This window comes from Enterococcus haemoperoxidus ATCC BAA-382 (assembly GCF_000407165.1).
Lineage (GTDB): Bacteria > Bacillota > Bacilli > Lactobacillales > Enterococcaceae > Enterococcus_L > Enterococcus_L haemoperoxidus.
In genome coordinates this window covers 1,095,757-1,153,427 of sequence record NZ_KE136480.1, presented here as the reverse complement: position 1 = coordinate 1,153,427, position 57,671 = coordinate 1,095,757, and the positions used below count along the sequence as shown (strand labels likewise).

General features: G+C 35.6%; 46 protein-coding genes (2 of these 46 only partly in view). 14 read left to right on the top strand and 32 right to left on the bottom strand.

The genetic code is table 11. The annotated features are described in order from the left end of the window. The 4 genes from I583_RS16810 to I583_RS15865 all read right to left on the bottom strand — a co-directional run. Window positions 1-9,573 carry the 5' portion of a Cna B-type domain-containing protein gene (locus I583_RS16810; RefSeq protein ID WP_016249913.1) on the bottom strand. Its footprint begins 1,464 nt before the window's first position, so the window shows 9,573 of its 11,037 coding nt (coding positions 1-9,573); its start codon is at window positions 9,571-9,573; the stop codon falls past the left edge of the window. Between the two features lie 383 nt (window positions 9,574-9,956). After that, entirely contained in the window at window positions 9,957-10,862 is a 906-nt protein-coding gene (locus I583_RS15875; protein WP_010762432.1) for a phosphatase PAP2 family protein, read from the bottom strand. Window positions 10,863-11,300: 438 nt separating this feature from the next. Further along, window positions 11,301-11,951 carry a DUF998 domain-containing protein gene (locus I583_RS15870; RefSeq protein ID WP_010762431.1) on the bottom strand — a complete coding sequence of 217 codons (651 nt, stop codon included), beginning with the start codon at window positions 11,949-11,951 and terminating at the stop codon, window positions 11,301-11,303. 225 nt (window positions 11,952-12,176) lie between these two features. Next, on the bottom strand, window positions 12,177-12,788 hold the full coding sequence (locus I583_RS15865; protein ID WP_010762430.1) for a helix-turn-helix domain-containing protein: 612 nt from the start codon (window positions 12,786-12,788) through the stop codon (window positions 12,177-12,179). Between the two features lie 325 nt (window positions 12,789-13,113). On the opposite strand from I583_RS15865, the gene I583_RS15860 reads away from it, so the two are divergent. Beyond that, on the top strand, window positions 13,114-13,992 hold the full coding sequence (locus tag I583_RS15860) for an alpha/beta hydrolase (protein WP_010762429.1): 879 nt from the start codon (window positions 13,114-13,116) through the stop codon (window positions 13,990-13,992). A gap of 167 nt (window positions 13,993-14,159) precedes the next feature. On the opposite strand, the gene truA is transcribed toward I583_RS15860, so the two are convergent. Next, complete coding sequence (truA, locus tag I583_RS15855; protein WP_010762428.1) at window positions 14,160-14,903, bottom strand: tRNA pseudouridine(38-40) synthase TruA; 744 nt, start codon at window positions 14,901-14,903, stop codon at window positions 14,160-14,162. A gap of 249 nt (window positions 14,904-15,152) precedes the next feature. Between truA and I583_RS15850 the strand changes: the two genes are divergently transcribed. The 3 genes from I583_RS15850 to I583_RS15840 all read left to right on the top strand — a co-directional run bounded on the left by I583_RS15850 (window position 15,153) and on the right by I583_RS15840 (window position 17,274). Continuing rightward, window positions 15,153-15,479: an ArsR/SmtB family transcription factor gene (locus I583_RS15850; protein WP_010762427.1), complete on the top strand. Its 327-nt coding sequence runs from the start codon at window positions 15,153-15,155 to the stop codon at window positions 15,477-15,479. Then, the gene (locus I583_RS15845; RefSeq protein WP_010762426.1) at window positions 15,480-16,424 is read left to right on the top strand and encodes an ABC transporter ATP-binding protein; all 945 of its coding nucleotides are present in this window, start codon (window positions 15,480-15,482) and stop codon (window positions 16,422-16,424) included. It abuts the gene before it with no gap. 79 nt (window positions 16,425-16,503) lie between these two features. After that, a complete protein-coding gene (locus tag I583_RS15840) occupies window positions 16,504-17,274 on the top strand; it encodes an ABC transporter permease (RefSeq protein WP_010762425.1) in 771 nt (256 codons plus the stop codon). Window positions 17,275-17,375: 101 nt separating this feature from the next. On the opposite strand, the gene I583_RS15835 is transcribed toward I583_RS15840, so the two are convergent. The 9 genes from I583_RS15835 to I583_RS15795 all read right to left on the bottom strand — a co-directional run bounded on the left by I583_RS15835 (window position 17,376) and on the right by I583_RS15795 (window position 28,559). After that, complete coding sequence (locus I583_RS15835) at window positions 17,376-17,885, bottom strand: DinB family protein (RefSeq protein ID WP_010762424.1); 510 nt, start codon at window positions 17,883-17,885, stop codon at window positions 17,376-17,378. Between the two features lie 188 nt (window positions 17,886-18,073). Then, window positions 18,074-19,513: a 6-phospho-beta-glucosidase gene (locus I583_RS15830; RefSeq protein ID WP_010762423.1), complete on the bottom strand. Its 1,440-nt coding sequence runs from the start codon at window positions 19,511-19,513 to the stop codon at window positions 18,074-18,076. Window positions 19,514-19,544: 31 nt separating this feature from the next. Further along, a complete protein-coding gene (locus I583_RS15825; RefSeq protein WP_010762422.1) occupies window positions 19,545-20,855 on the bottom strand; it encodes a PTS sugar transporter subunit IIC in 1,311 nt (436 codons plus the stop codon). 196 nt (window positions 20,856-21,051) lie between these two features. Further along, window positions 21,052-21,807 carry a MurR/RpiR family transcriptional regulator gene (locus I583_RS15820; protein ID WP_010762421.1) on the bottom strand — a complete coding sequence of 252 codons (756 nt, stop codon included), beginning with the start codon at window positions 21,805-21,807 and terminating at the stop codon, window positions 21,052-21,054. A 48-nt stretch (window positions 21,808-21,855) separates the two neighbouring features. Further along, a complete protein-coding gene (locus tag I583_RS15815; protein ID WP_010762420.1) occupies window positions 21,856-22,785 on the bottom strand; it encodes an ROK family protein in 930 nt (309 codons plus the stop codon). A 299-nt stretch (window positions 22,786-23,084) separates the two neighbouring features. Continuing rightward, complete coding sequence (locus I583_RS15810) at window positions 23,085-24,854, bottom strand: hypothetical protein (RefSeq protein WP_010762419.1); 1,770 nt, start codon at window positions 24,852-24,854, stop codon at window positions 23,085-23,087. Between the two features lie 332 nt (window positions 24,855-25,186). Then, window positions 25,187-26,059 carry an ROK family protein gene (locus I583_RS15805; RefSeq protein ID WP_010762418.1) on the bottom strand — a complete coding sequence of 291 codons (873 nt, stop codon included), beginning with the start codon at window positions 26,057-26,059 and terminating at the stop codon, window positions 25,187-25,189. A 21-nt stretch (window positions 26,060-26,080) separates the two neighbouring features. Continuing rightward, window positions 26,081-27,064 carry a LacI family DNA-binding transcriptional regulator gene (locus I583_RS15800; RefSeq protein WP_010762417.1) on the bottom strand — a complete coding sequence of 328 codons (984 nt, stop codon included), beginning with the start codon at window positions 27,062-27,064 and terminating at the stop codon, window positions 26,081-26,083. 13 nt (window positions 27,065-27,077) lie between these two features. Further along, complete coding sequence (locus tag I583_RS15795) at window positions 27,078-28,559, bottom strand: sucrose-6-phosphate hydrolase (RefSeq protein WP_010762416.1); 1,482 nt, start codon at window positions 28,557-28,559, stop codon at window positions 27,078-27,080. A 253-nt stretch (window positions 28,560-28,812) separates the two neighbouring features. Here I583_RS15795 and I583_RS15790 point away from each other — a divergent pair, with 253 nt between their 5' ends. Together I583_RS15790 and I583_RS15785 are read left to right on the top strand one after the other, a co-directional pair. Beyond that, entirely contained in the window at window positions 28,813-30,774 is a 1,962-nt protein-coding gene (locus I583_RS15790; protein ID WP_010762415.1) for a sucrose-specific PTS transporter subunit IIBC, read from the top strand. Beyond that, window positions 30,764-32,377: a glycoside hydrolase family 13 protein gene (locus I583_RS15785; RefSeq protein ID WP_010762414.1), complete on the top strand. Its 1,614-nt coding sequence runs from the start codon at window positions 30,764-30,766 to the stop codon at window positions 32,375-32,377. Before I583_RS15790 ends, I583_RS15785 begins: the two co-directional genes overlap by 11 nt. Before the next feature lie 52 nt (window positions 32,378-32,429). On the opposite strand, the gene I583_RS15780 is transcribed toward I583_RS15785, so the two are convergent. Continuing rightward, complete coding sequence (locus tag I583_RS15780; RefSeq protein ID WP_010762413.1) at window positions 32,430-34,604, bottom strand: alpha-galactosidase; 2,175 nt, start codon at window positions 34,602-34,604, stop codon at window positions 32,430-32,432. 88 nt (window positions 34,605-34,692) lie between these two features. On the opposite strand from I583_RS15780, the gene I583_RS15775 reads away from it, so the two are divergent. Beyond that, the gene (locus tag I583_RS15775; RefSeq protein ID WP_010762412.1) at window positions 34,693-35,484 is read left to right on the top strand and encodes a helix-turn-helix domain-containing protein; all 792 of its coding nucleotides are present in this window, start codon (window positions 34,693-34,695) and stop codon (window positions 35,482-35,484) included. An 82-nt stretch (window positions 35,485-35,566) separates the two neighbouring features. Here the strand turns inward: I583_RS15775 and I583_RS15770 are convergent, their stop codons facing one another. Both I583_RS15770 and I583_RS15765 read right to left on the bottom strand, forming a co-directional pair. After that, complete coding sequence (locus I583_RS15770; RefSeq protein WP_010762411.1) at window positions 35,567-36,451, bottom strand: hypothetical protein; 885 nt, start codon at window positions 36,449-36,451, stop codon at window positions 35,567-35,569. Then, on the bottom strand, window positions 36,451-36,975 hold the full coding sequence (locus I583_RS15765; protein WP_010762410.1) for a 5-bromo-4-chloroindolyl phosphate hydrolysis family protein: 525 nt from the start codon (window positions 36,973-36,975) through the stop codon (window positions 36,451-36,453). The genes I583_RS15770 and I583_RS15765 overlap by 1 nt, the downstream gene beginning before the upstream one ends. A 471-nt stretch (window positions 36,976-37,446) precedes the next feature. Here I583_RS15765 and I583_RS15760 point away from each other — a divergent pair, with 471 nt between their 5' ends. Continuing rightward, window positions 37,447-38,550 (top strand): hypothetical protein, encoded by a 1,104-nt coding sequence (locus I583_RS15760; RefSeq protein WP_010762409.1) that lies wholly within the window; start codon window positions 37,447-37,449, stop codon window positions 38,548-38,550. Between the two features lie 398 nt (window positions 38,551-38,948). Here I583_RS15760 and I583_RS16805 read toward each other — a convergent pair whose 3' ends face one another. The 3 genes from I583_RS16805 to rlmH all read right to left on the bottom strand — a co-directional run bounded on the left by I583_RS16805 (window position 38,949) and on the right by rlmH (window position 41,057). Beyond that, window positions 38,949-39,101: a hypothetical protein gene (locus I583_RS16805; protein WP_155854189.1), complete on the bottom strand. Its 153-nt coding sequence runs from the start codon at window positions 39,099-39,101 to the stop codon at window positions 38,949-38,951. A gap of 664 nt (window positions 39,102-39,765) precedes the next feature. Then, a complete protein-coding gene (locus I583_RS15745; protein WP_010762407.1) occupies window positions 39,766-40,422 on the bottom strand; it encodes a cell division ATP-binding protein FtsE in 657 nt (218 codons plus the stop codon). A gap of 155 nt (window positions 40,423-40,577) precedes the next feature. Further along, complete coding sequence (gene rlmH, locus I583_RS15740) at window positions 40,578-41,057, bottom strand: 23S rRNA (pseudouridine(1915)-N(3))-methyltransferase RlmH (RefSeq protein WP_034683803.1); 480 nt, start codon at window positions 41,055-41,057, stop codon at window positions 40,578-40,580. 422 nt (window positions 41,058-41,479) lie between these two features. Between rlmH and I583_RS15735 the strand changes: the two genes are divergently transcribed. Together I583_RS15735 and I583_RS15730 are read left to right on the top strand one after the other, a co-directional pair. Continuing rightward, window positions 41,480-42,799 carry a S1C family serine protease gene (locus I583_RS15735; RefSeq protein WP_010762405.1) on the top strand — a complete coding sequence of 440 codons (1,320 nt, stop codon included), beginning with the start codon at window positions 41,480-41,482 and terminating at the stop codon, window positions 42,797-42,799. Between the two features lie 193 nt (window positions 42,800-42,992). Further along, a complete protein-coding gene (locus I583_RS15730; RefSeq protein ID WP_010762404.1) occupies window positions 42,993-43,214 on the top strand; it encodes a hypothetical protein in 222 nt (73 codons plus the stop codon). A 366-nt stretch (window positions 43,215-43,580) separates the two neighbouring features. Here I583_RS15730 and ytpR read toward each other — a convergent pair whose 3' ends face one another. The 4 genes from ytpR to pepA all read right to left on the bottom strand — a co-directional run bounded on the left by ytpR (window position 43,581) and on the right by pepA (window position 46,312). Further along, the gene (gene ytpR, locus I583_RS15725) at window positions 43,581-44,198 is read right to left on the bottom strand and encodes a YtpR family tRNA-binding protein (protein WP_010762403.1); all 618 of its coding nucleotides are present in this window, start codon (window positions 44,196-44,198) and stop codon (window positions 43,581-43,583) included. Between the two features lie 186 nt (window positions 44,199-44,384). Continuing rightward, the gene (locus I583_RS15720) at window positions 44,385-44,846 is read right to left on the bottom strand and encodes a universal stress protein (RefSeq protein WP_010762402.1); all 462 of its coding nucleotides are present in this window, start codon (window positions 44,844-44,846) and stop codon (window positions 44,385-44,387) included. 64 nt (window positions 44,847-44,910) lie between these two features. Continuing rightward, a complete protein-coding gene (locus tag I583_RS15715; RefSeq protein ID WP_010762401.1) occupies window positions 44,911-45,225 on the bottom strand; it encodes a thioredoxin family protein in 315 nt (104 codons plus the stop codon). 10 nt (window positions 45,226-45,235) lie between these two features. Then, the gene (gene pepA / locus I583_RS15710; RefSeq protein WP_010762400.1) at window positions 45,236-46,312 is read right to left on the bottom strand and encodes a glutamyl aminopeptidase; all 1,077 of its coding nucleotides are present in this window, start codon (window positions 46,310-46,312) and stop codon (window positions 45,236-45,238) included. Between the two features lie 240 nt (window positions 46,313-46,552). Here pepA and I583_RS15705 point away from each other — a divergent pair, with 240 nt between their 5' ends. Then, the gene (locus tag I583_RS15705; RefSeq protein ID WP_010762399.1) at window positions 46,553-46,894 is read left to right on the top strand and encodes a PepSY domain-containing protein; all 342 of its coding nucleotides are present in this window, start codon (window positions 46,553-46,555) and stop codon (window positions 46,892-46,894) included. A 172-nt stretch (window positions 46,895-47,066) separates the two neighbouring features. Here I583_RS15705 and trmB read toward each other — a convergent pair whose 3' ends face one another. The 5 genes from trmB to I583_RS15680 all read right to left on the bottom strand — a co-directional run bounded on the left by trmB (window position 47,067) and on the right by I583_RS15680 (window position 51,634). Beyond that, window positions 47,067-47,711 (bottom strand): tRNA (guanosine(46)-N7)-methyltransferase TrmB, encoded by a 645-nt coding sequence (trmB, locus tag I583_RS15700; protein ID WP_010762398.1) that lies wholly within the window; start codon window positions 47,709-47,711, stop codon window positions 47,067-47,069. Window positions 47,712-47,921: 210 nt separating this feature from the next. Next, the gene (locus I583_RS15695; RefSeq protein WP_010762397.1) at window positions 47,922-48,701 is read right to left on the bottom strand and encodes a phosphotransferase family protein; all 780 of its coding nucleotides are present in this window, start codon (window positions 48,699-48,701) and stop codon (window positions 47,922-47,924) included. A 110-nt stretch (window positions 48,702-48,811) separates the two neighbouring features. Continuing rightward, entirely contained in the window at window positions 48,812-49,675 is an 864-nt protein-coding gene (gene dat, locus I583_RS15690; RefSeq protein WP_010762396.1) for a D-amino-acid transaminase, read from the bottom strand. A 2-nt stretch (window positions 49,676-49,677) separates the two neighbouring features. Next, window positions 49,678-50,895 carry an ABC transporter permease gene (locus I583_RS15685; RefSeq protein WP_010762395.1) on the bottom strand — a complete coding sequence of 406 codons (1,218 nt, stop codon included), beginning with the start codon at window positions 50,893-50,895 and terminating at the stop codon, window positions 49,678-49,680. Between the two features lies 1 nt (window position 50,896). Then, entirely contained in the window at window positions 50,897-51,634 is a 738-nt protein-coding gene (locus I583_RS15680) for an ABC transporter ATP-binding protein (protein ID WP_010762394.1), read from the bottom strand. Between the two features lie 135 nt (window positions 51,635-51,769). Between I583_RS15680 and I583_RS15675 the strand changes: the two genes are divergently transcribed. The 3 genes from I583_RS15675 to I583_RS15665 all read left to right on the top strand — a co-directional run bounded on the left by I583_RS15675 (window position 51,770) and on the right by I583_RS15665 (window position 53,922). Beyond that, the gene (locus tag I583_RS15675) at window positions 51,770-52,198 is read left to right on the top strand and encodes an HIT family protein (protein ID WP_010762393.1); all 429 of its coding nucleotides are present in this window, start codon (window positions 51,770-51,772) and stop codon (window positions 52,196-52,198) included. Beyond that, entirely contained in the window at window positions 52,198-52,539 is a 342-nt protein-coding gene (locus I583_RS15670) for a YtxH domain-containing protein (RefSeq protein WP_010762392.1), read from the top strand. The genes I583_RS15675 and I583_RS15670 overlap by 1 nt, the downstream gene beginning before the upstream one ends. Before the next feature lie 336 nt (window positions 52,540-52,875). Next, the gene (locus tag I583_RS15665) at window positions 52,876-53,922 is read left to right on the top strand and encodes a peptidylprolyl isomerase (protein WP_010762391.1); all 1,047 of its coding nucleotides are present in this window, start codon (window positions 52,876-52,878) and stop codon (window positions 53,920-53,922) included. Window positions 53,923-53,965: 43 nt separating this feature from the next. Here I583_RS15665 and I583_RS15660 read toward each other — a convergent pair whose 3' ends face one another. The 3 genes in view from I583_RS15660 to I583_RS15650 are tightly spaced (at most 19 nt apart) and all read right to left on the bottom strand, a layout consistent with a single transcriptional unit that may run on beyond the window. Further along, a complete protein-coding gene (locus I583_RS15660) occupies window positions 53,966-54,427 on the bottom strand; it encodes an ASCH domain-containing protein (protein WP_010762390.1) in 462 nt (153 codons plus the stop codon). Window positions 54,428-54,446: 19 nt separating this feature from the next. Beyond that, window positions 54,447-55,391, bottom strand: a complete 945-nt coding sequence (locus tag I583_RS15655; protein ID WP_010762389.1) for a 3'-5' exoribonuclease YhaM family protein — start codon at window positions 55,389-55,391, stop codon at window positions 54,447-54,449. A 2-nt stretch (window positions 55,392-55,393) separates the two neighbouring features. Continuing rightward, window positions 55,394-57,671, bottom strand: the 3' portion of a protein-coding gene (locus tag I583_RS15650; RefSeq protein ID WP_010762388.1) for an AAA family ATPase. It continues 419 nt past the right edge of the window; 2,278 of the gene's 2,697 nt are visible here — the last part of the coding sequence; the start codon falls outside the window, past its right edge; its stop codon occupies window positions 55,394-55,396.

Genomic DNA, 57,671 nt, shown 5'->3' with positions numbered 1-57,671 from the left:
TTGTTTCATTTCTTGATCATTTTGATATAAACGAATCGTGATTGAATTTGTACGTGTTCGGAATTTATTTTTGTAGTCTTCCCAGATTTTCTTTCCACTGATTTCTGTTGTTTCTTTATTTGTATAACTATTTGTGATCGTTGTTCCATCGATTTTCGTTTCGTACCCTTTGACTGGGTCTTCTTTTAACGTATAGTTATACTCATTGCCTTCTGTATCATATTTTGGCAAGTTGGTGAAACTGTATGTCCAATCTCCTGTTTCTGTTGCTTTGACTTCTTTTACAGTATATTCTTTATCGTTTTGGAATAAACGTACTGTAATAGACGTTGGACGAGTGTTAAATTTGTTTTGGTAATCTTCCCAGATTTTCTTTCCACGGATTTCTGTTGTTTCTTTGTTTTCATAGCTATTTGTGATTGTTGTTCCATCGATTTTCGTTTCGTACCCGTTTACTGGGTCTTCTTTTAACGTATAGTTATATTCATTGCCTTTTGTGTCATATTTTGGCAAGTTGGTAAAACTGTATGTCCAATCTCCTGTTTCCGTTGCTTTGACTTCTTGAACTTGGTATTCTTGTTCGTTTTGATATAAGCGAACTGTTATGGATGCTGGACGAGTGTTAAATTTGTTTTGGTAATCTTTCCAAACTTTTTTACCACTGATTTCCGTTGTTTCTTTATTTGTATAACTATTTGTGATCGTTGTTCCTTCAACTTTTGTTTCATAATCTTTTACTGGGTCTTCTTTTAACGTATAGTTGTACTCATTGCCTTCTGTGTCATATTTTGGCAAGTTGGTGAAACTGTATGCCCAATCTCCTGTTTCTGTTGCTTTGACTTCTTTTACAGTATATTCTTTATCGTTTTGGAATAAACGTACTGTAATAGACGTTGGACGAGTGTTAAATTTGTTTTGGTAATCTTCCCAGATTTTCTTTCCACGGATTTCTGTTGTTTCTTTGTTTTCATAGCTATTTGTGATTGTTGTTCCATCGATTTTCGTTTCGTACCCGTTTACTGGGTCTTCTTTTAACGTATAGTTATATTCATTGCCTTTTGTGTCATATTTTGGCAAGTTGGTAAAACTGTATGTCCAATCTCCTGTTTCCGTTGCTTTGACTTCTTGAACTTGGTATTCTTGTTCGTTTTGATATAAGCGAACTGTTATGGATGCTGGACGAGTGTTAAATTTGTTTTGGTAATCTTTCCAAACTTTTTTACCACTGATTTCCGTTGTTTCTTTATTTGTATAACTATTTGTGATCGTTGTTCCTTCAACTTTTGTTTCATAATCTTTTACTGGGTCTTCTTTTAACGTATAGTTGTACTCATTGCCTTCTGTGTCATATTTTGGCAAGTTGGTGAAACTGTATGCCCAATCTCCTGTTTCTGTTGCTTTGACTTCTTTTACAGTATATTCTTTATCGTTTTGGAATAAACGTACTGTAATAGACGTTGGACGAGTGTTAAATTTGTTTTGGTAATCTTCCCAGATTTTCTTTCCACGGATTTCTGTTGTTTCTTTGTTTTCATAGCTATTTGTGATTGTTGTTCCATCGATTTTCGTTTCGTACCCGTTTACTGGGTCTTCTTTTAACGTATAGTTATATTCATTGCCTTTTGTGTCATATTTTGGCAAGTTGGTAAAACTGTATGTCCAATCTCCTGTTTCCGTTGCTTTGACTTCTTGAACTTGGTATTCTTGTTCGTTTTGATATAAGCGAACTGTTATGGATGCTGGACGAGTGTTAAATTTGTTTTGGTAATCTTTCCAAACTTTTTTACCACTGATTTCCGTTGTTTCTTTATTTGTATAACTATTTGTGATCGTTGTTCCTTCAACTTTTGTTTCATAATCTTTTACTGGGTCTTCTTTTAACGTATAGTTGTACTCATTGCCTTCTGTGTCATATTTTGGCAAGTTGGTGAAACTGTATGCCCAATCTCCTGTTTCTGTTGCTTTGACTTCTTTTACAGTATATTCTTTATCGTTTTGGAATAAACGTACTGTAATAGACGTTGGACGAGTGTTAAATTTGTTTTGGTAATCTTCCCAGATTTTCTTTCCACGGATTTCTGTTGTTTCTTTGTTTTCATAGCTATTTGTGATTGTTGTTCCATCGATTTTCGTTTCGTACCCGTTTACTGGGTCTTCTTTTAACGTATAGTTATATTCATTGCCTTTTGTGTCATATTTTGGCAAGTTGGTAAAACTGTATGTCCAATCTCCTGTTTCCGTTGCTTTGACTTCTTGAACTTGGTATTCTTGTTCGTTTTGATATAAGCGAACTGTTATGGATGCTGGACGAGTGTTAAATTTGTTTTGGTAATCTTTCCAAACTTTTTTACCACTGATTTCCGTTGTTTCTTTATTTGTATAACTATTTGTGATCGTTGTTCCTTCAACTTTTGTTTCATAATCTTTTACTGGGTCTTCTTTTAACGTATAGTTGTACTCATTGCCTTCTGTGTCATATTTTGGCAAGTTGGTGAAACTGTATGCCCAATCTCCTGTTTCTGTTGCTTTGACTTCTTTTACAGTATATTCTTTATCGTTTTGGAATAAACGTACTGTAATAGACGTTGGACGAGTGTTAAATTTGTTTTGGTAATCTTCCCAGATTTTCTTTCCACGGATTTCTGTTGTTTCTTTGTTTTCATAGCTATTTGTGATTGTTGTTCCATCGATTTTCGTTTCGTACCCGTTTACTGGGTCTTCTTTTAACGTATAGTTATATTCATTGCCTTTTGTGTCATATTTTGGCAAGTTGGTAAAACTGTATGTCCAATCTCCTGTTTCCGTTGCTTTGACTTCTTGAACTTGGTATTCTTGTTCGTTTTGATATAAGCGAACTGTTATGGATGCTGGACGAGTGTTAAATTTGTTTTGGTAATCTTTCCAAACTTTTTTACCACTGATTTCCGTTGTTTCTTTATTTGTATAACTATTTGTGATCGTTGTTCCTTCAACTTTTGTTTCATAATCTTTTACTGGGTCTTCTTTTAACGTATAGTTGTACTCATTGCCTTCTGTGTCATATTTTGGCAAGTTGGTGAAACTGTATGCCCAATCTCCTGTTTCTGTTGCTTTGACTTCTTTTACAGTATATTCTTTATCGTTTTGGAATAAACGTACTGTAATAGACGTTGGACGAGTGTTAAATTTGTTTTGGTAATCTTCCCAGATTTTCTTTCCACGGATTTCTGTTGTTTCTTTGTTTTCATAGCTATTTGTGATTGTTGTTCCATCGATTTTCGTTTCGTACCCGTTTACTGGGTCTTCTTTTAACGTATAGTTATATTCATTGCCTTTTGTGTCATATTTTGGCAAGTTGGTAAAACTGTATGTCCAATCTCCTGTTTCCGTTGCTTTGACTTCTTGAACTTGGTATTCTTGTTCGTTTTGATATAAGCGAACTGTTATGGATGCTGGACGAGTGTTAAATTTGTTTTGGTAATCTTTCCAAACTTTTTTACCACTGATTTCCGTTGTTTCTTTATTTGTATAACTATTTGTGATCGTTGTTCCTTCAACTTTTGTTTCATAATCTTTTACTGGGTCTTCTTTTAACGTATAGTTGTACTCATTGCCTTCTGTGTCATATTTTGGCAAGTTGGTGAAACTGTATGCCCAATCTCCTGTTTCTGTTGCTTTGACTTCTTTTACAGTATATTCTTTATCGTTTTGGAATAAACGTACTGTAATAGACATTGGACGCGTTTGGAATTTATTTTCGTAATCTTTCCAAACTTTTTTACCCCTGATTTCCGTTGTTTCTTTATTTGTATAACTATTTGTGATTGTTGTACCATCGATCTTCGTTTCGTACCCTTTGACTGGGTCTTCTTTTAATGTATAGTTGTACTCATTGCCTTCTGTGTCATATTTTGGCAAGTTGGTGAAACTGTATGCCCAATCTCCTGTTTCTGTTGCTTTGACTTCTTGAACTTGGTATTCTTGTTCATTTTGATATAAGCGAACTGTTATGGATGCTGGACGAGTGTTAAATTTGTTTTCATAATCTTTCCAAACTTTTTTACCACTGATTTCTGTTGTTTCTTTATTTGTATAACTATTTGTGATTGTTGTTCCATCGATTTTCGTTTCGTACCCTTTGACTGGGTCTTCTTTTAACGTATAGTTATACTCATTGCCTTCTGTGTCATATTTTGGTAAGTTGGTGAAACTGTATGTCCAATCTCCTGTTTCTGTTGCTTTGACTTCTTTTACAGTATATTCTTTATCGTTTTGGAATAAACGTACTGTAATAGACATTGGACGCGTTTGGAATTTATTTTCGTAATCTTTCCAAACTTTTTTACCACTGATTTCTGTTGTTTCTTTATTTGTATAACTATTTGTGATTGTTGTTCCATCGATTTTCGTTTCGTACCCTTTGACTGGGTCTTCTTTTAACGTATAGTTATACTCATTGCCTTCTGTATCATATTTTGGCAAGTTGGTGAAACTGTATGTCCAATCTCCTGTTTCTGTTGCTTTGACTTCTTTTACAGTATATTCTTTATCGTTTTGGAATAAGCGTACTGTAATAGACGTTGGACGAGTGTTAAATTTGTTTTGGTAATCTTCCCAGATTTTCTTTCCACTGATTTCTGTTGTTTCTTTGTTTTCATAGCTATTTGTGATCGTTGTTCCATCGATTTTCGTTTCGTACCCTTTGACTGGGTCTTCTTTTAACGTATAGTTGTACTCATTGCCTTCTATGTCATATTTTGGCAAGTTGGTGAAACTGTATGCCCAATCTCCTGTTTCTGTTGCTTTGACTTCTTGAACTTGGTATTCTTGCTCATTTTGATATAAGCGAACTGTTATGGATGCTGGACGAGTGTTAAATTTGTTTTCGTAATCTTTCCAAACTTTTTTACCACTGATTTCTGTTGTTTCTTTATTTGTATAACTATTTGTGATCGTTGTTCCTTCAACTTTTGTTTCATAATTTTTTACTGGGTCTTCTTTTAACGTATAGTTATACTCATTGCCTTTTGTATCATATTTTGGCAAGTTGGTGAAACTGTATGCCCAATCTCCTGTTTCTGTTGCTTTGACTTCTTGAACTTGGTATTCTTTTTCATTTTGATATAAGCGAACTGTTATGGATGCTGGACGAGTGTTAAATTTGTTTTCATAATCTTCCCAGATTTTCTTTCCACGGATTTCTGTTGTTTCTTTGTTTTCATAACTATTTGTGATTGTTGTTCCATCGATTTTCGTTTCGTACCCTTTGACTGGGTCTTCTTTTAGCGTATAGTTGTATTCATTGCCTTTTGTGTCATATTTTGGCAAGTTGGTGAAACTGTATGTCCAATCTCCTGTTTCCGTTGCATTGACTTCTTTTACAGTATATTCTTTATCGTTTTGGAATAAACGTACTGTAATAGACGTTGGACGAGTGTTAAATTTGTTTTGGTAATCTTCCCAGATTTTCTTTCCACTGATTTCTGTTGTTTCTTTATTTTCATAGCTATTTGTGATTGTTGTTCCATCGATTTTCGTTTCGTACCCTTTGACTGGGTCTTCTTTTAACGTATAGTTGTACTCATTGCCTTCTGTGTCATATTTTGGCAAGTTGGTGAAACTGTATGCCCAATCTCCTGTTTCTGTTGCTTTGACTTCTTGAACTTGGTATTCTTGTTCATTTTGATATAAGCGAACTGTTATGAATACTGGACGCGTTTGGAATTTGTTTTCATAATCTTTCCAAACTTTTTTACCACTGATTTCTGTTGTTTCCTTGTTTTCATAACTATTTGTGATTGTTGTTCCATCGATCTTCGTTTCGTACCCTTTGACTGGGTCTTCTTTTAACGTATAGTTGTACTCATTGCCTTTTGTATCATATTTTGGCAAGTTGGTGAAACTGTATGCCCAATCTCCTGTTTCTGTTGCTTTGACTTCTTTTACAGTATATTCTTTATCGTTTTGGAATAAGCGTACTGTAATAGACGTTGGACGAGTGTTAAATTTGTTTTGGTAATCTTCCCAGATTTTCTTTCCACTGATTTCTGTTGTTTCTTTATTTGTATAACTATTTGTGATTGTTGTTCCATCGATTTTCGTTTCGTACCCTTTGACTGGGTCTTCTTTTAACGTATAGTTGTATTCATTGCCTTCTGTGTCATATTTTGGTAAGTTGGTGAAACTGTATGCCCAATCTCCTGTTTCTGTTGCTTTGACTTCTTGAACTTGGTATTCTTGTTCATTTTGATATAAGCGAACTGTTATGGATGCTGGACGAGTGTTAAATTTGTTTTCGTAATCTTTCCAAACTTTTTTACCACTGATTTCTGTTGTTTCTTTGTTTTCATAGCTATTTGTAATCGTTGTACCTTCAACTTTTGTTTCATAATTTTTTACTGGGTCTTCTTTTAGCGTATAGTTATACTCATTGCCTTTTGTATCATATTTTGGCAAGTTGGTGAAACTGTATGTCCAATCTCCTGTTTCTGTTGCTTTGACTTCTTGAACTTGGTATTCTTGTTCATTTTGATATAAGCGAACTGTTATGGATGCTGGACGAGTGTTAAATTTGTTTTGGTAATCTTTCCAAACTTTTTTACCACTGATTTCTGTTGTTTCTCTTGTTCGTTTTTCATTTTCAACAGTTCGCTGGATTACTTCATTATCTTTATCAGCTGTAACAGTAATAATTATTCCTTTAGCAAATTCTGGACTTACTGCATACCCTTTAGGTGCCTTTTCTTCTACTAATAGATATTTCCCTTTGGTTAATGACCTGAAACTGGCCTGGCCATATTGTCCGTCAGTCGTAACTCTTTCTACGATTTTTTCGCTATCTTTCTTTTCTCCTCGGTATAATACAAAAACGGCACCTTCTAAAGGAGTTTGCGTTCCCTTGATTACTTTGAATACTTGTAATTCTTCTGTCGTTCCAATAATTTCACCTGAACTTTTAGGAACGATCACAGGAACAGATTTTATCTGAGGATCGTCCGTTATGATAAGATCACTTCCCGATACCCTAACACTGTTCATAACGGGAATCTCCTGCCCTGGGATATCCTTCTTAGAATACGTGATTTCCGAATCATAAGTTAATTCAAGAGAATCTTTTAAGTCATTCATTAATTTAATATGAAAGCTACGTTCTGTATGTTCAAACGTATAATCTATTCCTCGTTCCAGAGTCTTTCCTTTATTGTCACCAGAAGTATAAACTAATTTCATAGTATCAAATAAGGCACGATTGTTGATCCAATTGTAGTCTTCAATTTCTACATTTTTCAAATCAAATTTATGCTCATTGATAATCACTTTCCACTTGATTCTATTTGGAAATTCTTTGCTGATTTCGCCTTCTTTTCTAACGACCATATCTTGACCTACGCTATAACCAACACTTGCCTCAACTGCTTTTCTAGGTGTGTAATCATCTTCATAGTATGCAATATTTTTCACTTTTTTCTTTAAGATATCTTCCTTATTTTTTAAAGTGGTACGAAAGACGATCAAAAAACGGTAATCTGCCCCTTCATCAAAATTTGCTTGTATTTTATTTGATCCTTGATCAAAAGTCGCTGTTGCTTTTTCCGTTGGTTTATAATCTGTATTTTCATATCGTTGCTCTAAAACTTCTACAGAACCATCCACGTATTCCTGATCGTCAGGAATGGGGTCTTCAATCATACTATTCTTATTTATCTTGTATTTTGATTCATTGATCATGATTCGCCACTCTACTTCATGTGTTTTAGGAAGATAAGTACCAAATTTAGTAACGGGAATAGAATTTTTTTGTCTATAAAATTCTTTACCTGCACGGCCTTCTTTCTCTTGCCCCCCTTGTGTATATCTATACACACAACCATTTCTATGAGGAACATTATCATCAAAATGAGATTTACAATTTATTTGAAAGGTATGATTCGTTTCCTCATTAGACAAATAGTACAATTCAAACCCTTTTATTTCACCATTTTCTTGAATCATTTTCAAAGAATAGTCCTGATTTTCAATCAATCGTTTATTGGTTGTTATATCTGTAACAATGATCGACTGCTCTAACATAGAACCTGAAGTTAATTTGTCGATGATAAACCACTTGCTGATTGAGCGATTGTTTTGATTCACAATAATCGTCCAATCTAATTCATTACTTTGTTGATCCCAAAAATAATCCTTTGAAACCGTTGATTCTGGCTCAGCTGGTTCTTCTCCTGTTCCCGGAATTTCCTTTGGTACTGAGATATGATGTTTTCCGTGATAAACCGTGTTACTGATCGACGTACCTTCACTTGGACGATAGGTCACCTTTGTTTTGTATGTGATTTCGATAGGTTGATCAATATCTTGTTCAAACTGAAACTCAAAACCTTCTTCGATTTCAGTGACTGTGTATGGAACTGTTGGAGAAACGGTCAAACTGTCTTTTATAAAATTTTGATGAAAACCAACGATATCAGTAAATTTTGCCTCCTCTTTAGGAATGTGACGACCACTCGGGTTAAATGTTACAGTCCAACTGATTTCTTGTGTTTTTTCGTCAAAATCGCCGGCTTTTTTACTGATATCCACATGTTCTTGCAGTGATGTGCTTGCACTTGCTTCTTCATCTTGTCGATTGCTGCTACTCAACTTGACTTTGTTCGTAATCGTTCCTTGACCTGCATAATTGATTGGCGTACTTAGATATAAAACGAATGATTCTTCAATGTTAGATGGAAAATGCGCAACACCTGATGGATCAAAAGCGAGCAATCCTGTTACGTCTTCATTTTCGGTAACATTTCCATCCAAATCTACATTGGCTTTCATCATTTTTGTAATAGTATAAGCTGAAGCTACTTTTTTCCACTCACTATTCGTTGTTTCTTCTGTTAAAGTTGGGTTTTCAATCAGGTTCTTGTTTGGGTTGATTAGAATTTTCCAGTCAACTATTGGCGCCCCATCTGAATCATATCTTGTATTTAAATACTCTTTTTGGATAAAAGAAGTAATTTTTGTACTAATAAAGATCTCTTTTCCTTCTGCATCTTTTGACCATGGGATGAGTATTTTCTTCTTTCCAGGAACCGTAATTTTTCGTTCATCTAAAGTGATAGAGAACCTTAAACGCCCTTCAACATTGTCATGCTTTTGAACTTCAGAATTAAATGTCATCGTTACATTTCCTGCTGCATCACAGGCATAATTTCCGTATAGCAAACCCGTTGCTGGGTCTTTCAACTCACCATTTTGCTCACCTAAAGCAGCAAAATCTGTTGGTAACGTAAATTTAAAATAATCCCCATCTTGCATTTCTTTTCCAAGTTCATCGGGAAGTGAGAATGCATATTCAATTTGGAATGTATCGCCCTTTTTCAAGGGATTACCTGATGTAACTTCCTCCCCATTTAAAGTTAGTAATACATCATTAAAGATCGTCTTATTCCCATTTACATCCCGAGAAAGAGACTCCGATGCAGGCAAACTAGTTAAATCTCTACCAGTTTCTTGTGCATACACTGGCTGTAAAATAAAGGCTCCAAAGCTATCAAATAAAATACTTCCTATCATAATTATGGTTAATAGTACATTTGTTTTCTTTTTCATTTAGTAGATTCCCCCTATGTTTTACTCTAATATGCTTTTTTTAAATAGTCTGGCACACGCATGGAATATTAATTCATATTTTGATCAATTGAATGACTGTGCCACTTTCTTTAAAAATCCTTTCTGATTCTATTATTTTATTTCTTTATGCAGGTAGTTTTCATTTTATGTGTTTCATGATTATTTTCATATATGTAATGTTTTATGGCTCTATAACAAAATAAATATGTTGTTTTGCATTTTTTTGATTACTCCGCTTCAACTAAAAGGGTTCTTTACATCCATACTATCCAAACAGACTAAAAAAACCTGGAAAAACCAACAATAAATTGTTCGTTTTTCCAGATTTATACTTAGATTTTAATAGATTGATCGATTATTTCTTAGTCTACCAATTTTAGCTGGGCACATCTTGTCCCAACAAAAACAAGGAATACAATGATGAAGGCCCCCATCGTCGCATCACTAAAGAAATGACAGCCTAATAACACTCGACTGATTGCTGTAATAGCGCCCCAAGTCACACCAAAAACCAATAATTTTTTACGTAGCTTAGTATTTTTAGAACTCGCGTATAAAGGAAAGAATATAGCAAACATGCTTTCACAAGAATGTCCTGACGGGAATGACTTATGTCCAGTTGGTCCATTCATTTTGTACCATGGCGTAAAATTATCTTGGATAGCATTTAGCTCGTATGGACGAACACGCCCCCATAAAATTTTAATTTCCTCTACACACATTAGATAAACAAAGGCTACTGCAATTCCTAAAATAGCCACACGCATTAAACGATCGAACTCTTCTGCCGTTTTATGGCGTAACCATTTTTGAATGATCAACGTTGCTACAGCAAAAACAACGAAACAAATCATGATATTGATAATTGTTGGTAACGTGGGATTAACACCACCATCATTATTTGCTTGCCCGATTGGACGACCATGCTCGACATTTTGGATAGATGATAAGGTATACTGAATAGCAAATTTTAAATAGTACCATATCCCATAAAAGGATAGACCTACTCCAGACACGGCAATCAACACTTTTGCTATCATAGGTTGGCTTGATCGAACCGCAAAATGAATAATAATTTCTCCGCTCATCATGATTACGACCCCTACGGGAAAACAGGCATAATTTTGTAAAAAGGTGGCAATGTATGAATTTTGACTCATCACTGCATTTGAGATTGCTAAGTCCCCAAACGTACCAATCCCAAGTAAAACGACAAAAATTGCGATAACTATTGCAATTCTTCTGCTATCTGACATTTTCTTTAACATTTTTATTCCTCCTAAATTTAAAAAGCTAAAAGAGCTTGATCAGCTTTGATAGGAAAAGAGAAAAAATAGGGCTGAGATGTTTTTGCCTCATTCTATCTATTTTTTCCTAAGACCTTCACTCCTTGGAGCTTTAGCTCTTAGGAGTTGATGCGATCGAAGTAGCTCATGAAGTCTGGTACCCTTAAATCACTTCCAAGTATTATTCTATCATTTAAAAATACAAAATATCATACATTTTGTCGTTTTATCTATCATTAAAAAGACATTAATCTTCTCGCTGTCCCTATTACGTAATCAAAAAAGGAATCATGAGCTAAAAATTCCACCACACGATTCCTTCTTTATTTATAATCTCTTATATACTCAGCGCCAAACGTTACTATTTAATAATATAACTCTACTTTTGCTGGTACCGTTTCAATCATTTTCTTACCTTTATTAATAGTTAACTTTCTTACTTTTGATTTGATTTATGGCAAAAATCATTATCGGTAAGTAATTAAAGATAAAACTTAGCCGCTGACAAAAACCGATTTGATTCAAAACGGGAAACTGATTGATTCCAGGAATTCGAGCTAAACCATATATACTTGCAAAAAAAATACTGATCAGAAACAAAATCAAGTAACGTTTGCTAAAGATTGTTTTACCTTGTTTTTGATAAAGTAAATACAAAAAAAGGGGGAAAAGTAGAAAACCAGCGTACCCTAAGCCAGAGCCAATATTATGAACCCATGTAGAAAAATTCCAATTTGCTTGTTCCGTGTTAATGCTAAACAATCCAGTAAACAGACAATCTCCAATCCCATACACCCCAATTGATAGAGTTAATAAGCTGGCTAATGTCTTTGACGTAGTTCTAAAAGCTTGATACACTGCCGGTATTGCCAATACAAATAATAGACCTGATACTACAGACCAAATCAAAAATGCACGTCGTACTGGACTATCGACATCTCCAAATATACTGATCACCATGGTCATTTGACTCATTTTTGGATAAAACAAACCCAAGCTATACGGTGTTAAGAAATCACTTATTACACCTAATAATAGAAAATAAAATCCATATTTTTTCAAAAAATTCATATTGCTCCCCCTAGACCCAATTTCTTTGGCAATTCTGACACTCTAATTATACGCAATTACAAGATGATTTAATAATCTTTATTCTTTAAAATATAAAAACAGAGGCCGAGACAAAAACGCTTATTTCCGAAGGAGCTGCTTTTTTCTCGCCGTTTATTCGGATTTAGAGCGCGAAACAAAACTGTTTTTTAGTTTTGTCCCACGCTCGTATTATTTAAGTAGCGGTTACACCCATACATTTTTCAAAATCTTCATACCATCTAACATAGCATAATCTTTTTTAGCAATAATTTTGACAGGGATCTCTGGGAATTTATGTTTGATTTCCTCTTCGGCATAGTGAAGTTCTGGACATAATAAAATACAATCAGCATCTCTGCCTTTTTCAGCGATTTTAGACACACTATACGCTTGGACCGTTACGTTTATATTGTTATCTCTCGCTAGATTATTCATTTTCGTCACCAATAAACCTGTATACATTTCATAATCTGTCATCATCCCTGTAATTCCAAATAGTAGGATCTTTTGAGGATTTCCCATTTTTTTTGACGTCTTCTCATTCTTAACTTTGTTATCATTTTCCATACTTTTTCTACCTTCCTTTTTTGAAAAAAGAGAGCTAAAAAATGATTGTTTAGTATTTCCTAAAATAGTATCGGTTGAAATGTTGAAATACTTGCTGAGCTTTACCAACGTATCCAAATCTGGGTAGCTTTTATTCCGTTCCCATTTCGAAACGGCTTGAGGCGTAACATTCAGAAACTCGGCTAACTCTTTTTGAGTCATTTTTTTTGATTCTCTTAATTCTTTTATTTTGTTTCCAATCTCTACCACCAGCATAACCTCCTAGATTAACGTTGGGCAAACAGCTATCCGTTGAATAAGTGATACCCCGCCTCAACTATTAGTTGAATTCACAAATGTGATGCTCCATAGACTTATTATAACAACAAAACCTTAAAAAAAATATTCCAACTACATAAAATATAGGTTAATAGGTTGTTGCTTTTTTAAGCTATACTCTTTTTAATTTCCATACTAATCTCTTTACCTATTAAAAAGAATGAAAAAACTACTTTTACTTCCAAAGGTAATCGCTTTCAATTATAATACAAATAGCATCAAAATATGAAACATATTTCATTAGGGGGCAACAACTATGGCAACTTTTGACATTCCAACAATGCGCGATCAAATAAGAGAACATGATGAAAAACGAGATGCTGGTTTGACTGAACCAGATACTCTAGAAATAATCAAAGACTTATCTTACGGTCCATACGGTATTGAAAATACGTTTGATATTTATTATCCTATAGGGACCACTACCTGTTTACCCACGATCATCAATATTCATGGTGGTGGGTTCTTCTATGGCGATAAAGAACTTTATCGCTTTTATACTATGTATTTGGCAACACAAGGCTTTACCGTAGTGAATTTCAATTATCGTTTGGCACCTGATCATCAATATCCTGCTCCATTGGAAGATACGAATGCTTTGATGAATTGGTTGATTGAACATGGACAAAGCTACTACATTGATTTAGATCACCTCTTTTTAGTTGGCGATAGCGCTGGCGCTCAATTGGTAGAACAATATACTACGCTAACAAGTAACTCAGTTTATGCACAAAACTTTCCGTTTAAAGTTGCTGCCATCCAGTTTAAGGCAGTCGCTTTGAACTGTGGCGCCTATTTCATTGGAGAAAATGGTGCTATTAATCAAGACTTTCCATTTTACTTTGGTGATACGATCACCCCCACATTGGAAAGCCAGTTTCCAGTAGAGCGTTATATCACAGACAGTTTCCCACCAACTTTTGTTACAACCGCTACACACGATATGTTAAAAGATCTTGCCCAGCCATTGGTAGCGTTATTGCAGTCTAAAGGCGTTGAAACAACTTACCGTCTTTACGCAAATCAAGATCATTCCGAGCTAGGACATGTCTTTCATTTGAATCAGAAAAGTGATATTGCAAGACAGTGTAATAATGATGAACTTGCTTTTTTCAAAGAGTTTTCTTTAAAATGAATATAAAAACCTTTTATAGAAACTACGACTCTTTTAGATGTTTCAGTTTTTTTGTTGAATTTGATGATGCAACTGCTTGATAAATTAAATAACCTGAAGTGTAACTCCCAGCGTTACACTTCAGGTTATTTAATAGTCAAACTGCAATTAAGTCTAATTTTTTACCTTCAATCACGATAATAAACTTCATCTAAAAACAATCCTTGTGCCGGAACAGTCATGCCTGCCTCACTTCTGATTTTACTTTTAAATACTTCATCGATCGTTTCTAATTTCAGTGTTCCTGATCCAATTTCTAAGAGGGTGCCCATCAAAATTCTAACCATTTTATGCAAAAAGCCATCTCCAATAAAGGTAAAATGAATAAGATCCCCTTCTTTTTGAATCGATAATTCATTGATTGTTCGGGTTGTTGATTTTTTAGTCTTTTTAAGAGATGAAAACCCAATAAAATCATGAGTTCCGATTAATTTCCGACAAGCTTCATCCATCAACTCAAAATCAAGCTCTTCAGAATAATGGAAACTGTAATGACGCTCAAAAGCAGAAGGAATCGCATTATTCCAGAGATAATAACTATATTTTTTCCCTTTGGCATTATATCGAGCATGGAATCTTTCTGGAACTTCTTCTATTTCTTTTATAACAATATCTTGCGGAAGATAACGATTTAAACTTTCAATCATCTCTGATAGTGCCATTTTACTATCTGTTTTAAAATTCGCAATTTGTCCTCTGGCATGCGTTCCAGCATCCGTTCGACCAGAACCTATGATTTCAATTTTTGAACGTGTTATCTGTGTCAAGATGTTCTCGATTTTTCCTTGAATCGTTTTATCTGAATCACCGAGTCTTTGCCAGCCAAGATATCTTGTACCATCGTACTCGATTGTCAATTTAATGTTTCTCATTTTTTAGTTTACTCCTCTTAAAATGCATTTTTCATTGATTTTACTAGTATTCGCTTCTATTATAACAGTATTGCTTCACGTGATGAAGTGTGGTCTATTTAATTGTCCATTATTATCACTTTATTTCAGAGATAACTTAGCGTTTGTTCTATTTTTTATACTAATTTTCAGGAATAGTGCTACTTGACATTCCATTCATGTTCCCCTATATTAAACATAGACAGTCATCTATATTCAGGAGGAATGAACATGGATTACGAAAAACTTTCTTTAGTACTTAAAGCAATGGCTGATCCTAAGCGAATGAAAATAATCGATTTGCTTTCGTATAGTAGTATGTGCGCCTGCGATGTATTGAAACACTTTGATTTTACACAGCCCACTCTTTCTCATCATATGAAAGTTTTAGAAAGCGCTGGTATTGTTTCTGTCAGTAAACAAAGCCAGTGGCATCATTATACATTAAGAGAAGAGTTCGTAAAAGAATTTATGAGCTCTATGATGCATTTACTTTCTGATAGCGAAGAAGATTGTCTTTGCCAATATACTAAAGAGACAAAAGGAGATAGTAATTAAATGACGTATGCACTCGAAATAAACGATTTGAAAAAAGTATATGGAAGTGGAGTCGAAGCTCTTAAGGGCATCAATTTAGTTGTAGAAGAAGGTGATTTTTACGCACTTTTAGGCCCGAATGGTGCTGGTAAATCCACAACGATCGGTATCATTACTTCTCTTGTTAATAAAACATCAGGGAAAGTAAAAGTATTTGGTTATGACTTGGATAATGATTTAGTTCTTGCCAAACAACAGATCGGTTTAGTACCACAAGAGTTTAACTTTAATCCATTTGAAACAGTTGAACAAATCGTGGTGAATCAAGCTGGTTACTATGGTGTTTCAAGAAAAGAAGCATTAAAGCGCAGCGAGAAATATCTAAGACAATCTAATCTATGGGAAAAGCGAAATGTACGTGCTCGCATGCTTTCTGGAGGGATGAAACGCCGTTTGATGATTGCCAGAGCTTTGATGCATGAGCCTCGTTTACTTATCTTAGATGAGCCTACAGCTGGAGTCGATATTGAACTGAGACGGGAAATGTGGGATTTTCTAAGAGAACTGAATGAAAATGGCACAACGATCATTTTAACGACGCATTACTTAGAAGAAGCAGAGATGCTTTGCCGCAATATTGGTATCATACAATCTGGTCAGTTAATTGAAAACACCAGCATGAAAACCTTGCTAGCCAAGTTGCAGTTTGAAACGTTTATTTTCGACTTAGCTCCTTTTGAAAACAAACCTGAAATCACAGGTTACAAGTGTATTTTTGAAGACGAGCAAACACTTGAAGTAGAGATTGAACGAAATCAAGGCTTGAATGGCCTATTTGAACAGCTCACAAATCAAGGAATCCAAGTTCTTTCTATGCGTAATAAATCCAATCGACTAGAAGAACTATTTCTAAAAATTACAGAAGAAAAACCCCTAGTAGATGCCAGTACTACTTCCCAAGTGTAACGCTAGTGGAATAATATACGTCATGAGCATCAGATTGATTTAAGAAATCAATACTTTGATACGAATAAGGAGAATGAAAATGTTTAAGTTATATTTCACGGCTTTAAGGAGCCTTGCAGTAAAAGAAACCAATCGTTATCTACGGATTTGGGTACAAACTTTGGTACCACCAGTAATCACTACATCCCTTTATTTTGTTATTTTCGGAAATCTGATCGGTGGACGAATCGGTCAAATGGAAGGATTCTCTTATATGGAGTTTATCGTTCCTGGACTTATTATGATGTCAGTCATTACAAGCTCTTATGCCAATGTCTCTTCTTCATTTTTCTCGCAAAAGTTCCAGAAAAATATTGAAGAGTTACTTGTTGCACCTGTCCCAACGCATATTATTATTTGGGGATTTGTCTTCGGTGGACTTGGTCGAAGTGTCCTAGTAGGGACACTCGTTACAATGATCTCTTTATTCTTTGTACCACTTCACGTTTATTCTTGGTCTATTGTCATTATTACCCTTCTTATGACAGCTATTTTATTTTCATTAGCAGGGTTATTAAATGGGATTTTTGCTCAGTCGTTCGACGATGTATCGATTGTGCCAACTTTTGTTTTACAGCCGCTAACGTATCTTGGCGGAGTGTTCTATGCGATATCAATGTTGCCTCCAATCTGGCAATCTATTTCAAAAATAAATCCAATCGTGTATATGATATCAGGGTTTAGGTATGGCTTTCTTGGAACCATTGATGTTCCGATCATCTTTTCTATGATCATTTTGATTTTATTCATTTCTGTTCTTTATGCCGTTTGTTGGTATTTGATTGATCGAGGACGTGGATTAAGAAGCTAATCATAAATTTTTTGCGCATTTTTGAAATCTATTGAATAACAGAAAGAACTTGGGACGTAAGTCCCAAGTTCTTCATTTTTTATTTCAGTTGAAAATAAGTACTACTCGCCAATCACCAATCTTCTTGTATAAACAGCTTGTCCAGAATGCATCACTGCATCATCAATAGCTGAAACGATTCGAGCTTGACGGGTTACAACTGGTGTCCAGTTTGTATCCACAACATCACTAAGACTTGCTTCATCCAAGTTTTCTAAATAGGCATTTGTAAAATCAACACTTGCAGTTAAATAATCTAAAAGGATTTTTTTATCCGATACGACCACTTTTGCTGCTTCTTCTGGCGTATGACGCCAATCCTCTGTATCATCAGGTAAATCCAACGCAAATTTCTCACTCCAACCTGATTCTAGCCACAACGGTTTGGTCTTGTTCAGCTCAGACAATTGATAATCAAGCTCTCTTGCAGTGTGCCAAATCAACCAAGTAACCGATTTGATCAAGGGCTTTGGCATCGCATTAGCTTCCTCTACGCTCATCTGATCCAGTGTTTCTTCAAAACGCTCTTGTGCTCTCTTTAACGTATCGATAGATAATTGTGTGATTTTCATTGAGACCTCTCCTTTATTAGTTGTAATGAAAACAGTTTTTACTGCCCTTATCTCTACTATCACTTTACTACAGTGATTATGGAACATCAAATTTTCGAGGCTATCGTTGAATGACTTCACGTTGAAACACCCCTTTTTGTCAATCCATTAAAGGATAGACAAAAAGGGGGCACTTAATTTATTGAGGCTTAAATATCTTCACCATTCGTTTCAATTACTTTCTGATACCAGTAAAATGACTCTTTTTTCAACCGTTGAAGGGTTCCATTTCCTTCGTTATCCTTGTCCACATAAATCATACCGTATCTTTTTTCCATTTCCCCACTACCAAAACTAACGATATCGATGATGCCCCAAGGCGTATACCCAATAACTGGAACACCATCTTCGATGATGGCCTTTTTCATTTGCTCAATGTGTTTACTCAAATACTCAATCCGATAGTTGTCATGAACAGTATTTTCCTCTGTTAGTTTATCATATGCACCAAAACCATTTTCGACAATAAATAACGGTAGATCGTAACGTTGATAAACAGTATTTAAGACATAACGTAGTCCCACTTCATCGATTGGCCAGCCCCAATCAGACACACTTATATATGGATTTTTCACTATTTTTGCATTCGGAATATCTTCTGTCTGCCATCCTTCGACATCTTCAAGCGTTGAAATCGTGCCAGACATATAATAACTAAAACCGATATAGTCGACCGTTCCTTCTTTCAAAATAGCTAATTCCTGCTCGCTGATATCAATTTGGTAGTTCTTACGTTCCCAATATTTTGTCGCATAAGTGGGAATTTTCCCTCGAGCATGAATATCATTATAGAAAAATCTTCGCTCATTCGCTTTAACAGAGGCCATCATATCCTCAGGATTACACGAGTACGGATAAACTGGGACATAGGCCATCATACAACCAATTTGGAATTGAGGATTTATTTTTTTCCCTTCGATCACAGCAGCTGCACTAGCAATCAATTCGTTGATTCCCGCTTGAAAAACAAGTTCTTCTTTTTTGTCTTCATCTTCAATAATCATCGCTGAATTCGTCCAAACATGAAGTGGCTCTTGTCCATCCGCTTGGTTATTGATTTCATTAAACGTCATCCAGTAGGTTACTTTATCTTTATAGCGTTCAAACACACATTTAGCGAATTTTACAAATAATGGAATCACTTCCTTGTTGGCAAAACCACCGAACTCCTCATAGATGTAATAAGGCATTTCAAAATGTGACAGCGTAATAACAGGTTCAATACCATTTTCTAGTAATTCATCAAATAAACGATCATAATATAATAAACCCGCTTCATTCGGCTCTTCTTCGATTCCTTTAGGAAAAATACGGCTCCATGATATAGACGTTCGCAAACATTTTAAACCTAGCTCTTTAAAAAGCTTGATATCCTCTTTATAGTGATGATAAAAGTCGATTGCTTCATGGTTTGGATAGTATTCTCCATCCAGAACCCCCTTCGTTATTTTCCGTGCGATGCCATTTCCGCCGGCGGTCATCACGTCAGCGATACTAGGTCCTCTTCCATCTATATTCCAAGATCCTTCCGCCTGATGGGCTGCAATTGCACCGCCCCATAAAAAATCTTCTGCTATTTTATTCGTCATAACCAAGCTCCTTCAATCAAAAATAATTCGTTTATAAATCTATCTTCTGTGCACGATTAGAGGCAATAACGAATGGTAAATAGATACAAACTGAAACTGCCAAACAGATGATTCCTACTAAAACTGCAACAATATTTCCACCTGTCCCTAAGAATAAGTTAATGATTCCAGGTGTGGTCCATGGAACACCAATTGCAGGTGACGGCATAATCGGCCAAACCACCGTAACAAAATACCCAATCATGATATTAACCATTGGGACCAATATAAACGGAACGATCAATAGTGGATTTAAAACAATTGGCAACCCAAATATAATGGGCTCATTAATTTGAAAAATTCCTGGAACTAATGACATCTTTGCGATTTCTCTTTGTTCAGGTCGTCGTGATGCAATAAAAATCGCAATGATCAAGCCCATTGTCATCCCTGTACCACCCATATTCGCAAACATATCATTTAGAATCCCCCACGTTTCTTTGTAAGGAACATCCCAAAGCGAACCACCTTTATTGATAAAATCCAGATTGGCTAAATCTTGCTCCGTAAAAATAGCAGAACGAACAGCATTTAACGTATTTGGACCATGAATACCGATAGAAAATAGCAATGTTTGAATAAAAGCTAATAACATAACGCCGACAACGTTTCCTCCAAGATCACGTAAAGGACTTTGAATGCCTTTATAGATAAGTTCGTTCACCCCTTCAGGTGCAATCATCAACACTAAAAAGTTTATAATCGCTGAAATACCCACTACAATAACAATTGGAATCATACTTGAAAAGGAACGAGAAACTGCTGGTGGCACCATATCTGGCATTTTAATTTGTAGTCGTTTTACTTTGAATAGCTTTGGTAAAAACTCCCCTACTAAACAACCAACGATCATCGCAACAAACAAGCCTTGTGCCCCTAAGTATTGTGTACTGATCACATTCAAATCATCTGCATTAAAAGGTTTAGGATATAAGATCATAAAACTGGCAATACTTGTTAACCCGACCAAAGTTGAATCAGCTTCAAAATGTTTTGCTAAGATTTGCGCAACAAGATAAGTGATAAAAATACTCATGATATTGATTGTTCCATTTGCCACAGAGGACAAAACCTGTTGAGCGTCTTCTAAATTTGGAAAAACACTGGACAAACGTAATAATTGCACGACAAAACTGTCATTTGAAAATAAAATGTTGTTAACTAGAATAACCAGTGACGCAGAAATCGTTAATGGAAAAATCAACATAAACGCATCTCGAACCGCTGCGATGTGACGTTGATTATTTAACTTTGTCGCAATCGGTACTAATGAACGATCAATGATGTCATTAAATTTTTGCATAGATAAAACTCCTTTCATTTATAAACGTATTATACATAAATTAATCCGGAAAAAAGTAAGCGCCTCCTTTTTAAAAATAAATTCTTGGGAAATAGAACAAATTCCTTGTACGGAACAAGTCGTTCCATATTTTAGACAAAAAAAATTAACTAAAGTACGTTTTCCCCTCTAGTTAATTTGCTGTACTATATTTTATTTAATCATTACGAAAGTCTTTAAGATAGCTGATCAGTGTTTCCAAGATTGCAATCGCTGGTAACTGACTAGTCAAATCCAGAAAAATATCTTTGCGTTCTTCTTTGATTTCATACTCAATAGAGTAGTCACAAAGTTGAGCTAGCGTACTTTTCTTGTTTAGCGTAATACAATACTTTTTGACACTGTTCTTATCTTGTAAACCCGCAATTACTTCTATCAATTCTTTTGTTTCACCAGAGACACTTAAAAATACGATGACATTTTTTTGATCTTTGCGTAAAAAACTACGAATAGGATAGGTCAGATCATCCAAACTGATGGATAAATAACCCAAGCTCGCTAATTTTCTAGCTATATACTGTGCGATTGCACCAGAAGCGCCCATCCCCATAAACAATATCAGGTCACTATCTCGTAACTCTTGTGCCATCTTTTTTATTTGATATTCTACATCAGGATGAAAAATTTCCATATTAAGTGAGTTCACTCGCTCTTCAATGCCAATATGTTTTTTATTCTCTGCTTGGCGAACATTATCTAAATGAGATTTAATATAAAAACGAAACTCTGGAAAAGAATGAAACCCTATTTTCTGAACAAAGCGAAAAACAGATGTCGATGATACGTGAGCACCGTCCGCAATATCTCGAACACGCATATAAGGGATTTTCTCTAAGTTATTCACAACAAATCGATAAATTTCTTGTTCCACGGAGGATAGATCGTTTAATTTCAGATAATCAAATATCGCCATTTATGTTAATCTCCTTTAATTCGCTAAGAAAATTATACCATAAAAAATTTACTTGCTGACAACTTGATGTACTTGATAAACTGCCCCGATAAGTCCTGCATCATTTTTTAATTTTGTTGGTCTAACAGGCGCAATAGTCTTTCCTCTTAAATAATTGATGGCTGCATGATTCTTCTGCACTTCCGTCAATGTTTTTTGAAGTTCTCTATGAAACTGTTCATTTGCACTCACACCGCCGCCAATCAAAATCACTTCTGGATCAAAACAACTAATTAAATTTACCAGACCGACTGAAAGATCCACATAAAATTGTTTCGTCATTTCTATTGCACGTTCATCACCACTTTCAGCTAAGGTAAATATCTCCCTTGCATCTTGAACAGGCATAACTGTTTCGTCCTCACTTTGCCGCGCTTCATTATACAAACGAACAAGACCATCGACGACAGATGCACGTCGATTAATCGAAACTGCCTCAAGATTACCCGTTTCCGGCAATTTGTCGATCATCATCCAACCAAATTCCCCAGCCATACCATGAGAACCACGATATACTTTCCCATTAATGACGATCCCACCGCCAACTCCTGTACCTAAAACTAAACATAAATAATTCTCCAGATCAGTTGCATTGCCAATCCATTTTTCTGCTATAGCAACTGCATTCGCATCATTTTCTACAGTAACAGGCAGCCCCGTTGCTTCTTCAAGCTTTCGTTTAAAATTTTCGCCATATAATGGTTTGATAGCTCCTGCCGTTAGCATAAACCCATCTTTTTGCACGATTCCTGGAGCACTTATACCAATTCCATTTATTTGATAATTTCTTTGCGCTTCTTCGATGATTTTTAGGAGATTTGCATAAAATACATCTGGTTCATATTTTGTCTCCATACTTCCTTTTTCTAAAATAGTGCCACATTCATCCAGAACGCCATATTTAATGGTCGTCCCACCTATATCAAATCCTACATACATAAATTTAACTTCCTTTATTGTTTATTTGAAGAATTAAAGATAACGCCTTCATTTGTGAAGTATTGTATCATATCTTGTTATGGATTTTTTTCCTTTCTAACTCTCGTTACATCAATCCAAATTGTTACTCAACTGTATTTAGTTAATACTAAATAGTAAATTGGTTTCATTTATCTATCAAAATGAGGCCGAGACAAAAGAGTTTATTCGGATTTAGAGCGCGAAACAAAACTGTTTTTTAGTTTTGTCCCACGCTCTATCCTTATTATATTCTGTTACTGACAAACTTCTCTATAATGCTATTCTAGTCCCTCTATCACAAGGTTTTCAATACTAGCAGCTTTTGCATCTGCTGTAACGGCCGCTTTGAATTTAACTATGTCTCCCTCTTTCAAGAAAAGAGCCATTGGACTATTATTCGTTGTCACACTATAGATGGTTTTATCATTTTCCAACAAGAAAGAGACAACGGTTTGCGCTTCACTTGCAACAATCGTTACACGAGAAACACTTCCTTTGATTTCTTTTAAATTAGCTGCTTCACTACTTGTATTATTACTACATTTTGTTGCTAATTCAATTCGGTAAGCATCCAATGCATTTTGGGCTGCATCAGCATCTACAACAATATCATTATCAACTGCATTCACATACACATATTTTTTGAAAATCCCTTTACTATCCATTAAAGAAACAATCCACGTTGGAACACCATCGATATTATATAAAACTGGCATACTTGCTTTCCATTTTTTCTCTGGGTAAATTTTCGCTGCAATCGAAATAGCGCCATCACTATCCATGATCCCAACTTTTGTATCACGATAATAAGTTACTTGACCTGTTCTTGCATTGATCAATGAATAGCCTAAAGCGGAATCTTGATCCTCATCCCCACTTGTAAAGTCCGTAAAATACAACAATTGACTGCCTTCTTTATTCATCATCGGCGTGATTTGTCCTGATGCATAGATACCGTTTTCCGTTGGGATTTTAACATCTTTTTTAGCACCAAACATCGTTTGATTCCACCAGCCTTGACTGTAACGGCCAAAGTATTCATTGATACTGTTGGCAGCAGAACTAGTGATTGGTGCATCGACAAATTTTGGTGCATCTTTGCTATCATAGACTTTCACTTCACCCGTTGTGGCATTTAAAACAGCTGTTTTAAATTCGTTATAGTTCATTCGACCAGAAACACCATATTCTTTATATAAGGTCTGAATATAAAATGGATTCCCCTCTTCGTCAATTTCTAAATTGATTTTTCCAGTAGCTGCGTAATCAGGATAAGCAGCATAAATTTTACGTGCAGCATCTTTCCCAAAATAAGCTGAAGGTGTGTAAATGATCGGCTTTTCGACAAATGTCGGCTGAGCATTGATATCCGTTGCACTAATAATGAAGTAGCCTGGAACTGCTCCTAATTTTGACCATTTGAAAAAGCCATTAAATTCCACTGTCGCAACATAGACATACTCCCCATTCACCACTTGTGCCGTAATCCCATCTAGTGTAAACATATTCGAATTAGGAATCACCGAGAACTTTTGCAACATCTTTCGTTTCGCTGTTTTTGGTGCGATAGCAATAGGTGTTTCTTTGGTAGAGGTTAAAACTTCTGCTTTTTCTTCAGTCTTTAACGGAATCGTTTGGTAGACATCATCAATCGCTGTTACCTTCGTTACAGAACTAACAATGAATAATAAAACCATTGCAGCAACGCTGATACCTAGTACACGCCCAGACCAATCATTCACTCCATTTACCACGGTCGTTTTATGCCCTTTGTGCAAGATTTTATTAGAGGCTTGACTGAGAGAGCGACTTGCCAATAATAAACTACTTGCAACTACAGCTCCTATTAGGTTGATCCATAGAATAGTTGATAGTGTCTTACTTGGTAAGGCAATAAATAAGAAACTGCCCAGTAAGAGTAATTCAATGACTAGTAATACAATCATCCTTTTAACATTTTTCCCTTTTGTGACCATAAAACTAATACCGTTTGCAACCAATATTCCTATACCAAAAAATAACGTTAACCCGATAAAATTTAAAAACATACTTTTTCCTCCTTTAAATTTAGATAAAAAAAGTACTTCTACCTAGAAGTAGAAGTAACTTTTCTGATTTATTTTATTATACAAGATTGTGTTTTTACTTACAATGTCTATTGTTGTAATCTTGATCTGATTGTAAGTGTATAACTTTTCATTTATTATTTATGGTGAGATTTCTAAAAATATTCCTAGTTATGATACTACTCTGCGTATTGGAAGTGAATAATAGTTGGATAGACTGTCAAGTCAATAATATGAAAAAAAAGAGCAAACATCGATTAAATTATCAGTCTTCGAAAGATAATCTATAATGGCTTCTTCTTTGACACCTTTGATTAAGCTTGCAAATATAAATCCTTTGCTAAAGCGAGGCAACCAATCACGCCAGCATTGTCCCCCAATTGGGGAGTAACGATATAAGTGGATAAATCTGGATATTTCACATAATCATTAATGAGCTTAGCGAATTGTTCTTGGACTTTTTTTCTTAATTGTTCTTGCTTCATAACCCCGCCGCCAAAAATAATGACCTGCGGCGAAAAGAGCAAAGTGGTATTGTATGCGCATTGTGCAATGTAGTATGCTTCAATATCCCATGATGGGTCTTCTGTCGATAGATCTTGCCCTTTGATTCCAGTTCGTTTTTCGATGGCTGGACCCGCAGCTAACCCTTCCAAACAGTCTGTATGGTACGGACAATTACCGATAAATGTATCCTCAGGATGACGTCGAACCATCGCATGGCCCATTTCTGGATGGCTAAAGCCTTCAACGAATTGGCCATCTATTAAAGCACCACCACCAACTCCTGTTCCGATAGTATAATAGACTACGTTTGATAATCCTTTACCGCAGCCCGCAATAGATTCACCATAGCAAGCAGCGTTTACATCCGTTGTCCAAGCAACAGAAATATTCGCCAACTGGTCTTTTAAGTACCCAACAAAATCAAAATTTTCCCAGGCAAGTTTCGGTGTAGATGTAATATAGCCATAGGTTTCGGACTCCCGTTTAACATCGATTGGGCCAAATGATCCGACTCCAATAGTTGAAAGTGTTTCAAATTTTTTGAAAAAATCAATCACAGAGCGCATGGTTTTTTCAGGTGTTTCTGTAGGAAACGATACACGCTCAATTATTTCTAAGTTTTCATTTCCTACTGCACAAACAAATTTCGTGCCTCCAGCTTCGATTGCACCGTATAACATATTGTTCACTCCTTTTAAGGGTTAGGTTGTTTGACCTTGAATTAGTTTTACCGGTAGTAGGTAATTTTTTTCAAGTTTTTTTTCTGGATTTTGGATTCGTTGTAACAACAAATCTACTAAAATATCTGCATAGTCAGCCATTGGTTGGGCAATCGTTGATAGTTGTGGAAAATAATTTTGAATGAATTTGGTCCCATCATACCCAATGATCTTGATTTGTTCAGGAACGTTTATCTTCAACTGCTGACATTGATTATATGCTAAGATAGCCGTTAAATCATCCGTACAAAACAAACTGTCGATTTCTTCTGTTTCTAAAATATGTTTGATTTCTAAATTTTTCAACGTTGTTGATCTAGCCGTTGTTTGAATCTGAAAAATTTTAGGTTCTAATTCGTGTTTCTCTAAGAAACTTAAATACCCATTCAAACGAAAATTGGTAGGCGAATTGGATTCTTGTGATCCTGTAAGAATCGCAATTTTTCGTGCACCTCTGACAAATAATGTTTCTGTAGCTAGATATCCCCCTTGAAAATTATCACTCCCAATGATTGGAATATTGTCAGCTAAATAGCGGTCAAAAGAAACAATCGGCAACTCGATATCTTCATATTCAGTGATTCCCAAGTTATGAGCTCCTGCAATGATTCCATCCACTTTATTGGCCGCGAGCATATTAATATAATGACGTTCTTTTTCTTTATTATTGGCACTATCACACAAAATAACGCGGTAGCCTAAATCAAATAGTTTCCCTTCGATTCTTTCAACGAGCTCACCAAAAAAAGGATTTGCAACAGTTGGAAAAATCAATCCAATTAATTGTGTATTTTTTCCTTGCAAGGAACGAGCTAAAGAATTTGGTTGATAATTCAGCTCTTTCATTGCTAAATTTACTTTATCAATCGTTTTTTGGCTTAGGGAACCATAATTATTAATCACACGAGAAACAGTTGTAGGAGAAACACCGGCTTTTTTTGCTACATCCGTTAGTTTGACAACCATGTTCATTCATCCTTTATTGGTTAGTTTTCCGCAGTTGCCATAATTTCCCTTGATAGCCTCCATCACACTCTAGATGGACTCCTGTCTGATGTGTTTCTGGAAATACTCGCATTGTTGCTACTTTTTCACCCTCGTTGATGAAGACTTCAACAATCGATGAATCTACAAAGATTTGTAGTTCCAAGGGTTTTTGTTCAACAGAAAACGATCGGACAAATCCATATTCTTCTCCAAAAACAGCACCAGCTTGACTACGGTCTATCGTTATTTTACCATGTTGCGAGTCAAAATTAATGGTTAATCCTTTATTTTGTTCTTTATTCGTAAACAAAGTAAGCGTTCCACAGGAAAGCGGGTCAAACGATAGCATTAATTCATACTGATTTGTATCTGTTTCAAAAAAAGAATTGGAATCTTTGTTAAACTCAAGTGCTCCACCTGCACGTAATTGCTTCATTTCTGCGACAGGGCGTTGATACAATTTTTTGTCTTTTATAAGTAGCTCTTTTACACTACTTAGACAATGGGCCCATTCTTCTTGATCGGTTGGATACTCAATTTCTGGTAATCCCACCCAACTAATAGATAATAAACGATTATCTGGTGCTTTAAAGGCTTGAGTAGCGTATACATCAAACCCTTCATCCAGATTTTTTAATGCAGTAGGCTGAATCAAACGATTCGCTTCACTGTCGTAAGAATCCCCGATAACATAAGTATTAGGATAAATATTTTCATAAAAACAAATAGCCGCTTCTAAACCTTGAGGACAAAAAATAAGTAATGCTGCATCTTCTGTTACTAGTAAATTGGGGCATTCAATCATAAAGCCCATTTCTTTATCGGTAAACTCTAATTCGCCCTTATACTGCCAAGTAAGTAAATCAGAACTCTGATAAGTAAGAATCTTTCCTTTTTCTGTCTCATCTTGAGCACCTATGACCAGTAAGTACCCATCATTGTAACGGAATACTTGGGGATCTCTAAATTCTGATGTGTACCCTGTCGGTGGTTCAGTAATCAGTGGCGTCTCGATTTTTTGAACTGTTCCAGATGCATCCATCCAGGCACCTAACTGATAGGAATGGCGAACCCACTCTGCATCACGAACATTTCCCGTATAAGCAAGAAACAACTGGTCCGAAACAGGCAAAGCAGTCCCTGAATAAACACCATGACTATCATACAAACTATCTGGAAATACTTTCGTTCCTTCTTCTTTCCAATCCACTAAATTATCAGATGTCAGATGATACCAAGATTTTAACCCATGAACGGCTCCCATTGGGTAGGATTGATAAAAAACATGCCATTGATTATTAAAATATGAAAAACCATTTGGATCATTTAGTAGGCCAGTATTCGGTTGGATATGATATCCTAAACGCCATTTGGAATTAGCGGCTTTCTCTTGCAGTAAGGCAAGATGCGTTTTATCCCATTCTTGATACGGACGATAACGTTCTTCTTTTGTCCAAATTTTTTTTACAGACATATGTACTCTCCTCGTAAGCGTATTCTTGCATATAGTTTAACTTTAAAGATAATCAATGTCAAACGTTAATCAATTGCATTTCAAAATATCAAAAATATACTTAAACAAAAGAATATAATAATTGTTATACGTTTGACAATTTTATAAAAACTGGTATACTTTGGATGTGAAAAAGCGATTTCATTTCTATCTTTCATACACAAGATAACCACTTCTATTGAAATCGCTTAAATGACATTTAGGAGGAACGAAAATGGATTACAAAAAAGTAGCAGAGGAAATCAAGCAAGCACTCGGCGAAGACAACATTCAAGCTGCAGCGCATTGTGCGACACGACTAAGGTTAGTTTTAAAAGATTCAAGTAAGGTGGATCAAAAAGCTTTAGACAATAATGATGCTGTTAAAGGAACCTTTGAAGCTAATGATCAGTTTCAAATCATTATTGGGGCTGGTGACGTCAACAATGTCTATGATGAACTGATAAAAATAACGAATGTCAAAGAAGCAACAACAGCTGATTTAAAAGAAGTCGCGGCAAACGGTAAGAAGAACAATCCAATTATGGCCTTTATTAAAGTATTATCTGATATTTTTGTTCCGATTGTTCCTGCTTTAGTTGCGGGTGGTTTATTGATGGCCTTGAATAATGTGTTAACTGCACAACATTTATTTGGCCCGCAATCCGTTGTAGAAATGTTTCCAGCTGTAACGGATGTTGCTAGCATCATTAATTTGTTGGCCTCTGCTCCTTTTGCCTTTTTACCTATCTTAGTTGGATTTTCTGCAACCAAACGCTTTGGTGGTAATCCTTATCTAGGTGCTGTCATTGGAATGGCGATGGTTATGCCTGATTTAGTTAATGGTTATGGTGTGGCGAATGCAATTGCGGAAGGCAGTATGAATTATTGGCATATTTTTGGGATGAACGTTGCCCAAGCAGGTTATCAAGGTTCTGTATTGCCAGTATTAGTGGTTGCTTGGCTTTTAGCAACCTTAGAAAAATTCTTCCACAAACGCATTCCAAATGCATTTGATTTTACTTTCACCCCAATGCTAGCCATTATTATTACTGGATTTTTAACCTTTATCGTTGTGGGACCTGTGATGAGAATCGTTTCAGATGGTTTAACTGATGGACTTGTTTGGTTGTATAATACAACAGGAGCAATTGGTTTAGGTGTATTCGGACTGTTTTATTCACCAATTGTTATTACAGGACTACATCAAAGTTTTCCAGCAATCGAGACCACCTTGTTAGCGGATGTTGCGCGCACTGGCGGTTCATTCATTTTCCCAGTCGCTTCCATGGCAAACGTTGGTCAAGGTGCAGCGACACTTGCTATTATGTTACTAACTAAAAATAAAAAACAAAAAAGTTTAGCGACCTCAGCAAGTATTTCAGCGATGCTAGGAATTACGGAACCTGCAATTTTCGGGGTCAATTTAAAACTTAAATTTCCATTTATCTGTGGAATGATCGCTTCAGCAGTTGCTTGTGTATTTATCGGTGCATTTCATGTTTTATCCGTTGCAATGGGCCCTGCAAGTGTGATCGGATTCATTTCAATCGCACCAAAATCAATTCCTTATTTCATGATTGGGATCGTCATCAGCATTTTAGTCGGATTCATTACGACATATGCTTATGGTAAACGTCATATGGCTGTATTTGCAGATGATGACACTAGTGCAGGTGAAGTTGCGGTTGCAATCAATGAAGATCCTGAAGCGGAAGTGATCGCGGTTCAAGATGAAATCTTAGCTGCACCAGTCAAAGGCACACCTATTTCTTTAAAAGAAGTCAAAGACCCTGTCTTTGCACAAGAAATGATGGGAAAAGGCATTGCAGTAATGCCAGAAAAAGGGATTATTTACGCCCCAGCCGATGGGGAATTAACGGTCGTATACGATTCAAAACATGCGTATGGGTTAAAAACAACTCATGGTGCAGAAGTACTGATCCATATTGGGATCGATACGGTAAAACTAAATGGAGAATTCTTTGAAACGACTAAAAAATATGGAGACTTAGTGAAAAAAGGGGATATCTTAGGAACAGTTGATTTAGACGCTGTCAAACAAGCCGGCTTTGACCCAACAGTGATGATGATTGTTACGAATACGAACGACTATGAAGCTGTTGAAGTAATTGATACATTAAGTGTTGATGGAAGCCAAGATCTACTAGCTTTGAGTGTGCGCTATGAAAACTAATTGGTGGAAAAAGGCAACGATCTATCAAATCTATCCACGTAGCTTTCAAGATACGAACGCAGATGGCATCGGGGATCTTCCTGGAATTATTCAACGGTTAGATTATCTTGCTTTTCTAGGGATAGAAGCAATTTGGTTAAGTCCTGTGTATCAATCGCCTAATGAAGATAATGGCTATGATATCAGTGATTATCAAGCGATCGATCCAGATTATGGAACAATGAAGGATATGGACACACTAATTGAAGAAGCGAAAAAGAGGAATATCAAGATCATCATGGACTTAGTCGTTAATCATACTTCCTCTGAACATCCGTGGTTTCAATCCGCGCTTCACGATCCAAAGAGTGAGTTTCATGATTTTTACGTTTGGAGAAAGGACATTGACGGACGACCGCCGAACACCCTGCAGTCAAATTTCGGCGGTTCTGCTTGGACATTGGTTCCAGAACTTGGAGAGTATTATCTTCATTTACACGCCAAAGAGCAGCCTGACTTAAATTGGGAAAATAAAATGATGCGCTACGAAATTTATCGTATGATGAATTACTGGATCGAAAAAGGAGTAGGCGGATTCCGTCTAGATGTTATTGATTTAATCGGAAAAGAACCCGACCAATTAATTACTAAAAATGGGCCAAAGCTTCATGAGCTATTACAGGAAATGAACCAAAATACCTTTGGAGAATACGACTTGGTCACAGTTGGTGAGACATGGGGCGCGACACCCGAAATTGCTCAGCTTTATTCAGATGAGGACAGAGATGAATTATCGATGGTTTTCCAATTTGAGCATATTAATTTGGACAAACAACCAGGCAAACGAAAATGGGATCTAAAAACACTTGATCCAAAAGAATTGCATCATGTTTTTTCTAAATGGCAAACTGAATTAACTGGAAAAGGCTGGAACTCCCTGTTTTGGAATAATCACGATTTACCACGAATCATTTCTCGTTGGGGCGATGATCAAGAGTTTAGGGTACTTAGTGGGAAAATGTTGGCAATCTATCTTTATTTTCTTCAAGGAACACCTTATATTTACCAAGGTGAAGAAATTGGGATGATCAATTATCCAATTAAATCCATTGATGAGGTCGATGATATTGAAAGTCGTAGAATGTATGATGAACGCATCTCTTTGGGCTATACAGAAGAAGAAATCATTACCTCTATCAATGCCAAAGGACGTGATAACGCACGTCATCCAATGCAGTGGGATGATTCTAAACAAGGGGGCTTTACAACTGGTATTCCTTGGTTGCCTGCAGGAGATTCAAGTGAAATCAATGTAGCCGCCGCTTTAGATGATCCAGACTCCTTATTTTATACGTACAAAAAATTGATTCAACTCCGAAAAGAATTATCAGTGATTACAGAAGGAACATTTGAGAGTATTCAAACAGAGGATGCAGCAGTTTTAGCCTATATCCGTAAGCATGACGGAGAAGAAATAGTAGTTGTTGTCAATTTTTCCAATAAGCCGGCTCGGTTCTTATTGGATGCAACACAACAAATCAAAGAAATCCTGATTCATAATTATGAAAAAGAAATTAGTCAAACCCTTCTCCCTTACGAAGCCTATGCTGTTTTATTAACTTAACAAAAAGATCCCCTACGGCGGTTCTCCTTAGGGGATCTTTTTAATGTATCATTTACCTAATAACAGTCCAATGAATATAGAAACAATTGAAATCCCCTTTGATCCTTGGAACAAGAATACCGGCATGATTTAATTCACTACCGCTGTATATTTCCCCTGTACGCATATCCTTATAAAGAGCCGATTCCTCAAGATATTTTGTTTTTAAATACTGAATCGTTTGTGCTGGTTGAGCGAGTCCATTGGAATAGACAAGTAGCGCTTCTGTTTCGTTTTTGAATAGCCAAGCAGTAGAATAAGACACATCAAGTTCTTTTAAACGATAGAATTGACCAAACTGTAACAGTTTACGATGCTTTTTATAAAATATAATTTGTTCTTTTATCATTTCGAGGTCCTGTAGCGACTGTTTTTCTATTGCTAATTCATAGCCAAAGTTTCCACTCATTGCAATTAAAAAACGACTTTCTAATGGAGTGTTTCGACCTACTTGATGATTAGGACTATCCGAAACATGAGCCCCCATCATAATTGGTGGATACAGATAGCTATAGCCATATTGGATTTTCGAGCGACATAATGAGTCTGTGTTATCGCTTGCCCAAGTTTGAGGCATATAAGCAACCATTCCTGGATCAAATCGTCCGCCACCACTAGAGCAATTTTCAAAAAGGACTTGGGGAAATCGTTCTGTTACTTCAGATAGAATACGATACAGTCCTAAGACATAACGATGGCTAACTTCTTTTTGCTGATCATTGGGTAAAAGAAAACTGCCCACTTCCGTTAAATGTCGATTCATATCCCATTTTATATAATCGATTTTATTTGCTGACAGATACGCTGTCAGCATTTGAATGAGGTGATCTTGAACTTCTGGCAAACTCAAATTTAAGACCAGCTGTTGTCGCCCCTGTGTTTGAGGGTAATTTGGAACCTGTAAACTCCATTCTGGATGTCTCTCAAACAACCGACTTTTTACAGAAATCATTTCTGGCTCAAACCATAAACCAAATTTCATCTTTTGTTGGTGAATAACATCCGCAAGATGCTCGATCCCATTTGGCAGTTTTACGTTGTTTACATGCCAATCGCCTAAAGAAGTTGTATCATCTGCACGTTGTCCAAACCACCCATCATCTAAAACAAACAATTCAATCCCTAATGTACTTGCTAATTGAGCTTGTCGAATCAAGTCCTGTTCAGTAAAATCAAAATAATTCCCTTCCCAAGAATTAAGTAATATGGGACGTTCCACCTGTTGCCATTGCTTAGGAATCAAATAAGTTTGGTATAATTTATGAAATGTTTGGGAAAGTTGATTAAATCCTTGCCCACTAAAATTCAATACAACTTCTGGTGTTTGAAACGTTGCTCCTGGTGACAACTTCCATTCAAAGGTTTCTGGATTGATTCCGATTTGAACCCGTGTGCTTCCATACTGCTCTACTTCCGCTTGAGCAACAAAATTCCCACTATAAATAAAATGAAAGCCATAAACATCCCCTTGATCTTCATTCGTATACCGATCAGCAAGCCCTAAGAACGGATGATGCTGCGGACTGCTCGTTCCTCTAGCTGATGAGATTTTTTGTACGCCAGGGTGGAGTGGTTGACGATGGATAGTAGCTTCATTTGTATGCGCCCCATTAAGTGTCAATAAGTCAAAGTCACAACGAGGAAAATCTAGCAGCATCGAACCAGCATTTTCTATATAGACTGCTTGTGTCCCATTATTTTTATACACTACACTCCTTGTAATAACAGGAAGATCTTCGTATATCGTATAATACAATACCATTTCAAGCGACTGGGTATGGTCTACAAGATAAATCGCTAAGGTTTGGGCTTGTTCTCCCCTTAGTGAAGGGAGACCCTCTAAAGATCGTTTACCTTCTAAAATTTCAAAGCGATCATACACAAAATTAGTAATGCGATGCCCTTCTATATTTCGAAACTGATAATTACTCACCCGATAATCTAAGCTACCTTGCGTACTCGTTTCAAGTGGCAGCGTATTTAACGAAAAAGTACGTTCTTCACTGATTGGATTCGTAGCAAAACCGCGATCGATCATTTGCAGCAGATTGACTTGATGATACTCTGCTAAGTGAGGACCAAAATACCTATGGGTAAGATATTGTTCTTTTTCGATACCAATGATATAACTAATTTCACTATTGCTCAGGTGAAAAATATTTTGTGATGTATCAAAATAGATCGACATATTTATCATTCCTCTTCTTTTATTATATCCATAATATCGAGTATAATCAGAAGTAACAAGAAGAAATTATTTCACGGAGGGTAATAAATTGCAGGATTTTGTACGTCAATTCCATTACATCGATGACCGACATTTACCACTCATCCGGGGCATTGGTGTCGGCCAAGGAAGTCTTCATTATGATTGGGACGCACGTATTCGAAAAGAACAACTAATTGTTTTGCAAGTAACATTAAGAGGTCAAGGATTTATTCAAATAGGAGATAGAACCGTTAGCTTAACACAAAATAAAGCTTTTTTTGCTAAAATGCCTGGAAATTATCGCTATTTTGGTGAGGATTGGCACTTTCTGTTTGTAGAGTTTTCAGGAAGTATGATGCAATGGTTAGATACATCGATTGCCATTGTTGAATTATCGGAGACATTCATTGAACTGTTGCGAAGATTTATTCTTGATGTACAAACACAGGAATTAACGGTTACACAAAATGCTAAAGAAGCCTTTGCACTTTTTTTAGATATTAAAGAAGAGGTGCAAAAAGAAACCCAACAAAAAACAGACATCATCGAGGCTGTAAAAAAATATATTGATGAACACTATTTCGAAGATATTAGCCTAGAGTTTTTATCTGAAAAATACGAACTCTCAAAATACAAATTGATTCGGCAATTCGAAGTAGCTTATAATTCGCCACCAATACACTATTTAAAAAAAGTGCGCATTCTTCATTCGTTATCGGTATTATGGGAGGATAACGCAGTGGAAGTTGTTGCAAAAAAGGTTGGGTTTTCTACAGGAAATTATTTTAGTAAAGTGTTTAAAAAAGAGATGGGCATTTCGCCTAGTGAGTATAAAAATAGAAAATCACATTACTATTAATAACAGCCATATTTTAGGCGCTGTCATAATTATACTGATGTGTGACAACTAGAACTGATTCCTTCTGCTCTAGTTGTTTATTCTATTCACTTTTTTTGAACGTAAAATTTTCATCTAAAAAGGTAAAATCATTACCTAACACCTCTTTAACCTCTTCCAGTGTGTTTTCTACGGTAAGCTTCTCGGTATTTTCCTCATTAGAATCAGCCTTCAGCCACAATCCAGTTTCGTCAGGAAATATGAAGAAACGTGAAAGACTTACTTTAGAGTATTCCCCTTCTTTGTACGTAACAACGTAACCATTCTTTACTTCACCAATGTCCTTTTCAAAGTATGCTTTAGAAAAAGAGTTCTTATCTTTTATGAAACTTTCATTTAAACTATTCGTGATATTTCCTGATATAAACATACTTGCTGAACGTTCATAACGTCGATTAGAATAAAAAGGAATATAGGCGATATAAAAATAATTCGCATATTTATCATTTGTCGGTAACACTGACAATTCTTCTTTTTGGATTTCTATATCTGCATCATTCAACACTTCTAATACATAACCATTATTAGTTACAATACTATGATCATTGATACTAAGCGCAAGTGGTGTACTAAAATTTTTATCACTTGTTTTATTGACAGTTCCTTCTTTTAAAGGATAAACATCAATATATTCATCTGAGTATGAACTAAATGAACCAGAAGAATTATTCGCCGTCTTGATAACAAAAAAAATAATTGCTAAAAATACAATCGCTAGAATCATTGATAATTTTTTTTTAGCAGTTTTTTTTTCTTTTTTCTTGCTTTTTGACGATGTTTTAGCTGAGTCTTTCATAATCATTACTATACTTTTCAGCTTAAGCTTTGGCATGTTTTTTTCATATGTCTTCTCTTGCTTTGTAAAAAGAGCTGGTTTTGAAAACAGAGCATCATACGAGTCATAAAAATTCTTTTGTTTTTTTCTCATTATTTTCCCTCGATCAATTTCTTAGTTAGATAGATATCTTCTGAGGCGTCTTGAATTATTTCTTCATATTCATCTGTAATACTAGATGAATACGACGTAATGGTTTCCATAATCATTTTCTTTGACCTTTCAATATCTGCTGTTGAAAGTTGCGCTTCTTGTATTTGAATAAATTTTTCTGAGGCCTCGACAATACCTGGTAGCTTTATATACAAAAATTGTTCAAGCTCAGTCATCCTCTTTGGTTGTTCCATCAATTCAGAGAATAACAATTTTGAAGAACCTAGTCCTTTTTCTTTTGTTTCTATTTTCATTAAAGCTTTTGATTTGTTGATTGTTAATTCCAAAAGTATAATTTGATCTTTTGCAATAGACATCGTTTCTTTAAATAAGACTATTTCATCGGTTGTTAACTCGTTTTTTTTCTGATATTCTTTGATCCGCTTTTTATATGCATGTACTCGTGCAAAATATTCTATTCCTTTTAGAATAAGAAGCAACAACAAAAACCCTATTATTTTCATACTCAATTTCTCCTATTCTGAAAAGTTATTCCATTCCCTAAAACATCCACATGATGAAAGGATTGTGTAAATGTTAGTACACAAGTCTTATTTCTATCACATCATATGGTTTGTTTTCACTTCTATATTTATCTTAGCTGATTTCATAGATACTTTCAATTTCTTATAAATGAATTCTAGTGACCGTTCTACATAAATTGTTTTATTAACTACCATATATTTACCTTTAAAGAGTATTTACTCTAGTCTTCATAATCATCATTTTTTAGACTTACTAAATGTTACTCAATCAAGATCTCTCTATAAATCCATTCCTATTTTCAGCTTAAAAACATACCTTTATCAACCATTCACACTACATTTATACCACTCCTTGTGCGTTTGAATTGGAGTTTTAATTATGCTATTCTTTATAGGTAGTAATGTTATTTACAAAGATAACATTACTTAAAACATAAAAAGGAGAATATTATGAAAAATTTCAAAAAAAAGGCTTGGGTTGGTCTACTGGTGTTGCTCTTATTAACTATTGCTGCTTGCGGTACAAACAGCGGGAATAAAGAGGGATCAAAAAAGAAGGAAAATGACACGGTTAAAAAATTTAAAGATGAAGGATATCTATTTTCAGATAGAAGTTATCCCTCCTTTGGCACGATGATTTATTCTCTGGTTCTGGACAATCCAGATACAGGTATTACATTTGAATCCTATGTAGAATTAGAGAAAAAAGGGGACAACCTGATTCCCAATAGCATAGCAAGCATCCGCTATAATGAGAAAGATAATGATATCGACAGTGAAATCGTCTATTTCCAAGGAAAACATTCTGCTGATGAAGAAGAAACCCTTGAGGCATATACAAAATCGTTGAAAAAAATAGGCTTGACTAAAGGCGATTTTATAGACTTTGTGCTCCAATATGCAAAAGATAACTATAAAGCAAGTGAAGAAGATTTAAAAGATGCGAAAGAACTTGATACTGACACATCAGATAGTGAGGACACATCAGATGAGGAGGAGGATTCTGACAATGACACAACTAAAAAACCTGACTTTGGTGCTTTAAGTGACAGTTGGGACTCTTTCCAAATAGAACTTGATGGAGAAGTGGTTCAACTTCCTCTTACGTATAAAGAATTTGAAGCATTTGGTTGGTCTGCAAAAGAGAGTAATAGCGTTAAAACAACGGATACTCTTGAAGCAGGAGATTCTGAAAGCAGCTTCTATATGGTTAAAGGTGATGCCGAAGTAACGGTTAAAGTAAAAAACTTTTCTGAAAAAGATCAGAAATTAAAAGATTGCGATATTACTGAATTGTATCTTCATACCTCAGAAGCTTCCGATCTTGGAAGAGGAATCACTCTTCCTGGTGGAATAAAAATTACGGATAGGAATAATTCTATTCTGATAAATACCATAAAAGAGAAGTATGGTAGTACAAACTCAAGAGACATAGAAACGATTGGTGCTTTAACTTATGAGATTGGTGTCAGCAAGAGTTATACATTCTATTTCTCTAGTAATTTTGATGATCAACTCACTAGAATTAAAATAGAAGTTGATGCAAAAAGATAAGTTATACAAAATCTTACAGAAACTATTTCTTATTAGTCCACAAAAATAAGTATTGAATAAAAGTACTTTGATTAGGCTGTCTGCTTCCTTTAATTTCTGGGAAACAGACAGCCTAATTTTTTCTTGCTACACTTTTTTGAGGTATTTTATCGTTTCATTTCAGAAATTCTATCTGCATTATTTAAACTCACATAATCGCAGATACGCTTCAAACGAATCTTGTTTCGCTAATTTTTTTACTTATGAAACTCAATAACAAAAATATAAAACTGTTTTTACATCCCATCTATCTTTGATACTATCACCTTCGATAAATTGTTTTCCATTTTTAAGTTGAGAATCCAACTGACTACTCAAGAAAATAGTTTTACATGTACACACCCATTAAAGCAGCATATTCATTGTTGACTGGTCACATCGGTAAGCAAATACAAAACATATTCGTTCGCTTCACCATCTACATATAAATACAAATGAGTCATTACTAGTTTTGGTAATTGTTTTTTGGCTCCTACTGGAAGAGTAGCTTCGTCTAGTTCTTCCCTTTCCAATGTGACAGATTCATAGCTCCAATTTTCAGAATCTTCACGTTACAAAAAGAAATAAAAAAAACGCAAACAAAAAGAATTAGAATAGGTAATAATAGACTTATCAAAAATCTATAAGAAAGCAAAGATAAATTGTCATACGTCACACCTTCGAACAGCCAAAAGCTGTTTAATATTGAAACCATATCCTTAACCATTACGCTGGATATAAGTAGCCCCAGAAAAATAGTAGCTGGCACTTCAAACAACTGATTAATAGTAAACTCTAAAGTCAAAATTGAATTATTACACCCATTTAACTTTTTTATCAGCATGTTCTCTCTATCTATTAGAAATCTTTTATTAATATGTACACTTAGGTATAATATATATAACACAAAAAGCAAACATCCAGATAGCCAAAAAAATTTTTCTAATACTGATAGTATATTTATTAATTCTCCGCTAGTATCTACACTTTGTAGATCGATTTTTTTATTCTTACTTATCAAAATCTCATGTTTTTTTGAATTTTGAAATATCAAACTAAATACAAAAAAGAAATTAATTATTGTCATGGCAACCGTTTGTTTTAATATTCCAAAGAACGTTTTCATATAATTCTTTTTCTTCCCTTTTATAATTCTACTCAACGTATATATCGTTCTCATTTTACATTTACCTCTTTTCAAGACCAAAATATTGTATGATTTTTAACCTCTAGTGTTTTAGAGGGTAAATAATTACGTATTGCTTCATCATGAGTAGCTATTATTACTGTAGTTCCATTCAAATTGATCGTTTTAAATAACTCAACTACTTTAACTGCATTCTGATAATCTAAATTAGCTGTTGGTTCGTCAGCCAATAAGATCTTAGGTTCTACCACGCATGCTCTAGCAATTGCTACTCTTTGTTGTTCACCACCTGATAGCTCGCTAGGCATACATTTCATTTTATCTTCCAATCCCACAACCGAGAGTATTGAAGAAACTTTCTTTTTGATTAAACTATATTTCATTCCAATAAGTTCCAACCGATAAGATATGTTTTCAAAAACACTCATCTCTTCAATCAATTTGAAATCTTGAAAAACTATTCCGATGTCTCTCCTATATTTCGAAATATCTTTCTCACTTAAAAACTTAGTTTCTAGATTATCTATTAGTATTTTCCCACGTGTTTCATATTCCTCTAATGTCAGTAGTTTTATAAATGTACTTTTTCCTGCCCCACTCTTTCCAACTACGTATACAAAGTCTCCCTTTTCAATAGAGAGATTAATATCTTTTAATCCCAAACTTCCATCTTCAAATATTTTAGCTACATCAAAAAAGCTTATCATTTCTGCACATCCTTTATAATTCAATGTAATTAAATTATACTATAATGATTAAAAAAATTTAAGCCTTGTTTTACAATATCCTAATTCTATTATCATATCAGATTCAAAAAAAGAAAAGCTTATTTTTCTCAACTAAAATAGTTTTAAAAATATCCCTATTTATGATACGGTTCCCCTCGCATTATCCGAAACCCGCGATAAATCTGCTCCACCAAAACCAGCCGCATCAACTGATGTGGATAAGTCAATTTTCCAAACGACATCTGCTGCTGGCTACGCTTCAACACTTCATCACTCAATCCCAACGAACCACCAATTACAAAAGCCAATTGACTTTTGCCGTTAATTCCAAGTTGTTCGATTTCCTTAGAAAATTCTTCACTACTAAACTGTTTACCATTGATTGCCAAAACAAAAACATGATCCTGTTCTCCAATTTTAGCTAAAATCCGTTCGCCTTCTTTGCCTTTGACCTGAAGCATCTCCGCTTCGCTTAAATTTTCTGGTGCTTTTTCATCTGCGACTTCAATTATTTCAACTTTTGCATAGCTTTTCAGGCGTTTTAAATACTCATTGATTCCTTGGACCAAATATTTCTCTTTCAACTTACCCACAGTAATAATTTTTATTTTCACTACTTTCACATCTCTTCCTTTTATATTTTTCTACTTGTTAACAATTTTATCATGAATATTTTGAGTCTTCCACATACTTTCCCACAAAGTTATACACATATGCACAGACTTATCCACAGTTCCATGTCGGATTATCCTTTATTTCATAGTATTTTGAGATACAAACACATATTCCCATTTATTTATCCACATTATCCACATTTTGTGGATAACTTTTTCACAAGGGTTTTCCTCTGTTTTTCAAAAGTTTTTCACATTTTATTGTGTATAAGTTTTTCTTAAAATGATTTTTTCATTATTTATATCTGTTTTTCTCCCCAACTTGTTCATAAAAAATTCAAAGCTCTTGGGTAGACTAAAGGTGTCTTGAAAGACTATACTAAATATAATAAATAATGATAATTAAATAGGAGGTTGCTTGTATGCAAAAAAAAGATGTTACACCTAATTCAGATAAAAAGCAAAATGGGCTATTCAAAAAATTTGGAATTGGTTTAGTTGGAGGTTTACTCGGAGGGGCACTCGCTTTTGGTGGTGCTTATGTTATCACAGGTCAAACCCCATCCTCATCTAATTCATCCACAACTACAAACTCAGTAAAAGACAACAAAGGTGATACGAAAGTAACAAACGTTAATTTAGACGTGACAAGTGATGTTACTAAAGCCGTTGATAAAGTGAAAGATTCTGTTGTTTCGGTCATCAACTTACAAAGCCCTAGTCAAAGTACAGCTGATGGGGGTTTTGGTAGTATTTTTGGTGGAAATGACGGCAGTGAATCTGATAATTCTAAAGCTGATGGCAGTGATCTACAAGCTGCCAGCGAAGGTAGCGGTGTAATTTATAAAAAAGATGGTAAAACTGCTTATGTTGTCACCAATAATCACGTAGTAGACCAAGCAAAAGGTTTAGAAGTTGTTTTACACGATGGCACGAAAGTTCAAGGTGAACTCGTTGGTACCGATTCTTATACCGACCTTGCTGTAATAAAGATTTCTTCTGATAAAGTTGATTCAATTGCCGAATTTGGTAACTCAGATAAATTAAAAATCGGTGAACCAGCATTAGCTATCGGTTCTCCATTAGGTTCAGCTTATGCTAACTCAGTAACACAAGGGATCATTTCTTCATTAAACAGAAATATCCAAAATGAAAATAACGGTCAAGCGATCAATATCAATGCGATTCAAACAGATGCAGCGATCAACCCAGGGAATTCTGGTGGTCCTTTAGTCAATATTGAAGGTCAAGTAATTGGAATCAATTCTGTTAAAATCGTACAATCTGAAAGCCAAGTAAGTGTTGAAGGAATGGGCTTTGCGATTCCAAGTAATGATGTTGTGAATATTATCAACCAATTGGAAAAAGAGGGTAAAGTAACTCGTCCAGCGCTTGGAATTTCAATGGAAGAATTAACGAATGTCTCAACACAACAAAGAAAAGAAATCTTGAAATTACCTGAAACTGTCCAAGTGGGCGTACTAGTTCGTTCAGTTCAAACAGCAACTCCAGCGGATAAAGCAGGTCTTGAAAGATATGATGTCATCACTAAAATCGATGGCAAAGATATCAGCTCTGTTACTGACTTACAAAGTACTCTTTACAAGAAAAAAGTTGGTGATAAAATGAAAATCACATTCTATCGTGATGGCAAAGAACAAAGTGTGGATGTTGATTTAACCATCGACCAATCAGCACTTAAACAAAATTCATCTAATTCAAACAATTCCCAAAATCCATAAACGGAACAAATAAAAAAACTAGGTTTTACTTTCCTCTGCTAGTCGGAAAGTGAAAAACCTAGTTTTTTTGCTCTAAAGGCACAACTTTATATAAGCAATATGTTCACTATTATTATAAAATAAAGATACATAAAACTTTAGAAAGAGGGACTTACCATGGCTCATAAATTACGTGAAGAATGGGATACATTGTTTGGCAAAACACGATGAGAATGGAAACTTTATTACAGATGACGGTCTAAATACTGACGTTCTAGGACACGGTTCTGGTTCTATAGATGCGTTAAATGCAATGATGTATGCTGATTGGAATACCTTTTTAAATAACAGCACACTATTCAGCGCTTTAGAAGAGGAAACACAAAATAAAGTCCGTTCAAATGGACCAAGTTTTGCTGAATATAATGGTGATTGATCATGCAAGTAAGCCACGGCTGAATAAACAGCGGGGGCAGAAGCAACTACCACGCTCTGCTTCGATCAAATCAAATTCTAGGTGCTAAAGCACCATGTTTTGAAGGCTTCGGAAATACGCTGAAATTGTTGTAAAACACAGCGAATATAATGAACTGATGTTGCACAATACTCACTCGGTCACAAAAATTTGAGCACCAATTAGGTACCGATATCATCAGTTCACAAGCTCACTGTGATGCTTGGCAATTTTCGTGAATTCCCTCTGATTGCTGTAAAACACAACGAAATATGAGTTGATGTTGCACAGTACCTACTTGGTTCTTGGAGTTAGACACTTTGTCCCAACTTCGACTTTACATTTTATTTATTTCCCAACAGGAAATGCTTCACCAATCACTGCATCAAAAGGCAATTCTAAGATCCCTTTTTTCGCTGGTGCATCTGGCAAACGCAATTCACCTGCAGAACAAATCATACCAAAACTTTCTACACCTCGTAAAACACCTGGCCAAATCATCATACCATCTGGCATCATAGCACCAGGTTTTGCGACAACGACTTTTTGTCCTGCTTTGATATTCGGCGCACCGCAAACGATTTGTAATACTTCACCGTTATCCACTTCTGTTTGGGTGATCGATAAATGATCAGAATCTGGATGTTTTTTGCATGATTTTACGAAACCGATGACGATTTTCGGTTCATGATCTTCAACTAATGTCTCCGAAAAGCCAACTTTGGCAAGTTCTTCATTTACTTTTGTCAATTGTTTTTCAGTCAATACTACTTGCCCATTGCCCTCAATGTCGCCTAAAATCGTTGATGCCTCAAAAATATTCCAAGCAACGACTTGTCCGTCTTCTGCAACACTCACTTGAGCTATATTCCCTTTACGTTCTACTCGGTTTTCTTGTCCTTTATCGTCAGAGACAATGACCATTAAAACATCGCCGACATGTTCCTTATTATAAGCAAAAATCATTTTTTACCTCACTCCATTTTTATCATTTTTCAAAATACTAATTTTTAAGACTCTCTATCACTTGTCCTATCTTAACAAAAAAACAGATCAAGTGCATAACATTTTTTCCTATCAGGATTTGTCCCAGAAAAAATAGGTAAAACAAAACGGTTACGCCTTGCTTCACCTATTTTACACTAAACTGATTTACTTTTTCTTTGTTTCAGGATGAACAATCAAAACATCACACGGTGCATGACGAATGATATAACTGCTGACACTACCCATCATTAAGCGCTCAACTGCATTTAATCCAGATTGCCCCACCATGATCAAATCAACCTCATATTTCTTTGGTAAATCCTGACACATCACTTCTTTTGCAGTACCATAAGTCAGCACAGTTTCTACTCGATTAAAATCAACACTTTTTGCATACTCTTTGCAATCAGCTAATATCTCTTTAGCACCTTCTGTTTCTTGATCTAATAAACCATCATTTAAAGAGGAATAGCCCATCATCGTATAGACTTTATTTTCTATAACGTGAGCCACGATCACACGACCATTGTTTCTTTTAGCTACTTCAATTGCTTGTTGATAGGCTAAATTCCCTTGATCACTACCATCTACACCAACTAAAATATTCTTATATGTTTGTGTTAACATAGTATCCATCTCCCGATTGTTTTATTTTATCTCTTGAATCGGCTAATTATTGTCAATTAAAACGTTAACTGATACTTTTTAAAAAGGCTGTGATTTCTTCTTTTGTTTTTCGATCCTTATTAACTAAACGACCTAACTCTTTCCCTTGATCTGTCACAACAAAACTTGGAATACCGAAAATCGTCCATTCAGAAGCAAGATCCATAAACTTATCTCGATCTACTTCAATAAAACGAAACTCTGGGAATGTTGCTTCAATTTCTGGCATCACTGGCTTAATAAAACGGCAGTCACCACACCAGTCTGCAGTGAAAAAGAAGACACTTTTTCCTTCCGAGACATAGCCTGCAAGTTCTTCATAAGATGTTGGTATAATCATAAGCTGTCCTCTACTTTCCGTAAATGATCGTATTAACTGTTGTTTTATCTAATCCTTTTAAGACTTGGATCAACATTTCACGGGCTGCTTCAAAGTCTCTGATATTAAACATTGTTTGGTGTGTATGGATATAACGTCCGCAAACGCCGATCACAGTACTTGGTACGCCATTATTTGTTGTATGGGCAGCACCTGCATCAGTTCCGCCTTTAGAAACAAAATATTGGTAAGGAATGTTATGTGTGGCTGCTGTATCTAATAAATATTCACGTACACGAGGTAATGTAATCATACCTGGATCGTAAATCCGCAATAATGTTCCTTCTCCAAGATGACCGTAAGTTCCTTTTTTTGTTTGAATATCATCGGCTGCTGAACAATCAACTGCAAAGAATAAATCCGGATTAAATTTATGAACAGAAGGTTTAGAACCGCGTAAGCCAACTTCTTCTTGAACATTAGCACCAGCAATTAATGTGTGGCCTAATTGTTCGTTTTGCAAAGCTTCTAATGCTTCTAAAACTAATGTACAACCGTAGCGGTTATCCCATGATTTACTGATGATATTTTTGCCATTGGCTGTTTTGATCGTTTCTGTTTGTGGAACGATTGAATCACCTGGGCGAACGCCAAAACTTTCTGCTTCTTCTTTTGATTCAAAACCAGCATCAAATAACACATCTGTTACTTCTAATTGTTTTTGACCGCTTGTTCCACGCAATAAATGTGGGGGTACAGAAGAAGAAATACATGGATAATTGCCTTTACTTGTTTTCAAGGTAAAACGTTGTGCTGATACTACATAAGGATTCCAACCACCTAAAGGAACCACTTGGAATAATCCGTTGTCTTTGATCTGTGTCAACATAAATCCAACTTCGTCCATATGGGCTGCTACCATAACGCGTGGTGCATCTTGTTCTTTCGCTCTTTTAAGACCAAAAATCCCACCTAAACCATCATATTGAAGCTCGTCTACTAATGGGGCCATATTTTTTTTCATATACGCACGAATATCATCTTCAAATCCGCTTGTTCCTTGTAATTCTGTTAGTTCTTTGATGCGTTGAAATGTTTTTTCTTCCATTGTTGTATTATCTGCCAGTTCTCCTGCGTCGGATTACCCGTTCTTTTTTGCAAAAAAATAACAAGATTTTTAAACAAAAACGGCAGATACTCCTTTCATATGATTTCACTTTCATTATAACGCAAATTTTTTCAATTGCCCACGTTTTTTGTTTTTCGGTATTTTCATACAATGTGTTAGAATGTAGTTAAAGCTGATGAATTTTAGCAAACTTTTGAAAATACGCGGAGGTTATTCCCCATGAATGAAGAAAATGAATTAAGCTATTTTAAAGGCGGCTTAGCACTTGGTGTCAGTCTCGGAATCATAAGCGGTATTGCTTCTACACTATGGTATCAAAAAAAACGCACACTAGATGCTGATTTGGTTTTAGAAAACGTTAAGGACGCTTTTTTAAAGGAAGGCCCAATCGAAGGATCTTGGATCGAGTTTGAGAAAAAACCATTACGGAAATTTGCAGTTCATTCAAAGACCTATAATGGTGGAATTTCACGTTTAGAAGATGGCATTATGGTCCAGTATGAATTTACTGCTGATGCTTTTACAGGAACTGTGATTGATGTAAAACGAATCAAAGATTAAACAAAAGAGAACGGTGGAAACTACAGCATACTTATGTGGTTTCTACCGTTCTTTTTTATCACTATCTAGACTATTCTATCCGCTCTGTTACTTATAAAAAAGAAGATAGTGCACCGCAACATACCTGCCGCAATACAAAACCTCCTCTTTAATAAAACTTCACTTAATTTACTTATTCCGCTTGAAACCTTGCTTCAACACGATAAATTGGCTGTCCTTTAGCAGAAAATTTTTCTTCATATTCCGTCATAACGTTACCTTCATAATCACTAGCATGCAGATCCAACCACACTTGTTCCAAAATCATACCATATTTTGAAAAACTACTTAACGAGTATTCAAATAAGCCTCGGTTGTCTGTTTTAAAATGAATTTCGCCATTTGGTTTAAGAATTTTTTCATCCGTTGCTAAAAAAGTTTTAAACGTCAATCGACGTTTCTCATGTCTCGTTTTCGGCCACGGATCAGAAAAATTCAAATAAATTTGATCCACTTCATTTTCCGCAAAATATTGTGTCAATTCTTCTCCGTTGACATGTAATAATTGTAAGTTAGGTAATTCTTCTTCCAACGCTTTTTCTAATGCGATCGAAAGAACGCTTAATTGCATATCAATCCCAATATAATTGATTTTCGGATTAGCTTTCGCCATTCCTACTACAAACTGTCCCTTACCAGAACCGATTTCGATATGAATGGGGTGAGTATTCCCAAAACGTTCAGCCCAACGTCCTTGCCACTTTTCTGGCTCGTCAACGACTAATTCAGGATGACTAGCTAAAAGTTCAGCCGCTCCTGGTCTTTTTCTCATTCGCATGTTTAGTGTTTCCTTTCTTTAATAACAAATTTTAAAAAGGGTAGGGAAGCTGAGACAAAAGCGTTTAGCTCCGAGGAATAAGAGGGAGTCGCTTTTTCTCACCGTTTATTTCGGATTTAGAGCGTGAGACAAAACTGACCTTTAGTTTTGTCCCACGCTCGCTACCCTCTATTATTTAAGTAAACAGGAAGAGCACAATACTCAACCTCTTTAATACCCAAAAGCTTGTTTCAGCTTCAAAATTTCTGCATTCATTTCTCTCTTTTCTCCTGATTGATAGTGCCGGAGAATCTCTTGTAAGAAATTGAATAAAGCATACCACTTGATTCGTGTCAAGGCTTCTTCACTAGGACGCATACCGTATGATAATAACCACTTATTCCAACTTCCTCGTGGAACATAATGGCCCAGCAACATCCCAAGGTCTAAGGCCGGGTCGGCAATCATTACAGAATCCCAGTCAACTAAATACAGATAATTATTCGATACGATCCAATTGCGATGATTTACATCGCCATGAACGACCATATAATTATGAATAGAATAATTTGGTATATTTTCTTGTAGGTAGTGATACACCCTAGCAAGATATGAATTATTTTGAAGTTCTTTAGGCAATTTCTCATCATATCCTTGAAGCATCGTCGCAGGTGTTTGAATCTGACCGCCGATTTTTTCCAGCATGCTTTTCAGCATATGCGAATGGTGTAAATGATAAAGGACATCCACAACGTCATTTCTTTGCCCGATTTCTTGGGCTTTCAGTACTTGACCATCAAGCCATTCTTGTGCTGTTAAAATATCGCCTGTCACTGTTCGTTTCGTCCAAACTAGCTTAGGGGCAATTCCTTCTTTAGACAGTGCAGCCAAAAGAGGAGAAGTATTTCGTTTAATAAATACTCTTTCAGTCGCACGTATACCCATGAAAGTTTGGCCAGTTGCGCCTTTTATTGGCTGCAAGCGCCATTCTTTATCCAACTGAAATGCCATGGAAATTATCTCCTATCCTAACAACTTCTAATAATTATTTACAGTAAGTATCATTTTAGCTTCCATAGCGTTTAACGTCAAGCATCTCTCTTGTTCTTTTAACATTCAAACTAATTTTCTGACACTTTACACGCTGCATCGACCCTGGCAATATAAGCATTCAGTAACTGTTTAGTAATTTTCCCTGGTTTTCCAGTTCCTACGATATGATCATTTATTTTTACAACTGGGACAATCTCCGTTAACGAACCTGAGACAAAACACTCGTCTGCCGTAAATAATTCTTCTTCATAAGCCGCTTCTTCTTTAACTGGAATTCCCAATTCTTTTGCCAATTCTATAATTTTCATTTTAGTAATGCCTGGTAAAATCAAGTTGCCATCTGGATGAGTATAAACAGTGCCGTCTTTGACTAGCCAAAAGTTAGCCGCTGAGGCCTCTGTTACTTTGTCATCACGGACAAGTACTGCATCATCAAACCCTTGACGACGTGCTTCATCTAATGATAATACATTACCCATTAAACTCAATGACTTGATATCGCAATGTAACCAGCGTGTATCAGGAACTACAGCCACTGTAATCCCTTCTTCCATTTTTTTCACAGGACGCTCATACGATCTAATATTAGCTGTTAAGACCCCTTTGACTTTTTCTGGATCTGGCAATGCATGATTTCTTGGTGAATCAATGCCACGGGTTACTTGAAAATAAAGTTTTCCTTCTTTGATTCCTTCGATTTCAACTAATTTTTTTAAATTGTCTGTCAATGCTTCTTTTGTAAACGGTAAGTGCATTCTGATTTTCTCAGCACCGCTCCATAAACGATTTAAATGTTCTTCCACCATATACAAGTGACCATTGTACACTCGAACCACTTCATACAGACCATCGCCATACTGATAGCCGCGATCTTCGATATCGATTTTTACTTCTTCGCGTTCAACAATTTGATCATTCCATAAAATATGCATGATTAAGCCTCCATTTTCTTCAAACGATAAGGAACATAAAACTTAGCAAATAACAAAACCTCAACAAACAACGCTGCCACAACCATCAGTCCTTCTTTAAAATCCGGTAACGCAATCAACACAAAGATACTAAACAAAGCTGCTGCAACAAGTAATAACACCGTTACAAGCTTACTTACGGCCTGTTTCTTTTGTCCATTTGATACAGGGTAAAGATGAGTCATCACCATATAATCAAACTGCGTATAGATCGGGATCAACTGGAACCCAATCAAATAAACAAACAAAACGGATACACCCATCGAAATCCAAAATTCTTTTAAGAAAAATAAAACAACCCCAGCGACCAATACCAAACGAATGAATAAGCCGCTATATTCAGAACCTCTAAAAAAACTACGAGCATAGAGATATAAATAGGTATTCTGGCTGGTTTTCTTGATTTTCCTCAACAATGGATCAAGAAATTTCCGACGTTTTACGCTACTAGAAATCTCAGGTACGTCTGTAAACAAATGAATAAATTGATAAATTCGATGCATCCGATTCTTTTCTTTTTGCACCATTAATTCCCAGTCTAGCGATATTGTCTGTTCCTTTTTGTTCAAAACCAAATAGAAAAAAACAGCCTGCACAATAGCAACAATAGGTCCTGCCAATGGCATAAGATATAAACTAAGCGCAATTGCGACGAAACTTGTGATCAACCACAAGCCAAACCACTGATAATATTCTCTTGAAGAAATTTGATACAACTCATACTTTTGCAAACGCAAATGACTGGCTTTTAAAATCCCTAACATTACTATAAAATAACTAAAAGTAGAAAAAGCCCATCCTGTCGAAACAACTACTAAAGGCATCGACATACCGCCGACCAAGAATAACGCTACTAGCGGCAACCAAAAAGAGTAGCGCAGCGCTCGATTCAAATAACTATTCATTTCAGGTTCTTTCGGTAAAATAAAGACTTTATCTGCCTCCTCAGCCAATGTAGCAATACGGCCGATCTGCAACAACGCCAACCAAAGAAACAAAATAATCGGTCTGCCCCAAACAAAATTTGCTGGTAGTGTTTTTAACACTTGAGAATAATAAAAACCTAATCCCCCTAATAAAAAGACGCAAACTAAAATAAAATGGTCATTAAAAACATAACGCATATATTTCATCATTTTTTTCAAATGGCGTGCTAAACGAATGCCAAAAAATCCAGACATATTAACCCACCTTTTCTTCTTTTGTTAATGCGATATAAATATCATCTAAAGAAGATCCTGGTAAACTGAACTCTTCACGCAGCTCCTCCATCGAGCCCACTGCCCGAACTTCCCCGTCATGTAAAACGACAAAACGATCGCAATATCTCTCAGCTGTAGCTAAAATATGCGTTGACATTAAAATGGCCGCACCTTGGTTGCGCATTTCATCCATTAATTCTAATAGCGCATGAATTGCTAAAGGATCTAACCCTAAAAATGGTTCATCGATGATATATAAACTTGGTTCGATCAAAAAAGCACACAAAACCATAACCTTTTGTTTCATCCCTTTTGAAAAATTGGCTGGAAACCAATCCAATTTATTTTCTAAACGGAATGTTTTTAATAAAGTGTCTGCTCTCTTAAAGGCTTCTTCAATTGGAATATCATAGGCCATTGCAGTAATTTCGATATGCTCTCTCAATGTTAACTCTTCATATAAAGAAGGCGTTTCAGGAATATAGCCGATTTTTTTGCGGTAGCTTTCAGGTTGTTGTCTCAATGTTTCTCCATCAATAGAGATTTTCCCCTTTTGTGGTGTTAACAAGCCAATTACATTTTTGATCGTAGTACTCTTCCCTGCACCATTTAACCCTATCAAGCCAACCATTTCACCCGATTTTACTTCAAAATTAATATCTTTTAAGACAGGAATATGACCGTAGCCACCTGTTAAATGTTCAATTGCTAAACTCATTAATGTACCTCCAACTATTTTTATCGTGAATCTATTATACCACGAACTTTTTGAAGGTTTCATGAACTTTTCCTCCCAAATAAATTTCAAGGTATGGTAAAGTAAAAGAAACAGCAAAAAGAAAGAAGGGAAACCATGACAGATTGTATTTTTTGTAAGATCGTCAATCAGGAAATTCCAAGCTATAAAGTTTATGAAGATGACACGGTTTATGCCTTTTTAGACATTACTCAAGTGACCAAAGGCCATACATTGCTTGTTCCTAAAGAGCATGTAACAGATATTTTTGAGTATGAACCTACACTTGCTGGAGAAGTCTTCGCACGAGTACCTAAAGTAGCACGCGCTTTAGAGAAAGCTTTTCCAGAAATGGACGGGTTAAATATTATCAATAATAATAAGGAACTCGCTTATCAATCTGTTTTTCACTCTCATATCCATTTAATACCACGTTATGGGAAAACAGATGACTTCTCCATTCATTTTGGGAATAATCAAGGAGTCTATTCTTCTGAAGAGATGCAGGAAATAGCTGAAAAAATTATGAAGCAGGTGGCACAATAATGGGAAAATTTTCTAAAGGAATTTTATTTGGTGCAGTCGTTGGCGCTGCTAGCGGTTTGCTTTTTGCCCCAAGAAGCGGTAAAGCGACTCGACAAAAGTTTGTCGATGAATTAGAGGATTGGTCTGATCTAAAAGACGACTTTAATGACAAATTAGATCAGTTCAAAGAATCTGCACAAGCGCTTCAAGCTACAGCTGATATGTACATTGAACCATTTATTGACGGGATCAATCAAGATGTAGAAAATTTTATGTTTCAAGCAGAACCAAGATTAGATCAAATCCAAGAACAAGTTGAAAAAATTCAATCTGAATTACCTAAACTGCCAACAGAAGACTAAAATTTTGAGCGTGGGACAAAACTAAAAAACAGTTTTGTTTCGCGCACTAAATCCGAATAAACGCTTTTGTCTCGGCCTCATTTTTCTAATTAAATTCAAATAATCATTATTTTTAAGCCTGATCAACTCGCTTGTTTAACCAATTGTACACGCAATTTAGACTAAATTTCTTAAAACGATCCGTTTTTATAGATGAAATTGTGTCCTAAATTCGAAAATTCTTTGAAACTATTGCTTACGTATTTCTTTTATGAAACATAGTGTGGTATAGTTATAACCGTGAGAAATTATTTCTACATAATAAAAAATAAAACAAACTTAGGAGTGCTTACAAGAATGAAGAAAAAACTAATCTTAGCTGCAGCAGGTATGTTCAGTATTTTTGCCTTAGCTGCATGTACAGGCGGTTCACAAGATATCGCAACAATGAAAGGCGGAACAATCACTGTTGACGATTTTTACAACCAAACCAAATCTAGCCAACAAAGCCAACAAACAGTTCAACAAATGATCATTTTCAAAGTATTTGATCAAAAATATGGTAAAGACGTTTCAGACAAAGACGTTCAAGCTAAATTTGATGAAACGAAGAAAAGCATTGAATCACAAGGCGGAAACTTTGCTGACCAATTGAAACAAGCTGGTCTTACAGAGAAAAGTTATAAAGAACAAATCAAACAAAGTTTAGCTTATCAAGCTGGAATCAAAGCACACATCAAAATTACTGATGCAGATTTAAAAACTGCTTGGGAAACATTCCACCCAGAAGTAGAAGCACAAGTTATCCAAGTTGCTACTGAAGATGAAGCAAAAGAGATCAAAAAACAATTAAATGACGGCGGCGACTTTGCAAAAATCGCTAAAGAAAAATCAACTGATGAAGCAACTAAAAAAGACGGTGGCAAAGTAAAATTTGACTCTCAAACAGAAACAATTGCTGAACCAGTAAAAACAGCTGCTTTCAAATTAAAAGATGGTGAAGTTTCAGAACCAATTCAAGCGACTGATTCAACTGGTTACCAATCAACATTCACTATCGTAAAAATGGTAAAAAATAAAGAAAAAGGCAACGACATGGCTCCTTACAAAAAAGAGTTGAAGAAAATTGCTGAAACAGCGAAACAAAACGATCAAGAATTTATCCAAAAAGTGACATCTGAAGTTTTAACTGAAGCAAATGTTAAAATCAAAGATGATGCATTTAAAGATGTTTTAGCTGGCTTAGTTGAAACAAAAGATTCTGCTAAATCTAAAGATTCTTCTAAGAAAGAAGAAAAATCTTCTAAAGAAAAAGAATCTAAATCAAGTGATTCAGAAAAATCTAAAGATTCTTCAAGCAAAACGGAAGAATCATCAAGTAAGACTGAAGAGTCTTCTAAATAAGCACAACAAAAAAAGAGATGAATTCATCTCTTTTTTTGTTGTATTATTTTTGAAAAACTAATTCAAATAGTTCATAAACAATCAATAGATCCTCTGAAAAAGTCAGTCCATGCGCCTTTAATGCTTGCTCAAAAAAAGGGTGATGGACACTGCGCCAATATTGCAGAGTCCGGTCGCCTTCTCCTTCAAGATAACTGTGAACTTCTGATATTCTGGAATACGAAAGAATTTCAACTACTCTTGTACAAATAATCGCTTGTGCTTGATTCTTACCATCTAAAAGTACACTGTAATTTCCAACTTCCGGTATTTTCTCATCTTCTAGACCTAACTCATATAAAAGGTGAAGAGAAGACGTACCTGTTTTCTCTCCTCTAAGAACATGTGCTAACAGCTCATCCGCCATCTCTGGCGAGTTGCCAAAGGCCCAAACTTCATAATCAGGTTGCGTAATTTTATGTTGATGTTTAAATTGTGTCCATAAATCTATTGCGGACTGGTTCATCTTACAACTCCCATTTCACTTAAATATCTTTTGGCACATAAAAACTACGATTATCTAGCCCAAAGATTCGATCTGTGTACTGTCCTGGTTCCGTTTGGCGGACAGAACCTAACATCATTTGGATCGATGCGTCGATATTATCGATTTGATGCAATACCTCAGCTTCCATGATCCGTGGTCGAACAGGCGAACCATATTCTAATAAACCATGATGTGCTAAAACCATATGACGTAAAACGATCACATCCTCATCATTTTCATCGATCTTCAGCGCAATACAAGCTTTCGTGATTTCTTCATCGACAAGAACTAAGTGACCAATCAGATTTCCTGATAGTGTATACTCAGTGGTCATTGCGCCAGAAAGCTCTTTTACTTTGCCTAAATCATGTAAAATGATTCCAGAATAAAGTAATGCTGCATTTAATTCATTGTATTCTTTACAAATCGCTTTCCCTAAACGAAGCATAGAAACCGTATGATAAGCCAAGCCGTTTGCAAAGGCATGATGATTTCTTTTCGCAGCTGGATAATCAAAAAATTCTTTTTGGTATTGCGTTAGTAGAAAGCGAACGATTCGTTGCCAATGAGCATTGGTAATTTCAAAGACCGTTTGGTTAATTTCGTCAACCATATCTTCTCTTTTCAATGGTGCTCGTTCCATATATAATGTTGGTTGATTAGGCTCATCTGGCCGCGCAACTCGCATATGGATGATTTTCACTTGAGGATTGCCTTGATATACTTCTCTTTTTCCATTTAAAAGAATAACATTTCCTGCTGTAAAGCGGCTGATTTCTTCTTCTGAAGCATCCCAATATTTCCCATCGATCGTACCTGACGTATCTTGAAAAGTAAATGCAATAAATTTTTTGCCATTTTTAGCTATACGAACATCAGCATTTTTGATTAAAAGAAATAATTCAAAAACTTCATCTACAGCTAGTTCACGGATTTTTTTCATACTTACACTCCTTCTAATTCTATAATCGGTTGTTTCAACGCTTTATAATAGCTTACCATTTCTTGGTCAGAAGAAAAACAAATGACTTGCTGATGTTCAGAAAAAATTGCAAATAGTTGTGCTAGTTGCTCTTTTCTTTGACTATCATAATGTAGCCAACCATCATCTATTATGATCGGACATAAGCTACGTTGCTCTTGTAGATAAAGAAAGGCAAAACGAACAGCCATGATCACTTGATCTCTTGTACCAGTGGATAGCTCATGCAACATGAAGCGCTGCTGATCCTCACGAGTAACGATTAATTGTTCTTCATGTAATTGAATTCCTTGATACGTATTTTGTGTTAAAAGCTTGAAATAATCCGTTGCTTTCTTCAATAGATTAGGCAATTGTTTTTCTGATAGTTCTGTTAAAAGATCCATCAATAATTGACCAGCTAATTGATGCGCTGACCAATTTAAAGCCAATTCCTCGATTTCCGTTTTCAACTCAGCTTGTTCTTGATACAGTTCGTCTAATGTACCGTCTGATAACATTTGTTTGCGCTGATAAAGGATTTTTTGTTCTTTTTCCTGTAATTGTTGCATACTTTGCTCTAACTCATTGAGCTTTTGAGAGATTTCTATTTGTTTTAATGGCAGTTGTTTAGGATCGCTTGATTCAGAATACAATCCTACCAACATTGTTTGTAATTCCTGTTTTCGTTTGTTGTTTGCCGTAGTTTTTTGGTAACTTTGGATTTTATTTGGAATCTCATTTATAGATGGTATCTGGAACCGCTGGAGCAATGGTCTCGCTTGATCAAGTACTTGCTGTTGCTTTTCTTTGACTTCACGAATCGTCTGACGTGAATACGCATCTGCTTGGTACTCTTGCGCAAAACGAACTTTTTCCATCTTGTCAGCAAAACGACTGATGACACTTATCCTTTGTGCTAATGTCGTTCCAGCAATCGGCAATCGTGCCGTAAAGCGCTCCGTCTGTTCCGCTAATTTAGCCACACGTTTTTGATCTTCTTTCAACTGATTTTCAAGTTCTTGATTTGTATTAAGCAAAATCAAATAACGCGTAATATCAGTGCGATGTGTTAACCAAAATTCAACTTGATCCATGCGACCTAAATGATTTTCTTTCACTTTTTGAGCAATATATCGGGACATTTCTTTTTCTTCTTCCTGGACCGTTTTGATTTCAGCTTTGATTTTTATTAGCTGATCATTCAAATAATCCAATTGAGAGAGCTTTTCTTGCCATTGTCGTTTTTCATTTTCATAGGTGTCCTTGGGTTGATAAACAAGCGGTAATACCCCCGCAATCAGGAATCCTGCACTCAAAAGGAATGTTCCATAACGAAGCGGCACTGGTAAAAAGAAACTCAACAATAAAATAATTCCTGCAAATCCGCAAAAAAGTAGATTGACTGTTTTTTTTGTTTGGCGATGGTTTTTTCGAAACATTTCTTTATTGATTGTTTCAAAAGTACTTAAATTTTCTTCTCGTGTTGCAATTTCCTCTTCTAACAGTTGTAAATCGGTTTGAGTCGTTTGTAATTTGACTGTCCGTGCAACAATCTCATCTCTCATCTCGTTAACTGCTTGTTCTTCAAAGGATAATTGTGGTGGTGTTGCCGCGTTCCATCCCCACTTTTTTTCCAAAGGAAACATTTCTTGCTGGTTTTGCTGTAAGGATTGAGTCATCCAACTGATTTCAGAAAGCAATTTATCAATATCATACCGTTGGTTGAGTAATTGCTGAATATGTTCTTCTTCTTGTAAGTAAAACTGATAATCGTCTGTTTGATCTATTGTCTCACTTTGGGCAGCAATACTTTGGTTCAGACGAGTCAATTCTTCACTTAAAAAACGATGTTGCTGATAAATCGATAGCAGTGTCTCTTGTTCTTCTGCTTTTAATACAGCAGTTGCTTTTGATTGTTCGATAGAGTGCAGTTCTTCGTATAAGGGTAGATTCATTACTTGCTTTTCGACAAGCGCTAATTGACTTTTCATTTCTTGTGCGGCTTGGCGCTTTTCTGCTATTAATTGCTCCGTATTAGCTAATTCAGTAATTAATTGTTGGAAAGGACGTTCCTGCTGTTCTTTTTCGTTGATACGTTGTTGTAGGCTTTGGTATGCATTCAGCTTTTGATTTAATGGCGGCTGACTTCCTTTGCCTTTATAGATCGTCTGAGCTCGCTTAAAATAGTCTTCTCTACTCACTAATAGCTGCTTACTTCCTGATAGTCCTAACGAAAGTAATGATGTTTGTAGCTCTTCT

Coding starts and splice junctions, on each gene's coding strand:
- I583_RS15875 (WP_010762432.1), bottom strand. CDS start 10,862: ATGTTAAAGAAAATGTCAGATAGCAGAAGAATTGCAATAGTTATCGCA.
- I583_RS15870 (WP_010762431.1), bottom strand. CDS start 11,951: ATGAATTTTTTGAAAAAATATGGATTTTATTTTCTATTATTAGGTGTA.
- I583_RS15860 (WP_010762429.1), top strand. CDS start 13,114: ATGGCAACTTTTGACATTCCAACAATGCGCGATCAAATAAGAGAACAT.
- truA (WP_010762428.1), bottom strand. CDS start 14,903: ATGAGAAACATTAAATTGACAATCGAGTACGATGGTACAAGATATCTT.
- I583_RS15850 (WP_010762427.1), top strand. CDS start 15,153: ATGGATTACGAAAAACTTTCTTTAGTACTTAAAGCAATGGCTGATCCT.
- I583_RS15845 (WP_010762426.1), top strand. CDS start 15,480: ATGACGTATGCACTCGAAATAAACGATTTGAAAAAAGTATATGGAAGT.
- I583_RS15840 (WP_010762425.1), top strand. CDS start 16,504: ATGTTTAAGTTATATTTCACGGCTTTAAGGAGCCTTGCAGTAAAAGAA.
- I583_RS15835 (WP_010762424.1), bottom strand. CDS start 17,885: ATGAAAATCACACAATTATCTATCGATACGTTAAAGAGAGCACAAGAG.
- I583_RS15830 (WP_010762423.1), bottom strand. CDS start 19,513: ATGACGAATAAAATAGCAGAAGATTTTTTATGGGGCGGTGCAATTGCA.
- I583_RS15825 (WP_010762422.1), bottom strand. CDS start 20,855: ATGCAAAAATTTAATGACATCATTGATCGTTCATTAGTACCGATTGCG.
- I583_RS15820 (WP_010762421.1), bottom strand. CDS start 21,807: ATGGCGATATTTGATTATCTGAAATTAAACGATCTATCCTCCGTGGAA.
- I583_RS15815 (WP_010762420.1), bottom strand. CDS start 22,785: ATGTATGTAGGATTTGATATAGGTGGGACGACCATTAAATATGGCGTT.
- I583_RS15810 (WP_010762419.1), bottom strand. CDS start 24,854: ATGTTTTTAAATTTTATCGGGTTAACGTTATTTTTTGGTATAGGAATA.
- I583_RS15805 (WP_010762418.1), bottom strand. CDS start 26,059: ATGTTATACGGTGCAATCGAAGCTGGAGGCACGAAATTTGTTTGTGCA.
- I583_RS15800 (WP_010762417.1), bottom strand. CDS start 27,064: ATGGTTGTCAAACTAACGGATGTAGCAAAAAAAGCCGGTGTTTCTCCT.
- I583_RS15795 (WP_010762416.1), bottom strand. CDS start 28,559: ATGTCTGTAAAAAAAATTTGGACAAAAGAAGAACGTTATCGTCCGTAT.
- I583_RS15790 (WP_010762415.1), top strand. CDS start 28,813: ATGGATTACAAAAAAGTAGCAGAGGAAATCAAGCAAGCACTCGGCGAA.
- I583_RS15785 (WP_010762414.1), top strand. CDS start 30,764: ATGAAAACTAATTGGTGGAAAAAGGCAACGATCTATCAAATCTATCCA.
- I583_RS15780 (WP_010762413.1), bottom strand. CDS start 34,604: ATGTCGATCTATTTTGATACATCACAAAATATTTTTCACCTGAGCAAT.
- I583_RS15770 (WP_010762411.1), bottom strand. CDS start 36,451: ATGAGAAAAAAACAAAAGAATTTTTATGACTCGTATGATGCTCTGTTT.
- I583_RS15765 (WP_010762410.1), bottom strand. CDS start 36,975: ATGAAAATAATAGGGTTTTTGTTGTTGCTTCTTATTCTAAAAGGAATA.
- I583_RS15760 (WP_010762409.1), top strand. CDS start 37,447: ATGAAAAATTTCAAAAAAAAGGCTTGGGTTGGTCTACTGGTGTTGCTC.
- I583_RS15745 (WP_010762407.1), bottom strand. CDS start 40,422: ATGATAAGCTTTTTTGATGTAGCTAAAATATTTGAAGATGGAAGTTTG.
- I583_RS15735 (WP_010762405.1), top strand. CDS start 41,480: ATGCAAAAAAAAGATGTTACACCTAATTCAGATAAAAAGCAAAATGGG.
- ytpR (WP_010762403.1), bottom strand. CDS start 44,198: ATGATTTTTGCTTATAATAAGGAACATGTCGGCGATGTTTTAATGGTC.
- I583_RS15720 (WP_010762402.1), bottom strand. CDS start 44,846: ATGTTAACACAAACATATAAGAATATTTTAGTTGGTGTAGATGGTAGT.
- I583_RS15715 (WP_010762401.1), bottom strand. CDS start 45,225: ATGATTATACCAACATCTTATGAAGAACTTGCAGGCTATGTCTCGGAA.
- pepA (WP_010762400.1), bottom strand. CDS start 46,312: ATGGAAGAAAAAACATTTCAACGCATCAAAGAACTAACAGAATTACAA.
- I583_RS15705 (WP_010762399.1), top strand. CDS start 46,553: ATGAATGAAGAAAATGAATTAAGCTATTTTAAAGGCGGCTTAGCACTT.
- trmB (WP_010762398.1), bottom strand. CDS start 47,711: ATGCGAATGAGAAAAAGACCAGGAGCGGCTGAACTTTTAGCTAGTCAT.
- I583_RS15695 (WP_010762397.1), bottom strand. CDS start 48,701: ATGGCATTTCAGTTGGATAAAGAATGGCGCTTGCAGCCAATAAAAGGC.
- dat (WP_010762396.1), bottom strand. CDS start 49,675: ATGCATATTTTATGGAATGATCAAATTGTTGAACGCGAAGAAGTAAAA.
- I583_RS15685 (WP_010762395.1), bottom strand. CDS start 50,895: ATGTCTGGATTTTTTGGCATTCGTTTAGCACGCCATTTGAAAAAAATG.
- I583_RS15680 (WP_010762394.1), bottom strand. CDS start 51,634: ATGAGTTTAGCAATTGAACATTTAACAGGTGGCTACGGTCATATTCCT.
- I583_RS15675 (WP_010762393.1), top strand. CDS start 51,770: ATGACAGATTGTATTTTTTGTAAGATCGTCAATCAGGAAATTCCAAGC.
- I583_RS15670 (WP_010762392.1), top strand. CDS start 52,198: ATGGGAAAATTTTCTAAAGGAATTTTATTTGGTGCAGTCGTTGGCGCT.
- I583_RS15665 (WP_010762391.1), top strand. CDS start 52,876: ATGAAGAAAAAACTAATCTTAGCTGCAGCAGGTATGTTCAGTATTTTT.
- I583_RS15660 (WP_010762390.1), bottom strand. CDS start 54,427: ATGAACCAGTCCGCAATAGATTTATGGACACAATTTAAACATCAACAT.
- I583_RS15655 (WP_010762389.1), bottom strand. CDS start 55,391: ATGAAAAAAATCCGTGAACTAGCTGTAGATGAAGTTTTTGAATTATTT.